Origin of the sequence: Methylobacterium ajmalii (assembly GCF_036448855.1) — a bacterium.
Taxonomy (GTDB): Bacteria; Pseudomonadota; Alphaproteobacteria; order Rhizobiales; family Beijerinckiaceae; genus Methylobacterium; species Methylobacterium ajmalii.
Genome location: NZ_JAZFXT010000063.1, coordinates 168,262 through 215,282, shown reverse-complemented (window position 1 = coordinate 215,282; position 47,021 = coordinate 168,262). Strand labels below are relative to the sequence as shown.

Genomic DNA, 47,021 nt, shown 5'->3' with positions numbered 1-47,021 from the left:
CGGGATGGTGGGGATCAACGTGCCGATCCCGGTGCCGATGGCGTTCCACTCGTTCGGCGGCTGGAAGGCGTCGCTGTTTGGCGACCACCACATGCACGGGCCGGAGGGGGTGCGGTTCTACACCCGGCTCAAGACCATCACGACCCGCTGGCCCACCGGCATCCGCGCCGGCGCCGAATTCGTGATGCCGACGATGAAGTGAGAACCGGCGCCCCTTTCCACCCGGGAAGGGGCGTCCCGCCGGCGGGGCCGGGCAGCCGGGTCCCATCCGGACCGGGGCGAGGCCGGACGCAGAAAAAAGGCCGCCCCTTGCGAGGCGGCCCGAAGTCAAGGGAGGAAACGCCCAAGAAGGGCAGCACCGCGGCGACGCCATCGCCGCTGTGCGTGAAATCGTTTTCACACTCTGCACCGCACAACGCAAGCGCCGAGGCGACACGGCGGCCATGCGCTCGCAGCATACCGTTGCGTCATGTCAGGCCCGGCGTCGGCGCTGCCCCAGGGCCGCGAGGGTCGGCTCGGCGGCGAGCAGGGTGCGGGTGTAGTCCTCGCGCGGATGGTCGAGGACCTCGCGCACCGTGCCGGTCTCAACGAGCCGACCGGCCCGCATCACCCCGACCCGGTCGGCGATCTCGTCGACGACGCCGATATTGTGGGTGATGAACAGAACCGTCAGGCCGTGCCGGTCGCGCAGAGACAGGATCAGGCGCAGGATCTGGGCCTGGATCGACAGGTCGAGAGCCGAGACCGCCTCGTCGGCGACGACGAGCTTCGGGTTGGTGATGAGCGCCCGGGCGATGGCGATGCGCTGGCGCTGGCCGCCGGAGAATTCGTGGGGGTAGCGCTCGGCGGCTTGCGCCGGCAGCCCGACATCCTCCAGCGCCCGGGCGACCAGGGCGGCGCGGTCGCGGCCCTTCGGCGCGTCGTCGAGGAGGTGGAGCGGCTCGGCGACGATGCGGCCGACCGAGTGGCGCGGGTTGAGGGAGCCGTAGGGATCCTGAAACACCATCTGGAAGTCGCGGCGCTTGCGCGCGAGCGCCTTGGGCGACAGCGCGAACAGGTCGTCGCCGCCGAGGCGCACGGTGCCGCCGGTCGGCCGGTCGAGGGCCATGACGATGCGGGCGAGCGTGGACTTGCCGCAGCCCGATTCGCCCACCACCGCGAAGATGCTGCCGGGGGCCACGTCGAGGCTGACGCCGTCGACGGCGCGCAGGGACCGGATGGTGCCGCCGGCCCCGCGCAGGGCGTAGTCGCGGCAGAGATTCTCGATCGCGAGGAGCGGAGCGGTCACCGGGCGCCTCCGGCGGCGAGAGCGGGTTCGGCGGAAAGCCCCGCCCGGGCGCGGCGCGGCAGCGCGGCGATGAGGTCCTTGGTGTATTGCGCGCTCGGGCGGCGCAGGACCGCCTCGGTCGGCCCCGTCTCGACCGCGCGGCCGCGGCACATCACCAGCGTCCGGTCGGTGCTGCGGGCGATCACCCCGAGGTCGTGGCTGATCAGGATCAGCGACAGGCCGAGATCGGCCACGAGGTCGTCGAGGATGTCCAGGATCTCCTTCTGCACCGTGACGTCGAGCGCCGTGGTCGGCTCGTCGGCGATGAGCAGGTCGGGCTTCAGCGCGAGCGCGATCGCGATGCCGACGCGCTGGCGCTGGCCGCCGGACATCTCGTGCGGGTAGCTGTCGATGCGCCGCGCGGGATCGGGGATCCGCACCCGGTCGAGGAGGCGCATGGCCTCGGCCCGCGCCTCGGCCCGGCCGGTACCGCGGTGGAGCCGGATGCCCTCCGCGATCTGCTCGCCGGCGGTCATGGCGGGGTTCAACGCGGTCATCGGCTCCTGGAAGATCATGCCGATGCGCCGGCCGCGCACACCGCACAGCTCGCGCTCGCCCATCGTGAGGATGTTCTTCCCCTCGAGCAGGATCTCGCCGGAGGTGCGGGCGCTCCCCGGCAGGAGCCCGATGGTGGCAAGCGACAGCATCGACTTGCCGGAGCCCGACTCGCCGACGATGCCGAGGCTCTCGCCGCGGCCGACCGCGACCGAGACGTCCTCGACGACGCGGGCCTCGCCCCCGGGGCGCGGGAAGGCGATGGAGAGGTTGCGGATCGCGAGCATCAGGAGGCCTGCCGGCGGCGCGGGTCGAGGCGGGCGGCGAGCCCGTCGCCCAGGAGGTTGAGGCCGAGGACCGCGGCCGCGATGGCGAGGCCCGGGGCGAGCGCCAGGTGGGGCGCCTGGATGAGGTAGGTCTGCGACTCCGCGAGCATCCGCCCCCAGGTCGGCGCCGGCGGCGGCAGGCCGAGCCCGAGGAAGCTCAGGCCCGCCTCGGTCAGGATCGCCATGGCGAGCTGGATCGTGACCTGGACGATGACCTGGGCCGAGATGTTGGGCAGCACGTGCTCGAGCGTGATCCGGGCCGTGCCCTTGCCGGCCATGCGGGCGGCCATGATGTATTCGCGCGCCCAGATCTGCATCGCCGCGCCGCGGGTGACCCGGGCGAAGACCGGGATCATGAAGAACCCGATGGCGACGATGGCGGTGAGCGCCCCGGGGCCGAGCAGCGCGCCGAGCATGATCGCCGACAGGATCGGCGGCAGGGCGAACAGCGCGTCGCAGATCCGCATCAGCACCGCGTCGAGCTTGTGGTTGGCCGCCGCCGCGACGCCGGCCAGCGTGCCGAGCACGGCGCCGACCGCGACCGCCGCGAAGGCGGTGGTGAGCGAGTTGAAGGCGCCGCGCATCAGCATCGAGGCGACGTCGCGCCCGAGCTGGTCGGTGCCGAGAAGCCCCGAGACCAGCGGCCCCTTGAGCTTCTGGAGGATGCGCATCCGGGTCGGGTCCGCGGGCGTCCAGACCAGGGAGGTGAGCGCGATCGCGATGAGGAGCGCCGTCAGGATGCCGCCGACGAGGAGCGGGACGCTGCCGGGGCGCCACCCGCGCCGCATCTTTAAGGCGAGAGCCGTCATGCGCGCCTCCTCAGGCGGGGATCCACGACCGTATAGAGCAGGTCGACCCCGAGATTGACCACGATGACGATGGTGGCGAAGACCATCACGACGTTCTGGATCACGATCAGGTCGCGCTGCGAGAGCGCCTGCCAGGCGAGCCGGCCCATGCCCGGCAGGGTGAACACGTTCTCGACCAGAACCGCGCCGCCGATCAGGAACGAGATCTGCAGGCCCAGCATGGTGATGACCGGCACCAGCGCGTTCGGCACCGCGTGGCGCCACAGGGCGCGGGAGACCGAGGCGCCCTTGGCCCGGGCGGTGCGGACGAAATCCTCGTTCATCACCTCGACCACCGAGGCCCGGGCGACCCGGGTCAGCACCGCCGATTGCGGAATGGCGAGCGCCAGAGCCGGCAGCAGCAGGGCGCGGAAGGCCGCCGCGGGCTGGTCCCAGCCCGGAAAGCCGCCGGCCGGCAGCCAGCCGAGGCCGAGCGCCACCACCATGATGAGGAGGAGCCCGATCCAGAAGTTCGGCACCGCGATGCCGGCCTGGGCGTAGAGCGTCGCGGCCCCGTCCGCGACGCCGCCGGGCCGCGCCGCCGCGGTGACGCCGAGCGGCAGGGCGATGCCGACGGCCATGAGCACCGCGAGCCCGGTGAGCGGCAGCGTCACCGCCAGCCGCTCCCGGATCAGCGCTCCCACCGGCACGCCGTAGGTGGTGGACGTCCCCATGTCGCCGACGAGGAGCCCGCCGAGCCAGCGCAGGTAGCGGAGATAGGCCGGTGCATCGAGGCCCATCTGGGTGCGCAGGGCCGCCAGCGTCTCGGGCGTCGCCGAGGTGCCGAGCATCGCCGAGGCCGGGTCTCCCGGCACGATCTCCATCATGCAGAAGACCAGGATGGAGATCAGCACGAAGGTGACCGCGAAGCCGGCGGCGCGGCGGAGGAAGTGCCTCAGCATGAAGGGGAGCTCAACATCGATAAATCTGACGTTTATTGTATTATGAAATAAGAACCTAGCGCGGGACCCCCTCTCCCGAGTGGGAGAGGGGTAGGGGTGAGGATGATACGCTTCAGTTCAGAGTACTGAGCGTCGTGCTGGCAGATCTACGGTTAATGCCAGACTCAGAACCGTAGCACCCTCACGCGGGGTCTTCGATCCCCAGGCCCCTCTCCCACACGGGAGAGGGGAGGACTGCCCTACTCCGTCCACCGCACCTCGGTGAGGTCGTTCGACGGCACCGGCTCGTTCCGCCAGAACCCCGTGAGCTTGGCACGCCACACGCTGAGCTTCGGCAGCACGAAAAGGAACAGGGCCGGTACGTCCTCGGCGAGGATCTTCTGCGCCTCGCCGTAGAGCTTGAGGCGCGCCCCCTCGTCGGTCGCCTGCGCAGCCTTCGACACCACGTCGTTGAAGGCCGGGTTCTTGTAGCCGAAGTAATACGGGTCGTTGGCGTAGATCGCGATGTCCATCGGCTCGGCATGCGCGATGACCGTCATGTCGAAGCTGCGGTCGCGCATCACCTCCTGCACCCACTTGGCCGGGAACTCGGTCGGCACGATGGTCATCGTGACCCCGACCTCGGAGAACATCGCCTGCAGGATCTCCGCCGTGCGGGTGGCGTAGGCCATCTGCGGCGACTTGAAGGTGAAGGTCAGGCCCTTGGCGTAGCCGGCCTCCGCCAGCAGCGCCTTGGCCTTCGCCGGGTCGTAGGGGTAGACGCCGGTCAGGTCCTTGTAGCCCGGGTCGTTGGGCGTGTAGTGGCTGCCGATCGGAGCGCCGTAGCCGGAATAGGCGCCCTCGATCAGCAGCTTGCGGTCGACCGCCATCATCAGCGCCTGGCGCACGCGCTTGTCGGCGAAGGGCTTCTCGGCGTTGTTCATGCCGGCCACGACCTTCATCTCGGTCAGGCCCGGCTCCGCCTTGAACGCCTTATCCTTCTGGAACGCCCCGTAGAGTTCGGGGGCCGGCAGCAGCGGGTAGGCGTCGACGTCGCCGGCCCGCAGGGCCGCGGCGGCGGCCTGGGGATCGCCGATGAAGCGGAACGTCACCTTGTCGAGATGCACCTTGCGGGCGGCGTCCCAGTAATCGGGGCTGCGTGCCAGCTCGACCCGGTCGCCCTTGCGCCAGGCCACGAAGCGGAACGGCCCGGTGCCGACCGGCTGGCTCTTCAGCCCCTCGCGCGACTTCGGCTCGACCATCACGGCGGCCGGCAGGCCGAGCCAGAACAGCAGGTTGCCGGAGGGCTTCGAGAGCGTCAGGACCAGGGTCTGCGGGTCCGGCGCCTTGACGTCGGCGATGACCGCGTAGAGCGCCTTCTGCGGATTGACCGAGCCCGGCGCCCGGATCGCGTCGAGGCTGAACTTCGCCGTCTCGGCGGTGAACGGCTCGCCGTTGTGGAATTTCGCGCCCTGCTGGAGCGCGAAGGTGTAGGTCAGGCCGTCGGGCGAGACGGTCCAGCTCCTGGCGAGCTGCGGCTGCACCTTGCCGTCGCGGTCGACCCGGGTCAGGCCCTGAAACACGTTCTGCCACACCACCTGGCCGATCACGGTGGGCGCCGCGCTGGTCGGGTCGAGGCCGGGCGGCTCCACCGGCATGCCGACGACGAGGTCGGTCCGCGGCGCGGCCTCGGCGCGTCCCGGGAGCTCCAGCATCGCGACCGCCAGGGCGGCTCCGGCGGCGGCACCGGCCAGGAGGCGGCGGCGCGGGCGGGAGAAGCGCGTGCGTGTGACCATGGAACCCCTCGTTGGCGTCTTCGCCGGCCGCCTCTGCCGGGCGGCCTGGCCGATGCCGCTAGGAGATCAGGATTTTGGGTGTGGCCGCAACAGCGATCTGGTGCGCACCCCGTAGCCGAAACCGCTACACCTCGCGATCTGCGCGGAAATCCGGCATGTGCTGCTCCAGAACCGCCACCAGCTTGGCGGCGGCGAAGGAGAGCGGCCGGTCGCGCAGGTGCGACAGGTCGAGATGGGTGCGGATGCGCAGGCCCCGGAACGGCCGCGTCACCAGCGTTCCCGCCACCGCGTCGCGCCGCACGCTGAAGGGCGGCAGGACCAGGACCGCCCGGCCGCGGCGGGCCAGTTCCAGCTGCACCTCGAGGGCGCCGGTGGTGAAGACCGGATCGAGGGCGGGCAGGCCCGCCTCGCGCATCTGGCCGTCGAGGGCTTGGCGCACCCCGAAGGCGGCGTCGGGTACGGCGGTCGGATGGGCCAGGAGGTCGTCCGGGCCGATCTGCAGGCGGTCGGCGAGCGGATGGTCGGGCGCCATCACGGCGGCGTGCTCGATGGCGACCCGGCAACGCGCGACGGTATCGGTCCGGGGCGGCGTGAACAGGGTGACGGCGAGGTCCGCCTCCCCCTCCGCCAGGGCCTGCATGCTGCGCCCGACGCTCGCCACCACGACCTCGAAGCGCACGTCCGGGTAGCTCGCGGAAAAGTCCGCCAGCGCCGGCACCAGCAGGCCCGAGGCCGCCGCCCCGCTGGCATAGACCGTGACGCGGCCCGCCCGCAGGCCCTTGAGGTCGTCGATCAGGGTACGGACGTGGTCGAGTTCGCGGAGCGAGCGGGCCGAGCGCGCGGCGAGCAGCTCGCCGGCGGCGGTGAGGCGGATCCCGGTCGGGTCGCGCTCCACCAGCGGCGCGCCGAAACGGTATTCGAGGTTCTCGATCTGCCGGCTGATCGCGGTCGGCGCGATGCCGAGCTTTTCCGCGGCCCGCCGCATCGAGCCGTGCCGGGCGAGCTCGTTGAAGTAGATCAGGGCCCGCAGCTGCACGGCACGCACCCTCCTGGCGGTCACGGGCCTCCGATGCGGCCCGCCGTCAGGGATTACGGTGCGCGGGCGCCCGCGTCCACGCGTCCCGGGCCGCCTCTCCTCCCCGGCCGCCGGCTCAGAGGCTTCAGGCCGCCTCGACCACCAGCCCCGCCGCCGCCTCCCCGGCCGCGCCGAGCGGCACGGGACGCCGCGTGTCCTTCGAGAGCAGCACGCAGATCGATTCCGCCTCGCCCGCCACCGTGTCACCGGTGAGGATGCGGTGGCGGAAGCCGAGCGAGGTGCGCCCCGCCCGGGCAAGCCAGGTCGCGGTGCGGACCCGGCCCGGATAGTGCAGCTCCGCCCGGTAGTCGATGACGAAGCGGGCGATGACGAAGAAGGTGTCGGGCGTGAGCAAGGGGGTCAGGTGGGTCGCGAAGAACTGCACCCGGCCGCTCTCGCAGAACGCCGCGAAGACCGCGTTGTTGACGTGGCCGTTGGCGTCCGTGTCGCGGTAGCGCAGGACGTCCTCGCTCCACAGCACCCGCGGATCGGCCTCGAACCCGTTCGTCATCACGCAAGCCCCTCAGGCGGTCCGGGGCGCGGTGCCGCCGAGGTGAAAGACCCGGTGCGGGACGAGCTCGCCGCGCTCGACGTCGCCGACCGCCACCAGCACGCCGCCGCAGGTCGCGTAGGCCTTGCCCTCGGTCGGGGCGTCGCGGCCGCGCAGGATCACCGGCTGTCCGCGCATCAGGCGCATCGCCATGTCGCGGGAGACCGGGACGTGCGGCACCGCCTCGATCAGCGCCGTCTCGACCGGGCGCAGGATCGCCGCGTTGGCCTCGGCGTCGGCCGCCTCGAGGGCCGCGACGGTGCAGGACTGGTCCTCGGTGAAGGGGCCGACGCGGGTGCGGCGCAGGGCCGAGACGTGGCCGTAGCAGCCGAGCGCGCGGCCGAGATCGCGGGCGATGGCGCGGACATAGGTGCCCTTGCCGCACTCGGCCTCGATGACGGTGCGCTCGGGCGTGTGCGCGACGACCGCCAGCCGGTCGATCTGCACCGGCCGGGCGACCAGCTCCACCACCTCGCCGTCGCGGGCGAGGTCGTAGGCGCGCTCGCCCTGGATCTTGATCGCCGAGTAGCGCGGCGGCACCTGCTCGATCGCGCCGACGAAGCGCGGCAGCATCGCCTCGACCTGCTCCTGGGTGGGGCGGTCGTCGGAGGTGGCGACCGGGCGGCCTTCCGCGTCGTCGGTGTCGGTCTCGATGCCCCAGGTGACGGAGAAGACGTAGGCCTTGCGGCCGTCCATCACGAACGGCACGGTCTTGGTCGCCTCGCCCAGCGCGATCGGCAGGATGCCGGAGGCGAGCGGGTCGAGGGTGCCGGCGTGGCCGGCCTTCTTGGCGTTGAGCGCGCGCTTGACCGCCGCGACCGCGTGGGTCGAGGTCATGCCGACGCCCTTGTCGAGGATCACCCAGCCGCTGATCTCACGGCGCTTGGGCCGGTCGCCCGGCGGGCGGCCGCGGCCGCGGGGCCGGTCGTGCCGCGGGCGGTCCTGACGCTGGCCCTCGCGCGGACCGTCCTGGCGAGGACCATCCTGGCGCGGGGCGTCCTCGCGGGCGGGGCGGGCCGCCTGCGGCGCGGGCTCTGAGGGCTGATCCTCGTGCATCGTCATCTTCCGTATCCGTTCTCGAACGGCGGTCGCCGCGGGACGTGCCGCCCGCTTTGCGCCCCAGCCGATCCTGTGTGGTGTCTCAAGTCGTCGCCGATGAGGCGGTTCACCGGCCCGGTCGCCCGTGAGCCGGGAGCCGCGTCGCGGGCTCCCCGGCCGACCGGCCTCCCCTCGCGGCCGTCGCCGAACCGGTGACCGATTCGGCGGGCGATGCCTAGAGCATTTTCCGACGAAGGGGAAACCGGTTCGTCGCAGAAATTGCGACAGAACAAAGACTTAGAGGGCTTCGCGATCGTGAAGCGCCCTAGTCCTCGGAATCCGGCTCGGATTCCAGGTCGCGCTGGACCTTGTCGCTGCGCAGGAGCGCGTCGATGCGGGCCGCCTCGTCGAAGGTCTCGTCGCGGCGGAAGCGCAGGTCGGGGGCGAATTTCAGCGCCACCCGGCGGGCCACCTCCTGGCGCAGCACCTTCTTGTTGCGCTCCAGCGCCTCGATCACCGGGCGCTCGTCCTGGCCGCCGAGCGGCATGACGTAGGCGGTGGCGAGCTTGAGGTCGGGCGACATCCGCACCTCCGGCACGGTGATCACGTGCTGGTTCAGCACCGGATCCAAGATGTCGCCGCGGCTCAGCACCTCGGCGAGGGCGTGCCGCACGAGTTCGGCCACGCGCTGCTGGCGCTGCGAGGGGCCTGCGGATTCCTGGGGTTTGCGCACCATCGTCTCTCCGGGCTCGGACCGGGCCGCGGGGCGGCCTCCCGGCCATAGGGGCCCTCGCGGCTGTCATCTGAACCGACGAGCCCGGGACGCTGGCGTCCCGGGCTCGCGGTATCCTTGTCAGGGGCCGCCGCCATGACGGCGGACGGCCGATGGCAGCGGGGCTTGCGTCAGAGCGTGCGACGCTCCTCGTGCACGATGTAGCACTCGATCACGTCGCGCGGACGCATGTCCTGGTAGTTCTCGAAGGCCATGCCGCATTCCTGGCCGGACGCCACTTCCTTGGCGTCGTCCTTGAAGCGCTTGAGCTGCGAGAGCTTGCCCTCGTGCACCACCACGTTGTCGCGGATGAGGCGGACATGGGCGCCGCGCTCGACCCGGCCGTCCTCGACCCGGCAACCAGCGATCTTGCCCACCTTCGAGACGTTGAAGATCTCGAGGATGCGCGCCTCGCCCAGGCGCTCCTCGCGGAGCGTCGGCGGGAGCAGGCCCGACATCGCCGCCTTCACGTCATCCACGAGGTCGTAGATGATGTTGTAGTAGCGGATCTCGACGCCCGCGCGCTCGGCGGCCTCGCGGGCCTCCTTGTGGGCGCGGACGTTGAAGCCGAACACGACCGCACCGGAGGCCTGGGCCAGGGTGATGTCCGACTCGGTGATGCCGCCGACACCCGTGTGCAGGATGCGGGCCATCACCTCGTCGTTGCCGAGCTTCTCGAGCGAGCCGGCGATGGCCTCGACCGAGCCCTGCACGTCGCCCTTGATGACGAGCGGGAACTCCTTGCGGCCGGCACCCTCCTTGAGGTCGCGCATCATGTCCATCAGCGTCCGGCCGGCACCGCTGCCGGTGGCCGCCGCGCGCTCGCGCTTCATGCGGGCGCGGTACTCCGTGACCTCGCGGGCCCGGGCCTCGTTCTCGACCACCGCGACGCGGTCGCCCGCCTCCGGCGTGCCGTTGAAGCCCAGCACCTCGACGGGGACGGACGGCGCCGCCTCCTTGGTGTTGCGGCCGGTATCGTCGACCAGGGCGCGCACGCGGCCCCACTCGGCGCCCGCCACCACGATGTCGCCGGTGCGCAGGGTGCCGCGCTCGACGAGCACGGTGGCCACCGGGCCGCGGCCGCGGTCGAGCTTGGCCTCGATCACCGTGCCCTCGGCCGACCGCTCGGGGTTGGCGCGCAGGTCCAGGATCTCGGCCTGGAGGGCGAGACCCTCCAGCAGCTCGTCGAGGCCGTCCTTGGTCTTGGCCGAGACCTCGAACTCGAGGGTCTCGCCGCCCATCGACTCGACCTGGATGTCGTGCTGCAGGAGCTCGGTGCGGACCCGCTGCGGGTTCGCGTCGGGCTTGTCGATCTTGTTGATCGCCACGATCAGCGGCACCTCGGCCGCCTTGGCGTGGGAGATCGCCTCGATCGTCTGGGGCATGACACCGTCGTCGGCCGCCACTACCAGCACCACGATGTCCGTCACCCGGGCGCCGCGGGCGCGCATCGAGGTGAAGGCCGCGTGGCCGGGGGTGTCGATGAAGGTGATCTTGCCGCCGGACGGCGAGGTCACCTGGTAGGCGCCGATGTGCTGCGTGATGCCGCCCGCTTCGCCGGAGACGACGTTGGCGTTGCGGATCGCGTCGAGCAGCGAGGTCTTGCCGTGGTCGACGTGGCCCATGATGGTCACGACCGGCGGGCGCGGCTGGGTGTCGTCGTCGGTGTCGGCCTCGTCGAACAGGCCTTCCTCGACGTCCGACTCCGCGACGCGGCGCACGGTGTGGCCGAGTTCCTCGGCGATGAGCTGCGCCGAATCCGAGTCGATCACGTCGGTGATCTTGTGGATCTGGCCCTGCTTCATCAGCATGCGGATGACGTCGACCGCCCGCTCGCTCATCCGGTTGGCGAGCTCCTGGATGGTGATCGTCTCCGGGATGACCACCTCGCGGGCCAGCTTCTCCTTCTGCTCCACCTGGCGGTGGCCGGTCAGGCGCTGGTTGCGGCGGCGGAACGAAGCGAGCGAACGGGTGCGCTCGTCCTCGCCCGAGGTCGCGGTCGCGATGGTCAGGCGGCCGCGGTTGCGGTCGCCGCCCGGCGACTTCGGCGTCTTGGGCGGGGTGATGACCTTGAGCGGCATGCCGGGACGGCGGATGACCCGCTTGGTCTCGGCCTCCTCCTCGGCAGCGGCCGGACGGGCCGTGGCGGGACGCGCGGCACCGGCGGCGGCGGGCTTCGCCGCGGCGGTGGCGGGCGTCTCGGGCTTCGGCTCGGGCTTGGGCTCGGGCTTCGGCGCCGGGCGCGCCATGAAGTTCAGGTCGCGGGGCTTGCGCGAATCGGCCGTCAGGACGCGGCGCGGCTCGGCCGGCGCGGCCGGACGGGTGATGCCGACGCTCGGGACCGTGCGGGCGGCGCCGGGCACCGCCGAGGCGCGCGCACCGGCCGGGACGGCCGGACGGGCACCGGCGGCAGCCGCCGGGCGGGCTCCGGCCGCGGCCGGACGTGCACCGGCCGGAGCCGGGCGAGCCGCTGCGGCGGCCGGACGGGCCGCGGCGGCCGGAGCCGCCGGACGGGCGGCGGTAGGAGCCGCGGCCGCAGGTGCCGGGGCGGCGGCCGGAGCCTCGGGGGCGGCCGGAGCGGCAGCGACCGGAGCAGCGGCAGCGGCGGCGTTGCGGGCCGCGTCTTCCTGGTTGCGGCGCTCGGCCTCCTCGGCGGCACGGCGCTTGCGCGCGTCCTCCTGGCGGCGGCGCTCCTCTTCCTCGTGCTTGCGGGCCTCGGCGGCCTCGCGCTCACGAAGCTCGGCAGCCTCGCGCTCGACGCGGCGCTGGGCCTCCTCGGCGGCGCGGCGGCGCTCCTCCTCCTCGCGACGCTTGGCGTCGACGAGGGCGGCCATGCGGGCGCTCTGCTCCTGATCGCTCAGGGTGCGCAACACGACGCCGGACCGCGCGGCAGCCGGGCGATCCTGGCGCGGCCCGCCCGGACGGCCCTGCCCCTGCGGGGCGGAGCGCGCCTGGCTCGGCGCGGCGTCCCTCGGCGCAGCCGGAGCCGGCGCGCCGCCGGGGCGACGTTTCACCGTCTCGACCACGACCGACTTCGAGCGGCCATGGGAGAAGCTCTGGCGGACCGTACCCTGCTCGATCGGACGCTTCGTCGACATCGTCTTGGCGGGGCCGGTATGCAACGTCTTGTCGCCCGGATTCTTCGTCTCACTCATTCAGTTCAGACCCTGGGGGTTCTCGTCCGTCCCGGGACCCGGCCTCCCGGCGGCCGCCTCCCATCGTATTCCCGGGAGCGCACCCGCCGACCGGGCCGATCCCATTCGATTCGTATCAACCACCGGCCTCCGGGGGGCCGGTCCGCAGCGAAGTCCCATCTTCCTGGACAGCGTCCGGGAGCGCCGCGTCGGTGCCTGTCGGCGCCGTTCCGGCGGTTCCCGGCGTCGCCGCCTCGCCGCGGAAGACGTGGAGCCGACGCCAACGCGCGAGCAAGCCGGCAGTGCCGGCTCCCGCGACAAGGGCAGCGTGTATCACATGATCCCGGCCCAAGGCCATGTCCAATTCTACACCGGACAGGTCGTCGATCACCGGGATCCTCGATATGGCATCGCCATAGCGCCTGCGCAATGCCTGGCCGAGCTTGCGCCGCCCGTCGGCGCTCGCATCGCTGGCATGCACCAGGGCCTTGACCCCGGTCTCGCTGTCGACCGCGCTCTCGACCTTGGTGAAGCCGGTGACGACGCATCCGCCCTTGTTAGCGAGCGAGAAGCCCTGGCGCATGTCGTCGCGCAAGCCCGCCTCGATCACGTCTGCGAGATCGGGCGCGACGCGCGCGTCCTTCCGCCGGAAGGCGCGCTGGAATAGGCGCTTCTTCACCGCCTCCTGCACCGCCGCCCGGGTCGCCGTCACCCAGGCGCCGCGGCCGGGAAGCCGGGCGCGCAGGTCCGGCACCACCTGGCCGTCGGGGGCGAGCGCGAAGCGGATCATCCGGTCCGGGTTGCCCGCCTGCCGCGTGACCAGGCAGGTCCGCTCCGCGTTGGCGCGGCCGCGCCCGACGCCGGCGTCGAGGACGTCCGGCGGCAGCGCGTCCGCATCCTGCGGGTCGTCCTGCATGGTCTCGCTCATGGTTCGGCGTTCCCCGCTCAGGTCGGCTGACGCTCGGCGGTCGCGGCGGCGTCCTCCTCGACCGGCACCGCCTCGGTCTCGGTCTCCTGGCCGTCCTGCACCGCCTCGTCGTCGGCCTGTTCGCCTTCGGCGTGCTCGTCCTCCGAACCCTCCTCGGCCTCCTCGGCCGGGGGCGCCTCGACCCAGCCGGCATGGACGCGGGCGGCCATGATCATCGCCTCGGCCTCGGTGCGGGAGAGCTCGAACCCGTCGAGGAAGCCGGCATGGCGCACCGCCTCGGGCCCGCGGCCCTCGGTGTAGCCGACGAGGTCGTCGGTGGCGCAGCCGGCGAGGTCCTCGACGTTCTTCACGTCGTTCTCGCCGAGCGCGACCATCATCGGGGTGGTGATGCCGTCGATGTCGCGCAGGTCGTCGGCGACGCCGAGCTCGATGCGGCGGGCGTCGTTCTCGGCCTCGATGCGGTTGAGGTAGTCGAGGGCGCGGGCCTGGATCTCGGCGCCGGTCTCCTCGTCGAGGCCCTGGATGTTGGCAAGCTCCGTCGGCTCGACGTAGGCGATCTCCTCGACCGAGCGGAAGCCTTCCGCGGCGAGCAGCTGGCCGACGGTCTCGTCGACGTCGAGGGCCTGCATGAAGGTGTCGGTGCGCTCGACGAACTCCTTCTGCCGGCGCTCCGATTCCTCGGCCTCGGTCAGGATGTCGATGTCCCAGCCGGTGAGCTGGGAGGCGAGCCGCACGTTCTGGCCGCGCCGGCCGATGGCGAGCGACAGCTGGTCGTCGGGGACCACCACCTCGATGCGGTCGGCCTCCTCGTCGAGCACCACCTTGACCACCTCGGCCGGCTGCAGCGCGTTGACGATGAAGGTCGCCTGGTCCTGCGACCACGGGATGATGTCGATCTTCTCGCCCTGCAGTTCGCCGACGACCGCCTGGACGCGCGAGCCGCGCATGCCCACGCAGGCGCCGACCGGGTCGATCGAGGAATCGCGCGAGATCACCGCGATCTTGGCGCGCGAGCCCGGATCGCGGGCGACCGCCTTCACCTCGACGATGCCGTCGTAGATCTCCGGCACTTCCTGGCCGAAGAGCTTGGCCATGAACTGCGGATGCGAGCGGGAGAGGAAGATCTGCGGCCCGCGCACCTCGTGGCGGACGTCGAACAGGTAGGCGCGGATGCGGTCGCCGGGGCGGAAGGTCTCGCGCGGGATCGACTCGTCGCGGCGCACGATGCCCTCGCCGCGGCCGAGGTCGACGATGACGTTGCCGTACTCGACGCGCTTGACGAGGCCGTTGACCACCTCGCCGATGCGGTCCTTGTACTCGTCGTACTGGCGCTCGCGCTCGGCCTCGCGGACCTTCTGGACGATCACCTGCTTGGCCGACTGGGCGGCGACGCGGCCGAAATCGAACGGCGGCAGGGTGTCGGAGATCACGTCGCCGACCTGGGCGGCCGGGTTGTGGCGGCGGGCCGACGGCAGGTCGATCTCGCGGGAGTCGTTTTCGACCTCGTCCACCACCAGGAGGTGGCGCGACAGGCGCAGAGCGCCCGTGCGGGGATCGATCTCGGCATGCACGTCGGTCTCGGCGCCGTAGCGCGAGCGGGCGGCCTTGGCGATCGCCTCCTCCATGGCGCCGATCACGATGGAGCGGTCGATCACCTTCTCGCGGGCGACCGCCTCGGCGATCTGGAGGAGTTCGAGCCTGTTGGCGCTGACGACGGCCATCGGTTCAGTCCTTCCTGGGTTGGCGTCTTCTGGGGGATTTATGGGATCGTATCGGGGATCGTCTTTGGTGGGCGCGCGGCTCAGTGGGCGCGCGGCGGCGGCGCGCCCTCGTCCTGGTCCTCGTCGTCCTCGGCGTCGTCCTGCGGCGGGGCCGAGCCGCGCCGGAGCGACTCGCGCACGAGCGCGTCGGTCAGGACGAGGTGGGCCTCGCCGATGTCGCGCAGGGCCAGGTCGTAGGAGGACGGCAGGCCCTCCTTGGCGTCGGGAAGCTCGATGCGCACCGTGTCGCCCTGCGGCGCCCGGATGATGCCGCGGAAGCGCTTGCGGCCGTCGAGCGGCGTCGCCAGCTCGACCTTGGCCTCGTAGCCGGCCCAGCGGGCGAAGTCGCCGGCCCGCACCAGCGGCCGGTCGATGCCCGGCGAGGAGATCTCGAGGTAGTAGGCGCCGCCGATCGGGTCGTCGACGTCGAGGATCGGCGAGATCGTGCGGCTCACCGTCTCGCACTCGTCGACCGACATCGTGCCGTCCGGCCGCTCGACCATGATCTGGACCGTGCAGCCGCTCTGGCTGGAGACCTTCACCCGCACGAGACGGAAGCCGAGGCCCTCGATCGCGGGCTCGATGATCTGCGCGACGCGCGCGGCGACACCGGTCTCGGTGATGAGGCGCTTCTCGGCCGGGTTGTGGTCAGGGGCGTCGGTCATGAGGTCGGTGCCGCGGCGGGGTCCCCGGGAGGAGCCCTGGGAGGGGAGGCAATCTGGCGTTCGGCTCGCGCCCGGGGAGGCTTGCGGCAATAAAAAAGAGCGGGCCCCGGGGGGACCCACTCCCGCACCGTAGCCCCACAGGCCACGAACAGAACTGATGACGGGGAGATAATCCTGCGGGCGGAGAAATGCAAGGCGATCGGGACAACCGATGGGACGCGGCGCGGCGACGGCGGCTCGCGGGCCGTTATCCCGCAAGTTGACGAAGGCAAGACCCCCCGCCCTCCGTGGGCCGGGAGACGGGGCGCCGTTTCCGGAAGGGCCGTACGCCTGCAGGGCGCATTCTGGAACGGCGTCGCACCACCCCTCTCCCGGCCCGCGGAGGCCGCGCGGGCGGGTGATACCGCTCCCGGAACCGATCTTCCGGAAGCGGTATCACCCCACCAGTCCCGGATCGATCGTCCGGGGGGCATCGAGCCAGTGCGGCACCGGCAGGTCGCGGGCGCGCAGGAAGCCGGGGTCGAACAGCTTCGAGGCGTAGCGGGTGCCGTAGTCGCACAGGATCGTCACGACGGTGTGGCCGGGGCCGAGGCGGCGCGCGAGCCGGATGGCGCCCGCCACGTTGATGCCCGACGAGCCGCCGAGGCACAGACCCTCCTCCTCCAGGAGTCCGAAGACCAGCGGCAGCGCCTCGGCGTCGGGGATGCCGAAGGACACGTCCGGCCGGAACCCCTCGAGGTTGCCGGTGATGCGGCCCTGGCCGATGCCCTCGGTGATCGAGGTGCCCGCGGCCTTGAGCTCGCCGGTGGCGTAGTAGGGATGGAGCGCCGAGCCGTCGGGATCGGCGAGCCCGATCGTCACCCCGGGATTGCGGGCGCGCAGCGCCGCCGCGGTGCCGGCGAGCGTGCCGCCGGTGCCGGCCGCGCAGATGAACCCATCGACCTTGCCCCCGGTCGCCTCCCAGATCTCCGGGCCGGTGGTGGCGATGTGGGCCTCGCGGTTGGCGAGGTTGTCGAACTGGTCGGCGAAGAAGGCGCCGCCGGGCTCGGTCGCGGAAAGCCGCGCGGCGAGGCGGCCGGCCACCTTCACGTAGTTGTTGGGGTTGGCGAACGGCACCGCCGGCACCTCGACGAGGTCGGCCCCGGCGAGCCTCAGCGCCTGCTTCTTCTCCGCCGACTGGGTGTCGGGGATCACTATCACGGTGCGGTAGCCGCGCGCCGCGCCCACGAGCGCCAGCCCGATGCCGGTATTGCCCGCCGTGCCCTCCACGATGGTGCCGCCGGGCCGCAAGGTGCCGGCGCGCTCGGCCGCCTCGACCATGAACAGGGCGGCGCGGTCCTTCACCGACTGGCCCGGATTCATGAACTCGGCCTTGCCCAGGATGGTGCAGCCGGTCTCCTCCGAGGCGCGCTTGAGGCGGATCAAGGGCGTGCCGCCGATCGCGGCGAGGATGTCGGAGCGGATCATCGCGGGGTCATCCGGGGCTGGCGGGCCTTCGCCCGCGGGGGTGGCGGTGATGCCGCGAAAGCGGGTGGGCGGCAAGGCCGTGAGGCCGGGGCTCGGCGGCTAGGCCCGTGGGTCGCGACGGGCGGGCGTCGCGCCGGATGCGGCCGCCCTCGCCGCAGCCTGCCGCCGTCGCGTCCCGCCTGCGCCGGGCGGTCGAGCGGTGTCGGTTCGCGGGAGCCTCACGCCCGCCGCAGCCGGAGCGCGTTGCCGAGGACGAACACGCTCGACAGCGCCATGGCGCCCGCGGCCAGGACCGGCGACAGCGACGGCCCGCCGACGAGCCGAAGCCCCCCCGCCGCCGCCGGAATCAGCGCGACGTTGTAGGCGAAGGCCCAGAACAGGTTCTGGCGGATGTTGCGCATCACGGCGCGCGAGAGCCGCAAGGCCTCGGCGACGCTCGCGGGGTCACCGGCCATCAGCACCACGTCGGCGCTCTCCACCGCCACGTCAGTGCCGGTGCCGATGGCGAGCCCCACCTCGGCCTCGGCGAGAGCCGGGGCGTCGTTGATGCCGTCGCCCACGAAGGCGACCGGGCCGTGCCGGTCGCGCAGGGCCCGGACGGCGTCGCGCTTGCCCTCGGGCAGCACCTCGGCCAGCACCGTCGCGATGCCGAGGCTCCGGGCGACGCCCTCGGCGGTGCGCCGGTCGTCGCCGGTGACGAGGGCGACCGCGAGGCCCCGGTCCTCGAGCGCCCGCACGGTCGCGGCCGCGCCGGCCTTGACCGGATCGGACACCGCCAGCAAGGCCGCCGGCACGCCGTCGACGGCGAGGTAGACCGGGGAGCGGCCTTGCGCGGCGAGGCGCGCGGCCTCCGGCGCGAGACCCGACAGGTCGAGGCCGGCGAGGTGGCGCGGAGCGCCGATCGCGACGAGCCGCCCGCCGGCCCGGCCGGTGACGCCGTGGCCCGGCACCGCCGCGACGTCGGCGACCGGCGGCAGGCTCAGGCCCTTCTCGGCGGCGGCCGCCACGATGGCGCGGGCGATCGGATGCTCGGAACGGGCCTCGACGGCGGCGGCGAGCGCCAGCACCGCGTCGGCGTCGAAGCCGGGGGCCGGGACCAGGTCGGTGAGGCGCGGGCGGCCCTCGGTCAGGGTGCCGGTCTTGTCGAAGGCGACGACCCGCACCCCTTCGAGCGCCTGCAGGGCCGCGCCGCTGCGAAACAGCACGCCGCGCTCCGCCGCCCGGCCGGTGCCGACCATGATCGAGGTCGGGGTGGCGAGCCCCATGGCGCACGGGCAGGCGATGATCAGCACCGCGACGGCGTGGACCAGGGCCGTGCCGAGGGCGGGCGCCGGCGCGAGCGCCAGCCACGCCAGGAACGTGAGGCCGGCGAGCCCCAGTACCGCCGGCACGAACCGGGCGGTGACCCGGTCGGCGAGGGCCTGGATCGGGAGCTTGGCGCCCTGCGCCGCCTCGACGAGGCGGACGATCTGGGCGAGCGCGGTGTCGGCGCCGACCCGCTCGACCGCGATCTCCAGCGCCCCGGTGCCGTTGACGGTGCCGCCGGTCGCCGGGTCGCCCGGGGCCTTCCTCACCGGCATCGGCTCGCCGGTGAGCATGCTCTCGTCGATGCGGGACGTGCCCGCGACCACCCGGCCGTCCGCCGGCAGGCGCTCGCCAGGGCGGACGCGGACGCGGTCGCCGACCTGGAGCGCGGCCGCCGGCACCTCGGTCTCGGCGCCGTCGCGCAGCAGGAGCGCGGTCTTCGGCGCCAGGCCGACGAGGCGCGCCACCGCCGCGCCGGTGCGGCCCCGCGCCCGCGCCTCGAGGTGCCGGCCGAGCAGGATCAGGGTGACGATGAGGACCGAGGCCTCGAAATAGATATGGGCGGAGCCCGCCGGCAGCAGGCCGGGCGCAAGGGTCGCGACCAGGGAAAACAGGTAGGCGGCGCCGGCGCCGAGCGCCACCAGGGCGTTCATGTCCGGATGGCCGCGCAGCAGGCCCGGCAGGCCGCGGGCGAAGAAGGACCGCCCGGGCCCGAACAGCACCAGGGTGGCGAGCACCGCCTGGATTCCGGCGCTCCACCGCTCGGGCAGAAGGCCGTTGCCGAGCAGGTGACCTTGGCCGAGCAGGTGGCTCCCCATGTCCAGCGCCACGACCGGGAGCGAGAGCAGGGCGGCGAGGACGAGAGCGCGGGCCGGCGGGCCGGACTCGCGGGGGGCCGCGGGCACAGCGGCCTGCGCCGTCGCCGGGCGGGGCGCGTAGCCCGCCTCCCGGATGGCGGCGTCGAGCGCCTCGCGGGTCACGAGGCCGTCGGGATGGCGCACGCTCACCCGGCCGGTGGCGAGGTTGGCGCTCGCCTCCCGCACGCCGGGCACGGCCTTCAGCACCCGTTCGATCCGGCCGGTGCAGGAGGCGCAGGTCATCCCCTCGACGGCGAACTCGCTCGTCGCCTCGGGCACCGCGAAGCCGGCCTCCTCCACCGCCTCGGCGAGCTTCGCCGGATCGTTGTCTGGCGCGAGGTCGAGGGTGGCGCGGCCGGTGGCGAGGTTCACCGCCACCGCCTGCACCCCCGGCACCCGCGTGAGCACCCGTTCGACCCGCCCGGTGCAGGAGGCGCAGGTCATCCCCTCGACGGGCAGGGTGATGCGACGGGCGGATGCGGTCATGGATGCGGTCATGGCGGCGGTCTCCCGCAGACGTATGTGGGGCGCGGGGCGGCGCCGCGATACGGCCCGTGCCGTCATCGGCCGTTGCGTCCCGAACATGGTTTCGCCGCGCTCGGGCGCCAGAGCGCATGACCGCCCCGGGACACCGACCGGACACGATCGAGCGGTCATGACGCCGGGGCGAAGCGGGAGCGGGCGATGATCGGGCGGGTGCTGGCGGCGGGGGCGATGCTGTGCGGCGGGGCGGGGGCGGCCCTGGCGCATCCCCACGTCTGGGTGCAGGCGCGGGCCGAGCTGGTGCTCGACGGCAAGCGCAACCTCGTGGCGATCCGCGAATCCTGGACCTTCGACCCGGAATATTCGGCTTTCGCGGTGCTGAACCTCGATTCGAAGCGCGACGGCGTGCCGGATCCGGCCAAGCTCGACGCGATGGCGGTCGAGCGCCTGGAGGCGATGGCCGAGACGGCGTATTTCACGCAAGCCAAGCTCAACGGACGCCCCGTGACCTTCAAGGGCGGGCCCTCGCCGAAGGCACGCTACGCGCAGGGGCGCCTGACGATCGACTTCACCCTGGTGCCGCAGGGGTCGACCGGCCCGGTGCGCAACCTGGTGGTGAGCTTCGACGACCCCGATTTCTACGTCGCCTTCGGGCTGCCGCCGGACGACCCGGTCAAGCTGTCGGGCAGCCCGGATTGCGTGCTGAAGCTCAACCGCCCGGCGCGCCAGGCCAAGGAGGGCGAGCAGCTGATCCCCGACGAGGAGGCGACCGGCACGCCGGGCGCCGCCGCGGCGGCGGCCGCCGACTATACCGGGCGCCTGCTCGTCGCCTGCCCCTGATCGGCGGGCACCGGATCCTGGGGCGGAGCGCCCTTCGGCGGGGCGCCGTGCGCCGGGATCAGGGCGCGGAAGGTCGCCCCCTGCCCCGGAGTGCTCTCGATCACCAGCCGGCCGCGATGTCGGGCGAGGATGTGCTTGACGATGGCGAGGCCGAGGCCTGTGCCGCCCTGCTGGCGGCTCGAGGCGGCGTCGACCCGGTAGAACCGCTCGGTCAGGCGCGGCAGGTGCTCGGGGGCGATGCCCGGGCCCTCGTCGCGCACCGCGACCTCGACCTCCGGCGGCCGGCTGTCCTCCGCGTCGCGCAGCCCCAAGCGAATCTCGACCCGGCCGCCGTCGCCGCCGTACTTCACGGCGTTCTCGACGAGGTTCTCGATCACCCGCAGGATCTCGTCGCGGTCGCCCAGCACCCGCAGCGGTCCCGCTACGGCGTCGAGCGTGAGGACGACGCCGCGCTCGCGGGCGATCAGCCCGAGCGCGTCGGCGATCTGGCGGGCGAGCGGGACGACATCGACGGCTTGCGTCGGCGGGACGTGGGCGCGCAGCTCGATGCGGGAGAGCGACAGCAGGTCGTCGATCAGCCGGGTCATCCGCAGGGCCTGGACCCGCATGATGCCGAGGAAGCGCTCGCGCGCCTTGGCGTCGTCCCGGGCCGGGCCCTGCAGGGTCTCGATGAAGCCGAGCAGCGAGGCCAGCGGCGTGCGCAGCTCGTGGCTGGCATTGGCGACGAAATCGACCCGCATCGTCTCGAGGCGCTGGGCCGAGGTGAGGTCGCGTAGGAACAGCACCACGTTCGGCCCGGCCCGCCCGGCCTCGCCGCCCTGCATCGCGCCGATCTGCACCTCGAAGGTGCGCTCGGTCGGGACCCGCGGGGAATAGAAGGTCTTCAGGGGCTCGCCGGTGCGTAGAACCGTCTCGATGCCGTCGAGCACATCGGGATCGCGCAGCGCGAAGGAGAGCGGGTGGCGCGGCCGCAGGGAGGGCAGGAGCGCGCGGGCGGCCGCGTTCGACTCGATCACCAGGGCGCGGCGGTCGATCAGGATGACGGGGTCGGGGATGTTGGCGAGCAGCGCCTCGGCGAGGCCGTGTCGGCCCCGGCCCGGCCCGGCGTCGAAGCGCGGCACCGGCTCGCCGCGGCGGGGGGCGGCCGCGAGGCCGCCGACCAGGAGGGCGAGGAGGGCCGCGACCCCGGTGCCGAGGTCGAGCCCGTGGTGCCATATCTCGATGGCGGTGAAGACCAGGACGGCGAGGAGGGCGCCCCGCCAGGCCGCCCGGCGCGCGGCCGAGAGCGAGCCGGAGGCGACGGGAAGGAACGGCACCACCGGCTCGTCCGGCAGCGCGTCGTCCCGCAGCGGGTCGCCGGCGTCAGGGCGTGGGGTCGCTCTCGGCGGCATCATCGTCGGGCGCCTCCCGCGGGGTGAGGCGCGCCCGCTTGGCGATCTCATAGGCGCCGAGCGCGGCCAGCGCCACCACGAACGGGATCAGGTAGTAGCAGACCCGGAACAGCAGCAGCGCGCCGAGCACCGATTCCCGCGGCAGGCCGGAGAGCGCCAGCAGCACGGTCGCCTCGAACACCCCGAGCCCGCCCGGCGCGTGGCTGGCGATGCCGAGCATCGCGGCGAGCACGTAGATCGCCACGAAGGTCTCGAAGCTCAGGCCGTGGCCGGCCGGCAGCAGCACGTAGAGCACGCCGGCCGCCGCGCAGACGTCGCCGGCGCCGACGAGCATCTGGCTCAGGGACAGCTTCAGGCCCGGCAGCTCCAGGCGCCAGCCCCGCACCTTCACGCTGCGGCGCTTGACCGTGACCCAGGCCAGGTAGGCCAGCACCGCGGCGAGCACGGCGGCCCCGAGCCCCTGGTTGAACAGGGCGCTGGTGTAGGTGAGGTGCGAGAGCGGCCCGGCCTCGCGGATCAGGCTGATGCCGAGCACCGCCCCCATGCCGAGCCAGAAGGTGAAGCCGGCGACGATGGTGAGCGCTGCGATCCGCCCGGGGCTCAGGCCCTGGGCGGAATAGATCCAGTAGCGCACCGTGCCGGCGGTGAAGAGCGGGAAGCCGAGGTTGAAGCTCACCGCGTAGCTGGTGAACGAGGCGAGCGCCGTGGTGCGGTAGGGCACCTTCAGCTTGAGCTGGCGCAGCGCCAGGGCGTCGTAGCAGGTGAGGAAGAGGTAGCTCACCACGACGAGCACGATGGCGAGCCCGATCTGGTCGGGCGTCGCCGCCAGGAAGGCGGTGCGCAACTCGGCCCAGGTGACGGTGGAGACGAGCTTGCCCAGCACCCCGAGGGAGATGACGAACAGCACGACGCTCGCCAGCGTGCCGAGCCAGGCGTAGCGCCGCCGGTGGCGGGCGCGCCGCTCCTCCGCCGGGGCCGCGGGATTGCTCCCCGGATCCTGCCCGGCGGGGTCCTCGTCGCGCGGCGGCCCGCTCCCTGCGCCCGTGTCGCGCAGGGGCTCGGCCCGCGCGAGGGTCTTGTCCTGATTGGCGAAGTTCATCGCGTCGGCGTCCGACCCCGCTCGTCACCGGCGCGGGCCCGCGGCCGATCGCGGCCAGGCTCGCGCACACAGGTGCCCGGCGGCACTCCGACAGAGCCCCGCTCGCTGATGTCCGCCATGTAGGCCGTCTGCCGACGAATGACCAGACGGACCATGCGGCAACGCGGACGGAGAGGTGGGCGGCTCAACCGGGGATTCCGAGGTGACGGGCGGCCTCGGCCAGCCCGGCGGCGATCCGAGCCGGCACCGCCGGGCTGGTGCAGACGTAGGTCGGGCTCGGATGCGGGACCGCCACCACCGGCAGGCCGGGGCGCGACGCGGCGAGGTCCGGCGCCAGCCCTTGCGCGACGCGACCGGACAGGACGACGACCGCGAGGTCCGGCATCAGGTCGACGAGCGGCGGCAGGTAGGCCCGGGCCGCCCGGATCTCGGCCGTCCGCGGCGCCCGGTTGCGGGCGCCGGGGGCGTGGATCACCCACGGCACGGCGTTCCAGATCAGGGTGTCGGCGCGCGGGATGCCGGCCGCGTCCAGGAACCGGAAGAGGTTGGCGGCGGTCCCGGTCGGGTTGTCGCGGGACACGAAGGCGGTGCGGCCGGTGGCCGGTCCCGGGGTCTCGAGGAGCAGCAGCAGGCGGGCCGCCACGCCGCCGTCGAGGGGGTCGGCCTCCGGCACCGGCCGGTCCTGCTCGGCCCGGATGCGCCCGGCGAGGGCGCGCAGGGGCGCGAGGGGCGCGCTGGCCTCCGCGAGGGCGTGGCGCGCCGCGACGGCACCGGGATCGACCAACGTTTTCGGTGCGGCCGGCCCGTCGCTCACGCGAGGGCGAGCCCGTCCGGCAGGGTGCCGGCGAGGCGGAAATGCTCGCGGCCGCCCTCGGCGCTCAGGCGCTCGGCGAGGCCGGCGGGGCCGCCGAACTGGAAGCCGATCTGGCTCGCATAGGCCGCGCAGGCGGCGTGCTTGGCCGCCTCGTCCTCGGCGGACAGGTGGATCGTGACGGGCGCGAGCGCCGCGAAGGTCTCGCGGAACGGCTCCTTCGGGTCGGGGTGGCGCACGGTGTAGGGAAAGTCGCGCCACCACAGCACCGGGCAGGCAGGCGCGCGCGCGCTCAGCGCCCGCACCAGCTGGACGTGGTCGACATGGCCGCCGACGCCCTGCGGCGCGAGCAGCAGGTCGGGGGCGGCCTCCGCCATCAGGCGGGCGAGGACGGGGGCGAGGTCGTCGGCGAGCGGGTCGTCGGGCCGGGTCCCGGCGAAGAGTTCCGGCGCCGAGGCGTAGCCGCGATGCGGCGCCTCGGACAGCGCGACGTGGACCGGCGGGGACAGGCCCAGGGCGGCGGCCGCCGCCCGGTCCTCGTCGCGGCGCAGGGCCATGTAGTCGACCTCCGGCCCGAGCCCCTTGTCGAGCTGGCAGGCGAGGGCGAAGCCCGTCGGCCCGGGCACGCTGGCGGTGAGCAGCGTCACCATCACCACCGTCCAGCCCCCGTTCGCGAGCTGCGCCAGGGTGCCGCCGCAGGAGAACGCGGCGTCGTCGAGATGGGGCGAGAGGGCGAGGGCTGTGGGCATGGAACTCGACCGACAAACATAGCGCGGGCCTTCTCCTCTCCCCGCGGGCGGGGAGAGGGCCGAGCCCTCGTTCAGAGGGCTCGGCAAGCCCGAAGGGCGGGGGTGAGGGGGCGTTTCCGGATGGGACTCCTCCGGCACCTCCCCCTCACCCTCGCTCCGGCTTTGCCTCCGCTCGCTGTGCTCCCTGGACGGGAGCACAGCCCTCTCCCCGCCCGCGGGGAGAGGAGAGACGCGTGCAAACCTGGAGTGAGCCTTCCGGCCGCGCTGGAAGGCGCCTCACAACAGGTGCGGCTCGGCCCGGAAGCGGCAGCCCGGGTCGTGCGGCAACTCGGGGTCGAAGGCCGGGTCCGGCCGCTCGTCCTTCACCGCGGCGTAGACGTCCATGATCTGGCGCCCCACCGCCTGCCAGGAATAGACCCGGCGGCACTCCTCCAGGGCGGACGCCGCGAGGCGGGCGCGCAACGGGCGGTCGGTGATGATCCGGTGAAGCGCCTCGGCCAAGGCCGGCACGTCGCCGGGCTGGACCATGAGCCCGTTCTCCTCGTCGCGCAGGCAATCCGAGACGCCGACAGAGTGGGTGGAGACCACCGCCTGCCCCGCTGCCATCGCCTCCAGGATGGTGTTGGAGAACCCCTCCGCGTAGGTCGGCGAGACGAAGACGTCGCCCATCGCGTAGAGGCCCGGCACCGCGTCGTACTCGGCGTAGCCGGTGAAGCGCACCTCTCTCTCCGAGAAGCCGAGATCGGCGGCCAGCGCCTGGGCCGGCTCCACGTCGGGACCGATGCCCGAGATGATGGCGGCGAACGGCGTGCCGCGCCGGCGCAGCAGGCTGAGCGCGTCGATGAAGTCGAGCACGCCTTTCCGACGGTCGACCCGGCCGTGGTAGAACAGCCGCACCGGGTCTGCGGCGTCGCCGGGCTGCCAGCCTTGCGGCGGGCGGAAGCGCGCGGTGTCGACGGCGCCGGGCACGATGGTGAAGCGGTCGGGATCGCTGCCGAGCCGGTCGCAGACCTCGGCCACGAAGGAGCGGCCGCCGATCAGCAGCGCGTTGGCGTGGGCCAGCACCCGCACCATGGCGAGGCGATGGGTCTCGCAGCACGAGCCGACCCAGTGGCCGTCGCCGCCCTGGATCGAGACCACGTTCGGCACACCCAGTTTGCGCGAGGCGATCAGCGTGGCGAAGCCCGTCGGGTAGCCGTACTGCGCGTGCAGCACGTCGAACGGCTTCTTCGCGTGCTCGGCCGCGATCGTGTCGACCATCGTGGCGATGTCGCGCTCGAAGTCGCCGCTCTCCTGCTCGCCCCGCTGTTCGAGGCCGATCACCCGCACGCCCGGCACCGGCGGCGGTGGGCCGCCGCCATAGACCTTGGTGCCGAAGGCATCGCCCCGGTACTGGCTCACCATCGTGACGTCGTGGCCGGCGCCGACCAGTTCGCGCAGGAGGTTCTGCGCGTAGACGCTCATGCCGGAGATCGCCGGGAAATAGCGCCGGCTGACGAAACAGATCCTCATCGACGGCACTCCCGGAGATAGCGCAGCGAATCCGGGATCATCCGGTCGGCCCGGTGGCTCTCGCGCGAGAGCTCGACGCAGACGAGCCTGTCAAAGCGGATGGCTTCGAGGGCGTCGAGCACGCCCGGCACATCCATGTCGCCCTCGCCGAAGGGCAGGTGGATGTGGGTGCCGCGCGCCATGTCCTCGATCGCCACGGTGCCGAGGCGATCGGCGAATTCATGCAACGCCGCCGCCGGCTCGCGCTCCTGCGTCACCAGGCAGTGGCCGGTATCCAGCGCCAGGCGCAGGCCCGGGACATCGAGGGCGGCGTAATCGTCCAGGGTCTCGACCAGCATGCCGGGCTCGGGCTCCAACGCCGCCACGACCCGGCGCTCGGCCGCGTAGGCGACGACCTGGTCGAGGCCGTCCCGCAGCCAGCCCCGCGCCTCTGCCGGATCGATTCCGGGCTTCGGCACGCCGGCCCAGAACGACACCGCCTCGGAGCCGAGGATCGCCGCGATGTCGATGGCGCGGTGCAGGAAGGCGACCCGGCGGGCGCGACCCGCCGCATCGGCGGTCACCAGGGTCGGCTCGTGCTTGGCGCGCGGATCGAGGAGGAAACGGGCGCCGGTCTCGATCACCGAGCCGAGGTTCAGGCCGTAGAGCCGGCCGCGGACGCGCTCGGCTTCCCGCGCCCAGTTCTCGGCGAAGGGATCCAGGTGGTGGATGTCGAGGGTGAGCGCGACGCCGTCGTAGCCGGCATCGGCGATGAGATCGAGGGCGTCGTCGAGGCGGTGGTTGGCCGCCCCGTTGGTGTTGTAGGCGAAGCGCAGGCTCATGCCGCCCTCCCCCGCCGCTCCAGGCGGAACGGCGCGTGGTGCGATTCCGGCTCGCGGTAGAGCGGATAGAGCGGGCCGACGATCCGTTCGGCCAAGGCGACGTCGAAGAGCGGCTGGCCGCCGAAGCGCTCCAGCGCCTCGGGCGTCAGGCGCACCGGCCGCAGGGTCTCGCTCTCCTCGCCGAAGCGGATCAGCGGGTGGTCGCGCTCGATGAGCTTACGGGTGTTGCGCTCGCCGATGCGGTAGTAGCTCATGGTCTCGACCTCGAGCCCCGGCACGATCGCCTTGACGATGCCCACACCACCGCCCGGCGGCGAGGCGTCGACGTAGAGCACGTCGAAGCCCTCGGCCTCCAGGCGCTCGCGGGCGATGCGGGCGCGGTCCTGGCCGGTGGGGGCGGCTTGCGTCGGCAGGTCGGTGAAACGCTTGGTGGCGCGCTCGGAATAGACGGTGCCGGCGAGGTAGTCCCGCAGGGTCTCGGCCGGCTTGTCGATCCAGTCGAGCATCGCGGCGAGCGCCCTGCCCTCCTCGAGGTCGAGGCTCGGCAGCGCCTTCTCGATGAAGGCGTCGACGTAGCCCGGCGGCGTGATCGAGCGGGCGAGCGCCAGCGGACCGTGCCCGAAGGTCTTGCGCACCCGTGCCGCCTGGAATTCCAGGATCGCCTTGCGGAGCGCCCGCTCGCGGTCGGGATCGCAGGCCTCGCCGCAGGCCGAGAGCGCGATCGGCGCGGGCGTGCGCGAGGCGTCGAGGTCGTAGCCGACGCAGTAGACGTTGGTGAAGCCGAACTGGTCGGTGGCGAATTTCGGCATCGCGCGGATGCCGAGGGCCTCCAGCCGGTCGAGCATCGCTCGCGTTTCCGGTCCCAGGCCCTCCGAGGTGTCGAGCATCACGCCCTGGTCGAGGGCGCGGAACAGGAGGCCGTTGCCGTCGCGCTGGAGCAGTTCGAGGAGGCCGTGCCCGAGGGCGAACGCGACGTCGGGCCCGGCGCCGAGCCCGTTGGTGATGAGGTTGGTGAAGGGCTGGTAGCCCTCCGACAGCTCGAAATAGTCGGTCGCCGCGAGGTCGAGCGGCATCAGCACCGTCTCGCCGGTCCGCGCCCGTACCGTGCCGGTCCATTCGAGGACGGTGTCGCGGTTAACGGGGCTCCCCGCCGGCAAACCGAGGGTGAGCGGATCGGCGACGGCGTTCGCGCCGAACACCCGCACGAGGTCGTGGTAGCTGGCGCGCTCCTTCTTGCGCGGGATCAGCGCTAGGCTCGGCATCAGGTTCTCGGCGATCTCGGCCACCGAGCCGATGATCGCCTCGTCGTCGGTGGCGCCGTAGCCGATGCCGCTCGGCATCGCGCCGACGAAGTAGGGGTCGTCGAGGAAGAGCGAGACGAACCAGCACGGCACCCCGGTGCGGTCGAGGGGGGCGAGCGGAAAGCCGACGATCTTTCCCGGCGGCAGCACGTCGAGATAGGCCTTGACGGCGTCCGGCAGGCGCTCGGGCAGGCCCTCGATGACGCGCGGCTGGCGGTAGGCGTAGGGGCGGGGTGCGGCGGGTTTGTCCACGAGCGATCAGACTCCTCGGGGGCCGTCAGGCGGCCGGCGCGACGGGGGATGGGGCGGGACGGTGCGACGGGGAGGCGGCGTAGGCGCGGGCCAGCAACCGCATGGTGTGGAGGTCGCGGGCGGCCGACCAGGCGTCGCGGCCGGCCGGATCGCGCAAGGAGCGCCCGAAGGCCCGCACCTGCTCCAGGAACGGCGAGGCCTCGGTGTCGAAGGGCAGCGGCGTGCTCTCGCCCGTGGCGCCGTCGATGAAGGTGACGCGGCCGCCGGCCTCCTGGCCCATCGTGTTCTGGGCGACGAGCAACCCTTTCGTGCCGGCGATCTCCAGGCGGCGGCGCGGCAGCGCGTCGGGGCAGTTGTAGGCGACGTGGAGGCTCGCGAGCACGCCGGAGCCGGTGCGGCCGATCAGCAACGCGCCGTCGTCGACGGCGTAGTCCTGGGCGCGGGCCTGGGTCAGGGCCGTGATGTCGAGGATCGGCTCGTCGAGGAGGAAGTCGGTCAGGTCGAGGCCGTGGGGGGCGAGGTCCATGAGCGCGCCGCCGCCGGCCTGGGCCTGGTCGATGCGCCAGTTGGCCTGCCCGGGAATCGCCGTCCAGGCCCGGTCGAGCCAGCAGGCGTAGACGATCCGGATCGCCGTCACGGTGCCGACCCGGCCGGCGCGGATCGCGTCGCGCAGGAGCCGGTGGGCCGGGTGGTGGCGCTGGTCGAAGGCGGTGCCGTAGAACGCCCCGGTGCGGGCGACCGCCGCCGCCATCGCCTCGGCATCGTCGAGCGCGGCCGCCATCGGCTTCTCGCACAGGATCGCCTTGCCGGAGGCGGCCAGCGCCTCGACGGCGCCGCGATGGAGGTGGTTGGGGGTCGCGACGTAGACCGCCTCGACCTCCGGCTCGGCGATGAGCCCGGTGAGGTCGGCGTGGGCCCGCGCGCCGAGCGTCGTCGCGGCGTCCCGCGCCTCGGCGCCCGGATCGCAGACCGCGACGAGGCGGTGGCCGGCCTCCCGGATCGCCGGCGCCATGAAGTCCCGGGCGACCCAGCCGAACCCGACGATGCCCCAGCCGATCGAATCTCCCATCACCAGCGCTCCGGCAGATCGACGAACTCGCGGGTGCGGGCGCGATCGAGGGTGTCGGGGGTCATCTCCAGGGTCTCGGGGCCCGCGGAGTGCGACGGGTAGGTGGCGCGGGCGGCGTATTCGTCGCGGTAGCGCTCGGAGGGCCAGGCGATGGCATAGCCCCCGGCGGGGTCCGGGGCGTAGAGCGGATTGAGGCGCAGGTGCGCGCCCTCTCGCGGCAGGGTCAGGCCGTCGACGAGGGGGCGGGGCGCCGGGCGCATGCCGGGGCCGCAGACCACCGAGAACGCCTCGGCGTGGTCGAGGGCGGCGGGCGCGGCCGGGACCGGGGCGCGGGCCTCGACCAGCGCCCGGGTCAGCTCGTCGTCGTCGTAGACGAGCCCGTCGGGAAACAGCTCCTCGATCTCGGACGCCGAGACCGCGTGGCCGGCCGAGAAGCCGGGCCGGGCGCTGTTGTGGACGTGGCTCAGCGCCAGCCACCCCTCCTCGCCGGCGGTCTTGCGCAGGGCGTCGAGGATGCGGGCCTTCTCGGGCAGGAAGTAGAATGCGTCGTGGCACATCACGAGGTCGACCGGCGCCTGGTCGATCGGCCAGTGCGGCGAGGCGGCGTCGAAGCAGACGAGCTGAGGCCGCTGCCCGGCGACCCAGTGGCGGGCGACCCAGAGCTTGGCGAAGACCACGTCGCCGCCCGAGACCCGCACGCCCCGCCCCTGCAGCTCGCGCAGGTAGTGTCCGATGCCGCAGGCGAGCTCGAAGGCGCAGAGGGGCTTGTTCCAGTGCGCCTCCAGCAGGGCGAGGCCGGCGAGATAGGTCGGGTCGGTCCAGCGGTTGACGAAGTAGTCGCCGACCCGGCCCCAGCCGAGGCGGGCGCAGGCCTCGCGCAAGGAGACGTACTTCATGTCGCGCACGAGGTCGCGCAGGGCGACGGGGTCGGCCTTCGGGCCGGTCCACCACTCGTCCTGGTCTGCGAGCAGGAGTTCGAGGGCGTGGCCCGGCGCGCCCTTGTCGAGATGGCCCAGCACTTCGCCGACGAGGCCGTCGCGGCCGACCCGCAGGTAGGGGATGCCGTCGACCACCGGCCAGCGCGGGCCGCGCTTGCCCTCGCGCAGGGAATGGGGCGTGTCGTGGTGCAGCGCCTCGCCGGTGACCGGCGAGAGGAGCCCGAACGGGATCACGGTTGCGTTTCCTCGCGGCGCCCGCCCCGCGGCGGGTTCTGACGGGAGATAGGGCGCGAACGCCGGATGGGGCGCGGATGCCGGGGGCATCCGCGCTTCCGCCTCACGGCAGACGCATGTCGGCGAGCACCCGGTCGTGGAAGTCCTTGACCGGACCGTCATGCACGAGCGCCATCTCGCCCAGCACCGTGTCCATGGTGAGCGAGGCCGCCCGCAGGTGCTGGGCGATCTGCAGCACCCGGTCGACCACGTCGGCGGCGTGGAAGGCACGGCCCTCCGCCGTGCGATCGTCCGCCAGGATCTTTCGGGAGGAGGCGACGACCCCGCGAAGCGGCGCATCCAGCTCCGAGAGCGCCCGCTCGCTCAAGGTGGCGATCACCGCGTCGAGATGGTCGCCGAGCAGGATCTCGCCGGTGAAGCCCGCATCCGGCATCAGCGCGTTGTGCAGGTGGTGGGCGAGGGCCGCGACGAACACCGTGGTCGGATCGGCGCCGTAGAACGGGCTCAACGCGACGCCGTAGACCGCCACCACGAGGCAGTGCTCGGCGTGGTTCTCCGGCGGCTCGAGCAGGATGCGCGGCTTGCCCGGGCAGGTGACGCCGGCCCGCGGCTGGTCGGCCTGGAGCAGCGCAAATTGCGGCAATGGGCCGGGCGTCCAGTCCCGCGGCGCCGAGAGGCACGCCCGCAGGCGCTCGGCGAGGACCGGATCGAGCGGACCCGCCACCTCGTCGAAGCCCCGCACGAGCACGTCGGAGGCCTGCCCCGGCGAGAGGCCCGCGACGGCGAGGAAAGCCGCGTCGAGGTCGCCGAGACGGGAGGCGGCCAGCGCCTTGGCGGTGATGTCGAGGGCGAGCGCCGCCGGGTCGGCCCCGCCGGTCAGCGCCGCCCAGGCCTGGAGAAACAGCCGCTCGGCGATCGAGCCGTCGCGCCCGGCGGACCGGACGCGCTTGATGTCGTTGAGCTCGACGAGGAGCTCGCGCAGCGGAAGCGGGGCCTGAGCCCCGCCCGCCAGATCGTGGCTGGCAGCCATTCCTAGTGGACGCCGAGCCAGTCGAGCAGCATGCGCTCCTGCACGCCGAAGGCGTGCTCGGGGCCGTGGCCGTTCTTCACCATCGGCGCCTTGAAGAACGTCGACAGCTGCTCCTGCACGCCGCCGTCGCCGCGCTTCTTCGCCAGATCCAGCACGCGGGCGATCTCGATCACCAGGGGCGCGGCCAGGATCGAATCCTTGCAGAGGAAGTTGACCTTGATCTGCATCCGCTGACCGAGGAAGCCGGTGACGTCGATGTTGTCCCAGGCTTCCTTGTCGTCGCCGCGCGGGCGGTAATAGTGGATGTGGACCAGGTGATCCTCGACCGGATAGCCGAGGATCGAGTCCAGCACCGTGCCCTTGGTGTTGAGCTTGGACTGGAGCGAGTCCTTGTCGTTCAGAGCCAGGCCGTCGCGGTTGCCGAGGATGTTGGTCGAGAACCAGCCGTCGACGTGGAGCGCGCGCGCCTTCAGCGCCGGCGCCAGCACCGTCTTCATCATGGTCTGGCCGGTCTTGCCGTCCTTGCCGGCGACCGGGACGTTGAGCTGCTTTGCCAGATCGATCAGCGCCGGCACGTCGGCGGCGACCGACGGGGTGAAGTTGGCGTAGGGGATGCCGTTCTTGATCGCCGCGTAGGCGTAGAGCATCGCCGGGCTGATCGCCTCGTCGCTCGAATCGAGGCCGCGCTCGAAGGCGGCGGCCGAGTTCAGCGTCGGATCGTCGAGGTCGGGCCAGCGCTCGGTCGAGGCGAGGTTGACGACCACCACGTCGTCAACGCCGGATTCCTCGCGGAAGCGCTTGAGGTCGCCGGCGATGCAGTCGACCGCCTCGCGGTGGTCCTTGGCGACGATGCGGTTGCCGCCGTCGATGTTCTTGCAGAACTTGGCGCTGCCGACCGCCGGCCACGGCTTCATGCCGTTGAGCACCTGGGCGCCGTTCTCGATGTCCTGACGGGTCAGGACGCCGTGCCCGGTCGCCGCGGCGCCGAGGTCGTCGCCGTTGAGGTCCCAGCCGCCGAAGACGAGATCCTTGTAGCCGACCATCCCGGCCACGGCGTGGCCCGCAAGGGGCAATCCATCGAGGCGGTTCGAGCCGGACTTGATCATCTCGATACCGGCGATGGCGGTGGTGGCGACAGCCCCCCCCATCCCGACGAAAGCGACGCCGACGCGCCGACCGGGCTGAATGCTCATCGGTAGGGATTGTCCTCTCTCAGACCCGCGGACCCCGGGCGGGGCGATGGGGCACTCGTTCGCCCACTCCGCGTGGCGACTGGAAATGCCCCGGGGAGTATTTGGTTCCGAGGTCGCGCACGATTTTTTCGCGTCCCCGCGGTCGAAATCCGCCGGGGCGGCCGATCGGAGTGTCAGCGCCTGACGACCGCCGCCGGACGGTGCGCCGCGAAATGGGCCGAGGCCCTGCCCCGGGCTCGTCCCATTATGGACACACCGGCCCGCCAGAGGTGCCGGCGAGCGAAGCAACGGCGCGGCCCCGTCAGGACCGGTTCCGCGCCACGGACAAAAGGTTGGAGATGGGGGTTTACCCGGAGCCGGCGCCCTGCGCCGACGACGCCGGCCGAGTCGTGCCCGAGGCGGGCGCGGACACCATCCGCTGGCTCACCGCCCGCGACGGCTGCCATTCGAGACCGCAGGGCCGCCGGCGCCACGCGCGCACCACCGCCCTGGCCACCTCGCTGAGCCGCAAGGCCGTGGCCGCGCTGGCGGTCGGCGTCGCCTTCGCGGCCTGCCTGCCGCAGGACGCCCTCGCCCCGGCGGCGGAAGCCCACGACCGGATCGACTTTTCCGCCGCCCGCCCGCTTCCGGCGTCCCGCGGCGCGATGCCCGACTGGTCGGGCCTGGCCCCGGCCGAGGAGATCCCGAGCACCACGGCGCTGATTCGCGACGACCTCGAGCGCCTGGGCCGGACGATGCGCGAACCCGGAACCCGCGCGACGGAGGCCCGCGAGACGGCGCCGACCCCCGGTACGCCGGACGCGGCGGTCGCCGAGCCCGCGGCGGGCCTGCAGGCCGCCCTGTCCCCGGAGGCCGCCCTGTCCCCGGATGCGCCGTCGCTCCAGGCCGCCCTTCCCGAGGCCTCGCTGCCCCAGGCCCCCCCGGCCGAGGATGCGTCCTTGCCCGAGGAGATCTCCCTTGCGGAGGTGACCGCCCTGCCCGAGGAAACGGCGGACGGGCGGGTGGTCTTCGGCGACAAGAAGGTGCCGCGGGCGCTGGTCGAGACCATCGTGCGGGCGGCGCGCGAGACCGAGGTCGATCCCGTCTACCTGATGGCGCTCGCCGACAAGGAATCGACGTTCCAGCCGGAGGTGCGAGCCGCGACCTCGACGGCCGAGGGCCTGTTCCAGTTCCTCACCGGCACCTGGCTCGAATTGGTGCGGACGTTCGGCGCCAAGCACGGCTACGCGGCCGAGGCCGAGCTGATCGAGAAGCGCGGCGGCACCCTCGTGGTGCTGAAGGACGCCGACCGGCGCCGGGTGCTGGCGCTGCGGCGCGACCCCTACGTGGCGAGCCTGATGGCCGGCGAGATGATGAAGCGCGACCGCAACCGCGTGGAACAGCGCCTCGGCCGCGACCTGAAGCCGACGGAATGCTACTTCGCGCACTTCCTGGGCGCGGCGAGTGCCGGCAAGTTCATGGAGTTGACGGCGGAGAAGCCGCATCAGCCGGCGCAGGCCTCGTTCCGGGCCGCCGCCAAGGCGAATCGCAGCCTTTTCTTTCGCCGCGAGGGCAGGAAGACGCGCAGCCTGACGGTCGCCGAGGTCTATGATCGCCTCGACGGCATGATCGACCAGCGCCTCGACCTGTACCAGCCGGTCGCGGCGATCGCAGAACAGATCGATCTGCGCCGCCCGAACGATGCTCCGCCGGCGGCGCTGAGCCAGCTTCCGTAAATCCAACCGTCCCACGGCCTCTATATGAGCGAAGCGGCCATGGGAGCGACGCAAGGGAAGGATGGCCCGTGCGTCGGGACACTGCGACAACGAGGGAGGCGGGTGCCGGTTCCGCCCTGCTTCAGGATTTTTTAACCGGTGGCGACGACCGGGCCCGCGGGTCCTCGTGCTCCCGCACCGGCAGCTGGAAATACAGGTGCGCGACGCCGGGCAGGCCGTGGCGGATCGCGGCGCGCAGGTCGGCGGTGGCGCGGCGCAAGCCGTCGCCGGTGAGGCCGGGGGCGAGGTCGAGGCTGACCGCGAGCAGCACCGCGCCGGGACCGAGCTGCAGGCTGCGCATCCGCTCGATGCCCACCACCCTTGGATCGGCCGAGAGGATCGCCCGCGCCTGCTCGATCACCCGCGGCGAGGCGCTCTCGCCGGTGAGCAGGCTGCGGGTCTCGCGAAACAGCACGCCGGCCGTGGCGATCAGAAGCAGCCCGATCGCCACCGAGGCGGCCCCGTCGCCGTGCGGCCAGCCGCAGAAGCCGCTCGCGACCACGCCGAGAAGCGCCAGGCCGAGGCCGATCAGCGCCGCCCCGTCCTCCAGGATGATCGCGAAGGTGCTCGGGTCCTTGCTGCGGGTCACCGCCGTCCAGAGCGATTCGCGGGCGAAGCGGGCCCGCATCTCCCGCCGGGCGGTGCGGAACGACAGGCCCTCGAACACGCCCGAGAGCACGATCACCCCGACATTGACCCACGGAGCCGTCATGTCTTCGGGATGGCGCAGCTTCTCCACGCCCTCGTAGACCGCGTAGGCGCCACCCAGCGTGAAGATCAGCAGCGCGACGACGAAGGACCAGAAATACAGCTCGAGCCCGTGGCCGAAATTGTGGCTGTCGTCGGCGGGGCGGGCGGCGCGGCGCATCCCGTAGAGCAGGAGGCCCTGGTTGCCGGTATCGACGAAGGAGTGCACGGCCTCCGTGAACATCGCCCCGGAGCCGGTATAGAACGCCGCCGCGAGCTTGGTGACCGCGATGGCGAGGTTGCCGGCCAGCGCCGCGTAGACGACGAGCTTCGATCCGCTGAGTGCCACGCCGTCAATGCCCCCCGACCGGGGCCTCGCCGCCGCGCTTCACGTTCTTGAGGATCATCGCCAGCGGCACCGCGCAGGCCGACACGATCGCGAGCGCCCAGAACACGTCGATATAGGCGAGGAACGCCGACTGGGTCTGGACCTGCCGGCCGATCCAGGCGATCGCCTGGTTCTGGGCGTCCACCGTGCTGGCGCCGCGGGTCGCGAAGAACTGCGTCGCCGTCCGCAGGCTCTCCTGGTAGGCGGGCTCGGAGGGCACGACGTGCTCGACGAGGCGGCTGGTGTGGAATTGCTGGCGGTAGGCCAGGATGTTCTGGGCGAGCGACACGCCCATCGAGCCGCCGACGTTGCGGGCGACGTTGATCAGGGCCGAGGCCTGGTCGGTCTGGTCCTTGGTGATCCCCTCGTACGAGGCCGCGGTGATCGACAGGAAGATCATCGGCAGGCCGAGGCCGATATAGACCCGCGACCAGACGAAGAAGCCGAAGTTGAGGTCGCCGTAGAGGTTCGTCAGCTCGTACATCGCGAAGGCGATGATGGTGGCGCCGGTGGCGATCAGGTACTTGGGCTGGACGTAGCCCGAGACGCGGCCGATCACGAACATCATCACGCAGGTGACGAGGCCGCCGGGCGACAGCGCCAGGCCGGCCCAGGTCGCCGTGTAGCCGAAGTAATCCTGCAGGAGCTGGGGCAGGAACTGCGTCGTGGCGATCAGGATGGCGCCGGTGGCGAGCATCACGAGGAAGCACGAGCCGAACTGTCGCTTGGCCAGGAGGCGCAGGTCGACGACCGGATTCTTGTGGTTCAGCTCCCACGGGATCATCGCCACGAAGGACAGGACCGTCAGGCAGGCGAAGACCACGATCAGGTTCGAGCCGAACCAGTCCTTGCGCTGGCCCTCGTCGAGGACGACCTCGAGCGAGCCCAGGAAGGTCGCCACCAGGATGAAGCCGACGATGTCGAAGCGCACGCCCTCGCGGCGCAGGCGCTTCCTCTCCTCGACCGCCGATTTCGGGTCCTGCACCAGCCACCAGATCAGGAACAGGGCGACGGCGCCGACCGGGGCGTTGATGAGGAAGCACCAGTGCCAGGAATACTGGTCGGAGAGCCAGCCGCCGAGCGTCGGCCCGATCACCGGGGCGACCACGATGGCGATGCCGTAAAGGGCGAAGGCCTGGCCGCGCTTCTCGGGCGGGAAGGAATCGGCGAGGATCGACTGGGCGAGCGGCGCCATGCCGCCGCCGCCGAGCCCCTGCAGCACCCGGAAGAACAGGAGCGATTCGAGGCTCCAGGCGAAGCCGCACAGGATCGACGACACCGTGAACAGCGTGATCGCCGCCATGAAGAAGGCTTTTCGCCCGTAGCGCTTGGCAAGGAAGCTCGAGGCGGTGAGCACGATCGCGTTGGCGACGAGGTAGCTCGTCACCACCCAGGCCGCCTCGTCGGGGCCGACCGCGAGCCCGCCCGAGATGTAGCGGAGCGCGACGTTGGCGATGGTGGTGTCGAGCACCTCCATGAATGTGGCGATCGCCACCACGACGGCGATGATCCACGGGTTGTGGTCGCCCGCGGCGCTGTCGGCGGGGTTCGCGGTCGCGCCCATCGCCGGTCAGCGCACCCGCACGGTCGGTACGATCGACATGCCGGGACCGATCGAGACGTCGGTCGGCCAGTTGTCGACCGTGATCTTCACCGGCACGCGCTGCACCACCTTGACGTAGTTGCCGGTGGCGTTCTCGGCCGGCAGCAGGCTGAAGGCGGTGCCCGAGCCGGGCTGCACCGAGGTGACCGTGCCGGTGATCTTGTGGTCGGGATAGGCGTCGATCTCGACATCGACCGGCTGGCCCGGGCGCATGTCGGTGATCTGGGTCTCCTTGAAGTTCGCCGTGACCCAGATGTCGTCGGGCACGAACATGCTCAGCGCCTGTCCGGCCTGCGCGAACTGCCCGACCGCCCCGGTGAGGCGCACCACCCGGCCGCCTTGAGCCGTCGTCACGGTCGTGTAGTCGAGGTTGAGCCGGGCCTGCGCCTCCTGGGCCCGGGCCTGGGCGAGGCTCGCCTCGGCCCCGGCCCGCTGCGCCTGGAGCGATCCGATCTGGCGCTGCGCCACGGTCACCGAGGCGTTGGCGCGGTCGACGTTGGCCTGCTGCTGCTGCAGGTTCGAGGTCGATTGCTGCGATTGCTGCACCGAGCCGGCGCCGCGCTGGGCGAGGTCCTGGTAGCGGGCGGCGTCCTGCTTGGCGAATTGCAGGGCGGCCTTGGCCTGCTCGACCTGGGCCTTGGCCTCCTGGATGCTGCCCTGCTGCGCCTGGATCTGGGCGTCGAAGCCCTGGATCTGGGCCTGCGCCGACTGAACCTGCGCCCGGGCCTGCTGGAGCGCCACCTCGTAGTCGCGCCGGTCGATCTGGAACAGGACCGCGCCGGCCTCGACGTGCTGGTTGTCGGTCACCGGCACGGCGGTGACGTAGCCGGCGACCTTGGGCGAGACCGCGAACTGGCGCGCATCGACAAAGGCGTCGTCGGTGCTCTCGAAGGGGTGGATCGCGACGAGCCAGTACCAGTAGCCGCCGGCCGCCGCGAGGAGGAGCAGCACCGCGCCGAGGACGAACCAGAGCGGGTGGCGCCGGATCAGGCTCGGCTTCTTGCCCTCGCCCTGCTCGCCGTCTTTGCCGTCGGCCGTCTCGCCGTCGGCTTTCCCGGCGGCCTCGTCGTCGCCTTGCTGCTCGTCTTCCCGCTCTTCCTGGGGGACGTGCTCGCGCAGCGCGCGGGTGTTCGCGCGCAGGGCCGCGGTGTTCTCGTCGCGCGCGTCCCGGTGCGCCGCCTCGTCGTCCCGTCCCGCCGGAACCCGCGCCCGCGCCTGATCGTCCAGCATGTCGTGAATTCCGCGCGGCGGCCGGACGCCCGACCGGATCCGCAAGGTGCCCGCCTCGCTGGACAGACGCCCGGATGCACGGGCCGGTTCCGCAGCGCGGCAAAAAAGCCCTCGCCGTCCCGGGATGAAACGCAGAGGCGGCCCGTGCCTACCTCTCACCGGTCGCATCCCGGGAACGGCCACGCTCGCTCGACGTTGAATCGTCAAAATCCGGCCGCCGCTGCTCGGCACCGGCCCGCATCCTCCTGAGGGATACTCGGATGAGTACTGGTACGCCGATTCCCAATACCATGCCGGGCGGCCCGTCCTCCTACGGCGCAGGCCCCGATCCGCTGGCGCGCCTGAGCGCGATGAGCGCGGCGCTCGCCCGCAACTGGTGGCTGATCGCGCTGCGGGGCGCCTTCGCGATCCTGTTCGGGATCGTCGCCCTGATCGCCCCGGGCGCGACGCTGCTCACCCTGGTGATCCTGTTCTCGGCCTACATGCTGGTCGACGGCATCGCCGAGATCGTCGCCGCGGTGCGGGCGGCCGAGCGGCACGAGCGCTGGGGCTACCTCCTGGCCGCCGGCCTCCTCAACATCGTGGTCGGCGTGCTGGCCTTCCTGATGCCGGGCAGCACCCTCGTCGCCTTCATCTACCTCATCGCCGCCTGGGCCCTGGTGACCGGCGGCCTGATGATCGCCGCCGCCTTCCGGCTCCACCTCGATCACGGCCGCTGGTTCCTGGCGATCGGCGGCGCGCTGTCGGTGCTGTTCGCGATCGTGCTGATCGCCAGCCCGGTCCTGTCCCTCCTCGTCCTGACCTACTGGATGGGCGGCTACGCCATCGCCTTCGGAGTGTTCATGCTGATCCTGGCCTTCCGGCTGAGGAGCCGGTTCATCGGGACGGGCACGCCGGGCGGACCCGTTCGGGCGGGGTGACGCATCGCCCGAACCCGAGGCGCGGGCTTCCTCCCCTCCCCGCCGGCGGAGAGGTGAGGAAGCCCGCGCTTTCTCTTTTTACAGGCAAGCCCAACCCTCCCGCCCGGGGAGGGTTTCTCCGTTCGGGTGCCGGAACTCAGACGGCAGCCCCCGCCCCCGCCGCCGCCAGCGCGAAGGCGTAGATCAGCGCCACCTCCTCCAGCCGGTCGAAGCGGCCCGCGGCGCCGCCGTGGCCGGCCTCCATGTTGGTGCGCAGGAGCACCGGGCCGCCCCCCGTCATCGTGGCGCGCAGGCGCGCGGCCCATTTCGCCGGCTCCCAGTAGGTCACCCGCGGATCGGTGAGGCCGCCGAGCGCCAGGATCGCCGGATAGGCCTTGGCCGCCACGTTGTCGTAGGGCGAGTAGGACAGGATCGTCTCGAAGGCCTGGAGGTCGGCGCCCGGGTTGCCCCATTCGGGCCATTCCGGCGGGGTCAGCGGCAAGTCGCCGTCGAGCATGGTGTTGAGCACATCGACGAACGGCACGTCGGCGACGATGCCGGCAAACAGCTCCGGCGCGAGGTTGGCCACCGCCCCCATCAGCATGCCGCCGGCGCTGCCGCCATGCGCCACGATGCGGCCGGGCCCGGTGTAGCGCGCCTCGATCAGCGCACGGGCGCAGGCGACGAAGTCCGTGAAGGTGTTGGGCTTCTTCTCGCGCTTGCCGTCGAGGTACCAGCGCCAGCCCTTCTCGGTGCCGCCGCGGACATGCGCGATGGCGTAGACGAAGCCGCGATCGACCAGCGAGAGCGGGTTGGTGCGGAAGGCCGCCGACATCAGCGAGCCGTAGGAGCCGTAGCCGTAGAGCAGCAGCGGCGCGGTCCCGTCGAGCGGGGTGTCGCGTCGGTGCAGCAGCGAGACCGGCACCTGCTCGCCGTCCGGCGCGGTCGCGAACAGGCGGCGCGTGACGTAGGCCGCCGGATCGTGGCCGCTCGGCACGTCCTGGCGCTTGCGTAATGCGCGCTCGCGGGTCGTCGCGTGGTAGTCGTAGGTCTCCGCCGGCGTCGTCATCGACGAGTAGGTGAAGCGGATGAGGTCGGTGTCGAAGGCGTGGCCCGGCGACAGGCCGAGAGAGTAGGCCTCCTCGGCAAACGCCACGGTATGCTCGGCGCCGCTCTCCGCGTCGCGCACGATCAGGCGCGGCCGGGCATTCTCGAGTTCGAGCCGCACGAGGTGGCGGGCCAGCACGTGCTGGAAGCGGATCATCACCCCGGCGCGGTGCGGGATCAGGTCGCGCCAGTTGGCCTTCGCCGGGGTGTCGAGCGGCGCCACCGCGATCTTGAAGTCCTCGGCGCCGTCGGCGTTGGTGAGCACGAACAATTCGTCGCCGCGATGCTCGACCGAGTAGATCAGCTTGTGCTCGCGCTTCGCCACGACCCGCAAGGGGGCGAAGGGCGTGGCACGCTCGGCGAGGTGGACCTCCGCGGTCTCGTGGTCGTTGGCCGTCACCACCAGGTAGGTGCCGGACTGGGTCTCGCCGATGCCGACGAAGAAGCCCGGATCGCTCTCCTCGTAGACCGTCTCGTCGTCGCCCTGCGGCGTGCCGAGGCGGTGCAGCCGCACGGTCGCGGGGCGGTGGTTCTCGTCGACCGCGACGTACCAGAAGGCACGGCCGTCGCCGCTCCACACCACGTCGCCGGTGGTGGCGAGCACCCGGTCCTCCAGGTCGCGGCCCGTCGCGAGGTCGCGGACCCGGATGGTGTAGAGCTCGGAGCCCTTGGTGTCGGCGCTCCAGGCGACCAGCCGGTGGTCGTCGGAATGGTTGGCATCCTCCAGGCTGAAGAAGGCGTGCCCCTCCCCTTCCCGGTCGCCGTCGATCAGGATCTCCTCGCCCTCGCCCCCGAGGTCGCCGACGAGGCCGGGGGCCACCGCGGCGGCCGGGCGGCGGCAGACCAGCGGGTGCTGCCCGCCCTCGCGGTAGCGGGTGTAGTAGGCGAAGGGACCGTCGAGGTCCGGCACGCTGCCGTCGTCCTCGCGGATGCGCCCGCGCATCTCGGCGACCAGCGTCTCGCGCAGGGCCGTGGTGCCGGAAAGCGCGGCGTCCGCGTAGGCGTTCTCGGCGACGAGCAGGTCCCGGATCTCCGCCGGCAGGGCGGAGGGGTCCTTGAGCACGTCCTTCCAGTTCTCCGCCTTGAGCCAGGCATAGGGGTCGGTCACCGCGCGGCCGTGGACCGTGACGGTGACGGGCCGGACGGGCGCCGCCGGTGCGGCGGCGGGCGGGCTCAGGCGAAGGGTCATGCGGCTCCCCGGGAAGTGGCGTCTGGCACGGATGTGCCGTCCCGGGGGCGCCGCCGCAAGGGCGCGCGGCGCTTACGCCGCCGCCGCCGCTCCTTGAGCGTCCGCCCGGATGCGGTCCATCATCGCCCGGGCGCCGTTCGAGCGCTGCGCCGTCAGGTGCTCGGACAGGCCGAGCGTCTGGAACAGGCCGAGGGCGTCGGCCCGGGCGGCGTCCGCGGCGGTGCGGCCGTCGAAGAACGCGATCAGGACGGCGACCACGCCCTTGGTGATGTGGGCGTCGCTGTCGCCGAGGAAGTGCAGCCGCGGCTCGGGACCGGAGCGGTCGACATGCGTCTCGAGCCAGACCTGGCTGACGCAGCCGCGCACCCGGTTGGCCTCGCTATGGGCCTCGTCCGGCAGGGGCGGCAGCTTGCGGCCGAGTTCCATCAGGTACTGGTGGCGGTCGTCCCACTCGTCCAGGAACTCGAAATTGGAGACGATCTCGTCGATGGGCGGCAGCATGGGACCTGACGGCGTGCTGGGAAAGGGAACACCCGGGATATAGGCGGGCGGGAGCCCGCCCGCCACCGGGGGGCCTTCCGCAGGGTGCGCGTTCAGCCCGGCAGCGTCAGGTCGAGCGGGGATTCCAGGGTGCCCCCGCCCGAGACCGCGATCCCGGCCTGGCCGGCATAGGCCGCGATCAGCCGGGGCCCGAGCCGCGGCACGCCGTCGGGCGGCGCGCCGGCGACCCCGCCGGACGCGATGCGCACCCGCACCGGCTCGGTGGCCGGGCCTGCCGGCACCTCGACCCGGGTGACGCAGGCCGTGCCCTCCCCGGTGCCGTCGAGGCATTCGGCGACGATCTCGGCCAGGATCATCCCCAGCGCGTTGACGATGCGCGGCTCGAGCAGGACCGTGCGGCTCGCCTCGACCGTGACGGCGATCCGCCCGGCCCGGCGCAGCTGCCCCAGGCCTTCGGCGAGGCGGGTCAAGTAGTCGGCGAGGTCGACGCTGGCGATCTGCGGCGCCTCGTGCAGGTGCTGCTGGACGAGCGCGATCGCCCGCACCCGCTGGCTCAGCGCCTCGAAGGCCGGGCGGCAGGGCGCCGGCGCAGCGCGGCCGTAAAGTCCGATCAGGCTGACAGTGACCTGCAGGTTGTTGCGCACCCGGTGATAAACCTCGGCGAGCAGGGCCTCCTGCTCGGAGAGCGCCCGGGCGGCATGCTCCTCGGATTCCTTGCGCTCCGTGATGTCGAAGCAGGAGCCGGCGAAGCCCGTGAAGGTCTCGCCCTCGTGCAGCGGGTAGGCGTGGCCGTGCACCCACCGGAAGGCGCCGTCGTGGCGGCGCAGGCGGTACTCGGCGCTGTGGGGCGTCCGCCGCGCATAGGCCTCCGCCAGGGCGGCCTCGTGGCCGGCCCGGTCCTCGGGATGCAGCCCGTCCTTCCAGCCCTGGCCGAGCTCGTCCTGCGCCGCGCGGCCGCGGAAGGCCATCCAGGCCGGGTTGACGTAGATGAGGCGTGCCTGCCGGTCGGCGCGCCAGATCATCAGCCCGGCCCCCTCGGCGAAGGTGCGGAAGGCCGCGTCCGCCCCGTCCGACGTCGTTGTCTGCGCGGCCATGGTTCCACCCGTATCCTGACGCCGATCACTCCTTCAGGGCCGGTCAACGTGCCGGACCCGGCGCCGTTCCGGCGCAAGCGGTCAGGACGAAAATACGAAGGATCAGCGCCGGTTGAGGGCGAAGCGGCCGGGGCCGGCGGCGGCGATCATCAGGAGGCCGCCGATGATCGAGAGATTCTTCATCGCCTGGATCTGGTTCGTCCGGAAGGCGTCGCCGGTCATCGACCAGAAATTGTGGAAGAACACGATCGTCGTCAGGGTGAAGACCGCGAGCAGCACCGAGGCGGCGCGGGCGTAGAAGCCTAGAGCGATCAGGAGGCCGAGGCCCAGCTCGGCCGCGATGGTGAGGTAGGCCAGCACCTGCGGGTAGGGCAGGCCCTTGCCCGAGACCGCCGCCACGACGCCGGCCGGGTTCATCAGCTTCTGGGCGCCGGAGACGCAGAACAGCACGACGACGAGAATGCGGGCGACACTGAACACGGCTTGGCTCATCGGGAACTCCGGGGTCTGACGGAGCCCGTTGGAGGACCTGGCCGCCAAACAGTCAAGCTGTCGTCAGCGGCCCCCGGTCCAGTCGGCCGGATGGGGCCGGCTCCCGGCCGGCATCGCCTCGCCGGGCTCGAAGCGGGCGAGCTCGGCGGCCCGCGCGTTGATCCATCCGGCATGCTGGCCGACCGGGGTCACGGCGGTGAAGCCGCCGCAGGCGGTGCGGACCCGGCCCTGCTGGGCGGCGCCGCTCGACCAGCTCACCACGCCGACGAGCTGGTAGCCGCCCGGACCGCCGCGCAGGATCGGCCCGCCGGAATCGCCCAGGCACGCGCCGGCGCCGGCGGTCTCGGCGAGGGTGGTGCGGTCGGCCACCACCGTCACGGTGTTGGCGACCTGCAACTCGCCGAGCGACACGAGGCGGGCCTGGCGCAGCACCCGGGCGGAGCCGCGGCGGTTCTCCGCCACCACGCCGTAGCCGGCGATGGCGACCGTGTCGCCCTGCGCGATGTCGCCGGCGGAGCGCGCGTCGAGGGGACGGAAGTCGGGGCCGAGCCGCTCGCCGATCTTGAGGATGGCGAGGTCGGTGCCGGGCTGGGTCTCGGGGGTGGTGCCGGGCACGAAATCCGGGTGCATCGAGGCGGCGACCGCCCGCAGGCGGCGCTGGCGGAAGTTGCGGTCGACGGCCACGACCCAGTAGCCGGCCTTGCGCATCACGCAATGGGCGGCCGTCAGCACGAGGTCGGGGGCGATGAGCGAGCCCGAGCACATCTCGCCGGTGGTGCTCTCGATCCGCACCACCGAGCCGCGCAGGCCGTCGGGATCGCGGGTCACCTCGCCCCGGACCACGGCGCCGGCGGCCCCGCTCCACAGGCCGAGGGGCGCGGCCACCGCGAGGGCGGCCAGGGCGGGACGGAGGCGGGACGGGAGAGCGCGCATGGGACCCAACCTACGAGCGCGCGGCCACGCTCGACAAGGGAAGTCTCGCGCACCGGGTGCGGTTCCGCACCGGCACGGCGGCGCAGCGTGAACGAAACCGCGAGCGGGGCCGGGCGAAGGCCGTCACGACCTCATTCCCAGCGCGCCGGGGTGCCCCAGGCGGCGGTCGTGCGGTCGATCCAGGCCCGCTGCGGCCCGACCAGCACGCCCTGCGAGACGCCGCCGCAGGGCGCCTTGCCGGCGCCGCTCGCCCAGGTCGTCACCGCGAGCACGCCGCCGCCCGCCCCGGCGACCGGCCCGCCCGAATCGCCCTCGCAGGCGCCCGACGCCGTCGCTCCCTTGAGCCAGACCAGGATCCGGCTCGGGCCGTAGGGCTCGACCACCGGCAGGGTCGCGGTCCGGAAGGTGCCGGTGCTGCGGTGGTCGCCGGGCCGCGCCACGCCGTAGCCGCCGAGCGTCAGCGGCGTGCCGGCGGCCGCCGGCGCCTCGGCGAGGACGGCGGGGACGAAGCGGGCCGGCAGCGCCGTCTCGGTGCGCAGGAGCGCGAGATCGATCGAGCGCCGCCGCCCGGCGATGGCGCCGGCGTCGTAGCCCGGATGCACCGCCCGGGCGGCGACCCCGAGCAGCACCGGCGCCCCAGCCTCGTCGCGAAAGTGCACCCGGTGCTCGACCCCGGGCGCGGCGCAATGCGCGGCGGTGAGCACCACGTCGCGGGCGAGCACGATGCCGGTGCAGACCCCGCCGCGCGACGACAGCACCATCACGCTGGAACGCGCCAGCGCCGCGTCGGGCGCGTCGAGCCCACCGACCACCGCCCGGGCGGGGGTGGCGAGGGAGAGGAGCGGGACGATGAGGACGGTGAGGAGCGGGAAGGCTGGGCGGATCACGTCGCTCTCGGAGGCAGCGGGCCGGAAGGCCCCTGCCCTGCCCGATGCGGCGCGGGAGGTCCAGAGAATGATCTTCGAGATCGGTTCTCGATCCCAATCACCTTCTCACTCCGAGGCGTCGAACGGGATGGAAACCCGCACTCGATTTGAAAACCTCCTGAGATCCTGTTCGACTTGCGACGACACGATCGCGAGGGGATTTTCCATCCTACACTCCACCTCATCCTGAGGTGCTGGCGATCATAGATCGCGGGCGATCGAAGATCGCCGAGCTTCGAAGGAGGGATCCAGCGATCTCGGAGATTTCTGAAGCCCTCCTTCGAGGCTCACTGCGTTCGCACCTCAGGATGAGGTTGCTGGTGGGATAGAGTATGTCGATCGGTCAAACAGGCTCCGAAAGCACCATCCGCAAGTCCCGAATGGATATCGCCGATCCGCGCCGGCCTGCCCGGACGCGCGGGTCACGACACCGCCGGCCCCCTACGTCTCCAGGCCCCGCGCCACAAGATCCCGGCGAAACGCCTCGACCGACATGAAGTGGTGCGCGTGGAGCCCGGCCGCGCGGGCGCCCGCGACGTTCTCGGCGAGGTCGTCCACGAACAGCGCGGCGGACGGCGCGACCGCGAGGCCGGCCAGGCAGCGCTCGAAGCACGCCGGGTCGGGCTTGGCCGCGCCGAACGACGCCGAGGCGAAGATCCGCTCGCCGAAGAGCGGCCGGAGCTCGGGGCAGATGACGTCGACGTGGTCGGTCAGGAGTTCCGGGTTGTTGGTCAGGACGGCGATGCCCGTCGCGGCGCGCAGCCGCGCGGCGAGCGCCAGCATCGGGCCGTTCGGCGCGACCGCGGCGCGGCGCGCATCGACCCACTCCGCCAGGGAGACGGGACGCCCGATCCGCTCGCCGAAGGCCTGGAGATAGGCCTCCCGCCCGAGCGCCCCGCGATCGCCCGCCGCCTCCAGGCCACTGTCCCAGACCGCCGTCCGGATGACCTCCGGGGCGATGCCGGTGATCTCCGACAGGCGCTCGGCGCGCCGGCGGCGGCTGTAGTGGTAGAGGACGTCGTCGAGGTCGAACAGGACGAGGTCGATGCGGCCTTCCATGCCGAGGGTCTCCCTGCAGCCTGCGATCGGGGCGGACGGCCGCGCCGTCGCGCATCCGCATCGGTAGCGGGTTCGGACCGCCACACCGGTCCGCGGGGCCGGCTAGAGCATTTTCCGACGAAGTGGATGCCGGTTCGTCGAAGAAAATGCGGCAGAATCAGAAACCTGGAGCGATTCGCGATTGCAGCGCGATCGTGAAGCGCTCCAGGCCC

The 47,021-nt window shown here is 72.5% G+C and carries 39 protein-coding genes and 1 pseudogene; 4 read left to right on the top strand and 36 right to left on the bottom strand.

The window, feature by feature from the left end; genetic code table 11:
* Nucleotides 1–202 (top strand): aldehyde dehydrogenase family protein (locus V3T34_RS26250; RefSeq protein WP_305077936.1); only part of this gene is annotated, 202 nt, incomplete at its 5' end.
* A 270-nt stretch (nucleotides 203–472) separates the two neighbouring features.
* Here V3T34_RS26250 and V3T34_RS26245 read toward each other — a convergent pair.
* From V3T34_RS26245 to V3T34_RS26175, 15 genes and pseudogenes are all read right to left on the bottom strand, one after another.
* A complete protein-coding gene (locus tag V3T34_RS26245; RefSeq protein ID WP_305079717.1) occupies nucleotides 473–1,288 on the bottom strand; it encodes an ATP-binding cassette domain-containing protein in 816 nt (271 codons plus the stop codon).
* The gene (locus tag V3T34_RS26240) at nucleotides 1,285–2,109 is read right to left on the bottom strand and encodes an ATP-binding cassette domain-containing protein (protein ID WP_305079718.1); all 825 of its coding nucleotides are present in this window, start codon (nucleotides 2,107–2,109) and stop codon (nucleotides 1,285–1,287) included. Before V3T34_RS26240 ends, V3T34_RS26245 begins: the two co-directional genes overlap by 4 nt.
* Complete coding sequence (locus V3T34_RS26235) at nucleotides 2,109–2,957, bottom strand: ABC transporter permease (RefSeq protein WP_244533698.1); 849 nt, start codon at nucleotides 2,955–2,957, stop codon at nucleotides 2,109–2,111. Before V3T34_RS26235 ends, V3T34_RS26240 begins: the two co-directional genes overlap by 1 nt.
* Nucleotides 2,954–3,898 carry an ABC transporter permease gene (locus V3T34_RS26230; RefSeq protein ID WP_305079719.1) on the bottom strand — a complete coding sequence of 315 codons (945 nt, stop codon included), beginning with the start codon at nucleotides 3,896–3,898 and terminating at the stop codon, nucleotides 2,954–2,956. Before V3T34_RS26230 ends, V3T34_RS26235 begins: the two co-directional genes overlap by 4 nt.
* Nucleotides 3,899–4,137: 239 nt before the next feature.
* Nucleotides 4,138–5,673, bottom strand: coding sequence for an ABC transporter substrate-binding protein (locus V3T34_RS26225; RefSeq protein ID WP_407942776.1), 1,536 nt, complete (start codon nucleotides 5,671–5,673; stop codon nucleotides 4,138–4,140).
* A 124-nt stretch (nucleotides 5,674–5,797) separates the two neighbouring features.
* The gene (locus tag V3T34_RS26220) at nucleotides 5,798–6,709 is read right to left on the bottom strand and encodes a LysR family transcriptional regulator (RefSeq protein ID WP_305079720.1); all 912 of its coding nucleotides are present in this window, start codon (nucleotides 6,707–6,709) and stop codon (nucleotides 5,798–5,800) included.
* 124 nt (nucleotides 6,710–6,833) lie between these two features.
* Entirely contained in the window at nucleotides 6,834–7,259 is a 426-nt protein-coding gene (locus V3T34_RS26215) for an acyl-CoA thioesterase (protein WP_305079721.1), read from the bottom strand.
* Between the two features lie 12 nt (nucleotides 7,260–7,271).
* Nucleotides 7,272–8,354, bottom strand: coding sequence for a tRNA pseudouridine(55) synthase TruB (gene truB / locus V3T34_RS26210; RefSeq protein ID WP_331369319.1), 1,083 nt, complete (start codon nucleotides 8,352–8,354; stop codon nucleotides 7,272–7,274).
* Between the two features lie 307 nt (nucleotides 8,355–8,661).
* On the bottom strand, nucleotides 8,662–9,072 hold the full coding sequence (rbfA, locus tag V3T34_RS26205; RefSeq protein WP_091753093.1) for a 30S ribosome-binding factor RbfA: 411 nt from the start codon (nucleotides 9,070–9,072) through the stop codon (nucleotides 8,662–8,664).
* A gap of 167 nt (nucleotides 9,073–9,239) precedes the next feature.
* Nucleotides 9,240–12,263 (bottom strand): translation initiation factor IF-2, encoded by a 3,024-nt coding sequence (gene infB / locus V3T34_RS26200; RefSeq protein ID WP_331369318.1) that lies wholly within the window; start codon nucleotides 12,261–12,263, stop codon nucleotides 9,240–9,242.
* 115 nt (nucleotides 12,264–12,378) lie between these two features.
* Nucleotides 12,379–13,170, bottom strand: a complete 792-nt coding sequence (locus tag V3T34_RS26195) for an RNA-binding protein (RefSeq protein ID WP_060849705.1) — start codon at nucleotides 13,168–13,170, stop codon at nucleotides 12,379–12,381.
* 17 nt (nucleotides 13,171–13,187) lie between these two features.
* Nucleotides 13,188–14,891 (bottom strand): transcription termination factor NusA, encoded by a 1,704-nt coding sequence (gene nusA, locus V3T34_RS26190; RefSeq protein WP_060849704.1) that lies wholly within the window; start codon nucleotides 14,889–14,891, stop codon nucleotides 13,188–13,190.
* A 113-nt stretch (nucleotides 14,892–15,004) separates the two neighbouring features.
* Nucleotides 15,005–15,595: pseudogene (gene rimP / locus V3T34_RS26185) on the bottom strand (ribosome maturation factor RimP); the annotation flags it as partial.
* A gap of 435 nt (nucleotides 15,596–16,030) precedes the next feature.
* Nucleotides 16,031–17,062, bottom strand: a complete 1,032-nt coding sequence (locus V3T34_RS26180; protein ID WP_060849702.1) for a cysteine synthase A — start codon at nucleotides 17,060–17,062, stop codon at nucleotides 16,031–16,033.
* Between the two features lie 218 nt (nucleotides 17,063–17,280).
* Nucleotides 17,281–19,722, bottom strand: a complete 2,442-nt coding sequence (locus tag V3T34_RS26175; RefSeq protein WP_276530181.1) for a heavy metal translocating P-type ATPase — start codon at nucleotides 19,720–19,722, stop codon at nucleotides 17,281–17,283.
* Nucleotides 19,723–19,908: 186 nt separating this feature from the next.
* Here V3T34_RS26175 and V3T34_RS26170 point away from each other — a divergent pair, with 186 nt between their 5' ends.
* Nucleotides 19,909–20,547 carry a DUF1007 family protein gene (locus V3T34_RS26170; RefSeq protein WP_305079147.1) on the top strand — a complete coding sequence of 213 codons (639 nt, stop codon included), beginning with the start codon at nucleotides 19,909–19,911 and terminating at the stop codon, nucleotides 20,545–20,547.
* On the opposite strand, the gene V3T34_RS26165 is transcribed toward V3T34_RS26170, so the two are convergent.
* From V3T34_RS26165 to V3T34_RS26115, 11 genes are all read right to left on the bottom strand, one after another.
* Nucleotides 20,514–21,863 (bottom strand): ATP-binding protein, encoded by a 1,350-nt coding sequence (locus tag V3T34_RS26165; protein WP_407942777.1) that lies wholly within the window; start codon nucleotides 21,861–21,863, stop codon nucleotides 20,514–20,516. The two genes, V3T34_RS26170 and V3T34_RS26165, sit on opposite strands and share 34 nt — an antisense overlap.
* 46 nt (nucleotides 21,864–21,909) lie before the next feature.
* On the bottom strand, nucleotides 21,910–23,037 hold the full coding sequence (locus tag V3T34_RS26160; protein ID WP_060849699.1) for a lysylphosphatidylglycerol synthase domain-containing protein: 1,128 nt from the start codon (nucleotides 23,035–23,037) through the stop codon (nucleotides 21,910–21,912).
* A 184-nt stretch (nucleotides 23,038–23,221) separates the two neighbouring features.
* A complete protein-coding gene (locus tag V3T34_RS26155) occupies nucleotides 23,222–23,851 on the bottom strand; it encodes a uracil-DNA glycosylase (RefSeq protein ID WP_305079149.1) in 630 nt (209 codons plus the stop codon).
* Nucleotides 23,848–24,597, bottom strand: coding sequence for a PIG-L deacetylase family protein (locus tag V3T34_RS26150; protein ID WP_305079150.1), 750 nt, complete (start codon nucleotides 24,595–24,597; stop codon nucleotides 23,848–23,850). Before V3T34_RS26150 ends, V3T34_RS26155 begins: the two co-directional genes overlap by 4 nt.
* Nucleotides 24,598–24,873: 276 nt before the next feature.
* Entirely contained in the window at nucleotides 24,874–26,109 is a 1,236-nt protein-coding gene (locus V3T34_RS26145) for a glycosyltransferase family 4 protein (protein WP_305079151.1), read from the bottom strand.
* Entirely contained in the window at nucleotides 26,106–26,930 is an 825-nt protein-coding gene (locus V3T34_RS26140; protein WP_305079152.1) for a sugar phosphate isomerase/epimerase family protein, read from the bottom strand. The genes V3T34_RS26145 and V3T34_RS26140 overlap by 4 nt, the downstream gene beginning before the upstream one ends.
* Nucleotides 26,927–28,483, bottom strand: a complete 1,557-nt coding sequence (locus tag V3T34_RS26135; RefSeq protein WP_305079153.1) for a YcaO-like family protein — start codon at nucleotides 28,481–28,483, stop codon at nucleotides 26,927–26,929. The genes V3T34_RS26140 and V3T34_RS26135 overlap by 4 nt, the downstream gene beginning before the upstream one ends.
* A 25-nt stretch (nucleotides 28,484–28,508) precedes the next feature.
* On the bottom strand, nucleotides 28,509–29,552 hold the full coding sequence (locus V3T34_RS26130) for a Gfo/Idh/MocA family protein (protein ID WP_305079154.1): 1,044 nt from the start codon (nucleotides 29,550–29,552) through the stop codon (nucleotides 28,509–28,511).
* The gene (locus V3T34_RS26125; RefSeq protein ID WP_305079155.1) at nucleotides 29,552–30,724 is read right to left on the bottom strand and encodes a class I SAM-dependent methyltransferase; all 1,173 of its coding nucleotides are present in this window, start codon (nucleotides 30,722–30,724) and stop codon (nucleotides 29,552–29,554) included. The genes V3T34_RS26130 and V3T34_RS26125 overlap by 1 nt, the downstream gene beginning before the upstream one ends.
* Before the next feature lie 103 nt (nucleotides 30,725–30,827).
* On the bottom strand, nucleotides 30,828–31,754 hold the full coding sequence (locus V3T34_RS26120) for an HD domain-containing protein (protein WP_305079156.1): 927 nt from the start codon (nucleotides 31,752–31,754) through the stop codon (nucleotides 30,828–30,830).
* 2 nt (nucleotides 31,755–31,756) lie between these two features.
* On the bottom strand, nucleotides 31,757–32,947 hold the full coding sequence (locus V3T34_RS26115) for an inositol-3-phosphate synthase (protein WP_060849690.1): 1,191 nt from the start codon (nucleotides 32,945–32,947) through the stop codon (nucleotides 31,757–31,759).
* A gap of 338 nt (nucleotides 32,948–33,285) precedes the next feature.
* Between V3T34_RS26115 and V3T34_RS26110 the strand changes: the two genes are divergently transcribed.
* Nucleotides 33,286–34,662: a transglycosylase SLT domain-containing protein gene (locus tag V3T34_RS26110; RefSeq protein WP_305079158.1), complete on the top strand. Its 1,377-nt coding sequence runs from the start codon at nucleotides 33,286–33,288 to the stop codon at nucleotides 34,660–34,662.
* Between the two features lie 121 nt (nucleotides 34,663–34,783).
* Here the strand turns inward: V3T34_RS26110 and V3T34_RS26105 are convergent, their stop codons facing one another.
* The 3 genes from V3T34_RS26105 to V3T34_RS26095 are packed head-to-tail and all read right to left on the bottom strand — an operon-like array spanning nucleotide 34,784 to nucleotide 38,609.
* Nucleotides 34,784–35,737, bottom strand: coding sequence for a cation diffusion facilitator family transporter (locus V3T34_RS26105; protein ID WP_305079159.1), 954 nt, complete (start codon nucleotides 35,735–35,737; stop codon nucleotides 34,784–34,786).
* Nucleotides 35,738–35,741: 4 nt separating this feature from the next.
* A complete protein-coding gene (locus V3T34_RS26100) occupies nucleotides 35,742–37,340 on the bottom strand; it encodes a DHA2 family efflux MFS transporter permease subunit (RefSeq protein WP_060849687.1) in 1,599 nt (532 codons plus the stop codon).
* A 6-nt stretch (nucleotides 37,341–37,346) separates the two neighbouring features.
* Entirely contained in the window at nucleotides 37,347–38,609 is a 1,263-nt protein-coding gene (locus V3T34_RS26095; RefSeq protein WP_305079160.1) for an HlyD family secretion protein, read from the bottom strand.
* A gap of 290 nt (nucleotides 38,610–38,899) precedes the next feature.
* On the opposite strand from V3T34_RS26095, the gene V3T34_RS26090 reads away from it, so the two are divergent.
* Nucleotides 38,900–39,529 carry an HdeD family acid-resistance protein gene (locus V3T34_RS26090; protein ID WP_082742853.1) on the top strand — a complete coding sequence of 210 codons (630 nt, stop codon included), beginning with the start codon at nucleotides 38,900–38,902 and terminating at the stop codon, nucleotides 39,527–39,529.
* A gap of 136 nt (nucleotides 39,530–39,665) precedes the next feature.
* On the opposite strand, the gene V3T34_RS26085 is transcribed toward V3T34_RS26090, so the two are convergent.
* The 7 genes from V3T34_RS26085 to V3T34_RS26055 form a co-directional block, all read right to left on the bottom strand.
* Complete coding sequence (locus V3T34_RS26085; protein ID WP_305079161.1) at nucleotides 39,666–41,804, bottom strand: S9 family peptidase; 2,139 nt, start codon at nucleotides 41,802–41,804, stop codon at nucleotides 39,666–39,668.
* 72 nt (nucleotides 41,805–41,876) lie between these two features.
* Entirely contained in the window at nucleotides 41,877–42,305 is a 429-nt protein-coding gene (locus V3T34_RS26080; protein WP_305079163.1) for a SufE family protein, read from the bottom strand.
* A 92-nt stretch (nucleotides 42,306–42,397) separates the two neighbouring features.
* Nucleotides 42,398–43,399: a sensor histidine kinase gene (locus V3T34_RS26075; protein ID WP_305079164.1), complete on the bottom strand. Its 1,002-nt coding sequence runs from the start codon at nucleotides 43,397–43,399 to the stop codon at nucleotides 42,398–42,400.
* A 102-nt stretch (nucleotides 43,400–43,501) separates the two neighbouring features.
* A complete protein-coding gene (locus V3T34_RS26070) occupies nucleotides 43,502–43,891 on the bottom strand; it encodes a DoxX family protein (protein ID WP_060849681.1) in 390 nt (129 codons plus the stop codon).
* 63 nt (nucleotides 43,892–43,954) lie between these two features.
* A complete protein-coding gene (locus tag V3T34_RS26065; RefSeq protein ID WP_060849680.1) occupies nucleotides 43,955–44,824 on the bottom strand; it encodes a S1 family peptidase in 870 nt (289 codons plus the stop codon).
* Nucleotides 44,825–44,955: 131 nt separating this feature from the next.
* Nucleotides 44,956–45,711 (bottom strand): trypsin-like serine protease, encoded by a 756-nt coding sequence (locus V3T34_RS26060; RefSeq protein ID WP_407942775.1) that lies wholly within the window; start codon nucleotides 45,709–45,711, stop codon nucleotides 44,956–44,958.
* A 480-nt stretch (nucleotides 45,712–46,191) separates the two neighbouring features.
* On the bottom strand, nucleotides 46,192–46,809 hold the full coding sequence (locus V3T34_RS26055) for an HAD family hydrolase (protein ID WP_305079165.1): 618 nt from the start codon (nucleotides 46,807–46,809) through the stop codon (nucleotides 46,192–46,194).
* Nucleotides 46,810–47,021 lie beyond the last annotated feature (212 nt).

Coding starts and splice junctions, on each gene's coding strand:
- V3T34_RS26240 (WP_305079718.1), bottom strand. CDS start 2,109: ATGCTCGCGATCCGCAACCTCTCCATCGCCTTCCCGCGCCCCGGGGGC.
- V3T34_RS26235 (WP_244533698.1), bottom strand. CDS start 2,957: ATGACGGCTCTCGCCTTAAAGATGCGGCGCGGGTGGCGCCCCGGCAGC.
- V3T34_RS26230 (WP_305079719.1), bottom strand. CDS start 3,898: ATGCTGAGGCACTTCCTCCGCCGCGCCGCCGGCTTCGCGGTCACCTTC.
- V3T34_RS26225 (WP_407942776.1), bottom strand. CDS start 5,673: ATGGTCACACGCACGCGCTTCTCCCGCCCGCGCCGCCGCCTCCTGGCC.
- V3T34_RS26215 (WP_305079721.1), bottom strand. CDS start 7,259: ATGACGAACGGGTTCGAGGCCGATCCGCGGGTGCTGTGGAGCGAGGAC.
- truB (WP_331369319.1), bottom strand. CDS start 8,354: ATGCACGAGGATCAGCCCTCAGAGCCCGCGCCGCAGGCGGCCCGCCCC.
- rbfA (WP_091753093.1), bottom strand. CDS start 9,072: ATGGTGCGCAAACCCCAGGAATCCGCAGGCCCCTCGCAGCGCCAGCAG.
- infB (WP_331369318.1), bottom strand. CDS start 12,263: ATGAGTGAGACGAAGAATCCGGGCGACAAGACGTTGCATACCGGCCCC.
- V3T34_RS26195 (WP_060849705.1), bottom strand. CDS start 13,170: ATGAGCGAGACCATGCAGGACGACCCGCAGGATGCGGACGCGCTGCCG.
- nusA (WP_060849704.1), bottom strand. CDS start 14,891: ATGGCCGTCGTCAGCGCCAACAGGCTCGAACTCCTCCAGATCGCCGAG.
- V3T34_RS26180 (WP_060849702.1), bottom strand. CDS start 17,062: ATGATCCGCTCCGACATCCTCGCCGCGATCGGCGGCACGCCCTTGATC.
- V3T34_RS26175 (WP_276530181.1), bottom strand. CDS start 19,722: ATGACCGCATCCATGACCGCATCCGCCCGTCGCATCACCCTGCCCGTC.
- V3T34_RS26170 (WP_305079147.1), top strand. CDS start 19,909: ATGATCGGGCGGGTGCTGGCGGCGGGGGCGATGCTGTGCGGCGGGGCG.
- V3T34_RS26160 (WP_060849699.1), bottom strand. CDS start 23,037: ATGAACTTCGCCAATCAGGACAAGACCCTCGCGCGGGCCGAGCCCCTG.
- V3T34_RS26150 (WP_305079150.1), bottom strand. CDS start 24,597: ATGCCCACAGCCCTCGCCCTCTCGCCCCATCTCGACGACGCCGCGTTC.
- V3T34_RS26145 (WP_305079151.1), bottom strand. CDS start 26,109: ATGAGGATCTGTTTCGTCAGCCGGCGCTATTTCCCGGCGATCTCCGGC.
- V3T34_RS26140 (WP_305079152.1), bottom strand. CDS start 26,930: ATGAGCCTGCGCTTCGCCTACAACACCAACGGGGCGGCCAACCACCGC.
- V3T34_RS26130 (WP_305079154.1), bottom strand. CDS start 29,552: ATGGGAGATTCGATCGGCTGGGGCATCGTCGGGTTCGGCTGGGTCGCC.
- V3T34_RS26120 (WP_305079156.1), bottom strand. CDS start 31,754: ATGGCTGCCAGCCACGATCTGGCGGGCGGGGCTCAGGCCCCGCTTCCG.
- V3T34_RS26115 (WP_060849690.1), bottom strand. CDS start 32,947: ATGAGCATTCAGCCCGGTCGGCGCGTCGGCGTCGCTTTCGTCGGGATG.
- V3T34_RS26110 (WP_305079158.1), top strand. CDS start 33,286: ATGGGGGTTTACCCGGAGCCGGCGCCCTGCGCCGACGACGCCGGCCGA.
- V3T34_RS26100 (WP_060849687.1), bottom strand. CDS start 37,340: ATGGGCGCGACCGCGAACCCCGCCGACAGCGCCGCGGGCGACCACAAC.
- V3T34_RS26095 (WP_305079160.1), bottom strand. CDS start 38,609: ATGCTGGACGATCAGGCGCGGGCGCGGGTTCCGGCGGGACGGGACGAC.
- V3T34_RS26090 (WP_082742853.1), top strand. CDS start 38,900: ATGCCGGGCGGCCCGTCCTCCTACGGCGCAGGCCCCGATCCGCTGGCG.
- V3T34_RS26085 (WP_305079161.1), bottom strand. CDS start 41,804: ATGACCCTTCGCCTGAGCCCGCCCGCCGCCGCACCGGCGGCGCCCGTC.
- V3T34_RS26080 (WP_305079163.1), bottom strand. CDS start 42,305: ATGCTGCCGCCCATCGACGAGATCGTCTCCAATTTCGAGTTCCTGGAC.
- V3T34_RS26075 (WP_305079164.1), bottom strand. CDS start 43,399: ATGGCCGCGCAGACAACGACGTCGGACGGGGCGGACGCGGCCTTCCGC.
- V3T34_RS26070 (WP_060849681.1), bottom strand. CDS start 43,891: ATGAGCCAAGCCGTGTTCAGTGTCGCCCGCATTCTCGTCGTCGTGCTG.
- V3T34_RS26065 (WP_060849680.1), bottom strand. CDS start 44,824: ATGCGCGCTCTCCCGTCCCGCCTCCGTCCCGCCCTGGCCGCCCTCGCG.
- V3T34_RS26055 (WP_305079165.1), bottom strand. CDS start 46,809: ATGGAAGGCCGCATCGACCTCGTCCTGTTCGACCTCGACGACGTCCTC.